Origin of the sequence: Streptomyces griseorubiginosus (genome assembly GCF_017614965.1) — a bacterium.
GTDB lineage: Bacteria > Actinomycetota > Actinomycetes > Streptomycetales > Streptomycetaceae > Streptomyces > Streptomyces griseorubiginosus_B.
Genome location: NZ_WVUG01000025.1, coordinates 1 through 51,735 on the forward strand (window position 1 = coordinate 1; position 51,735 = coordinate 51,735).

The window sequence follows — 51,735 nt, forward strand, 5'->3', positions numbered from 1 at the left end:
CCCCTCGCCCCCTTGGCCGCCGCCCACGCCGTGGCCCGCGGACTCCCGGCCGACGCCGTGGTCGTCGAAGAGGCCATCACCGTCGGCCTGTTGGTCCGCCGTCTCGTCCGCCTCGAACGGCCCGGCAGCTACACCCACACCGTGGGCGGCGGGCTCGGCTGGGGCATCGGCGCCGCGGTCGGCCGCGCCCTCGCCGAACCCGGCCGCCCGGTCGTCGCCGTCCTGGGCGACGGCTCCAGCCTGTTCGGCCTGCAGGGCCTGTGGAGCGCGGCCCGCCAGAACGCCCCCGTCCTTTTCGTCGTCATGAGCAACGGCGCGTACCGCACCGTGCAGGAGACCTACGAGGCGTTGGGCCACCAGGGTCCCTGCCCGGGCACCGACCTGGGGCACCTCGACTTCACCCAGGCGGCCCGCTTCTTCGGCGTCGACGCGGTACGGGCGGACAGCGCCGATCACCTGCGCGAACTCGTCGCGGGCGCGGGCGGGTTGACGGGCCCGCTGCTGGTCGACGTACCCCTGCGGACGTGATCGGGCCCGCGTGAGGTGACCGGGCCCGCGCGGGTCAGGCGGGCCGGCCGTCCTGCGCGTCCGTGAGCCAGCCCAGCACCTCTTCCTTCAGCGAGCGCTGGAACGTCGTCAGCAGCGCCTGCACCACCAGCGGCTGCATGTGCGCGGACAGCGACTTCACGTCCGCCTCGGCCCGCTCCGACACCTCGCCCCGGAACAGCTGCGACAACTCGTGCGCCGCCGCCCGCGAGTGCTCGATCAGCACCGTGCGCGCCGCCAGGATCGCCTCCTCGGACAGCGGCACGTCCAGCAGCTGCACGCCGAGCCGCAGCAGTCCGGAGTCGACGCGGTAGGCGTCCCCGTCGGCCCGTACCACGCCCATCGCGGCGAGCCGCTCGACCTCGTCCCCGCTCAGCGCCCGCCCCGCCCGGCGCCGCAGCTCCTCGGGCGTCACCGTCTCCACGGTGTCCGGAGCCCAGGAGGCCACCACCGCCCGGTGGATCGCCAGGTCGTGATGGCTCAGGCCGGCCGGCAGCTGCTCCATGTAGCGCTCGATCGCCGCCAGCGTCATGCCCTGGTGCTGCAGCTCCTCGATCAGCGCCAGCCGCGCCACGTGCTGCGGCCCGTAGTGGCCGACCCGCCGCGGACCGATCACCGGGGGCGGGAGCAGGCCCTTGGTGCTGTAGAACCGGACCGTGCGGACCGTGATGCCGGCCCGCGCGGCCAGTTCGTCGATGGTGAGCGTCGGCTCCCCGGTGTCGGTCGTCATGTGCAGCAGTATCGCTGTCACACCAGTGCTGCGAAACCTTGTGCCGGAGACGTGAGGGGCCTGTGAGAAGTGCCGCCATGTGATCCATGCCATCGCTTGGGCGCCGGGCGCCTGGGAAGGCGGCGAGATGGTCCGCGCCCCACCGGGAGCGCCGGCCTCGTACGTCCGGACAGCCGAGCGTGATCCGCTCGGACGCACCAGAGAGTGGATCCCCGTGAGCAAGGACGCCGTGACCACGGCAACGGCCGGGTCCCGCACCGACGCGGCCCAGGCGCCCGCGGACGCGGGCGACGCCGGCTACAGCAAGGACCTCAAGGCCCGCCACGTCAACATGATCGCCATCGGCGGCGCGATCGGCACCGGCCTCTTCCTCGGCGCCGGAGGCCGCCTCCACACCGCGGGACCCGCGCTCGCGCTGGCCTACCTCGTCTGCGGCGTCTTCGCCTTCTTCGTGGTCCGCGCCCTCGGCGAGCTGGTCCTGTACCGCCCGTCCTCCGGCTCCTTCGTGTCGTACGCGCGTGAGTTCCTCGGCGAGAAGGGCGCGTACGTCGCCGGCTGGATGTACTTCCTGAACTGGTCCACCACCGGGATCGCCGACATCACCGCGATCGCGCTCTACACCCACTACTGGAGCCTGTTCACCAGCATCCCGCAGTGGGCGCTCGCGCTGGCCGCGCTGGCGGTGGTCCTGGCCGTGAACCTGATCTCGGTGAGGATCTTCGGCGAGATGGAGTTCTGGTTCGCGATCATCAAGGTCGCCACGCTCGTCGGTTTCATGCTGATCGGCGTCTTCCTGCTGGCCACCCGGCACGAGGTCGGCGGCCGCACGCCCGGCGTCGGCATGATCACCGACCACGGCGGCGTCCTCCCGCACGGCGTGATGCCGGTGGTGCTCGTCATGCAGGGCGTGATCTTCGCGTACGCCGCACTGGAACTGGTCGGCGTCGCCGCGGGCGAGACGGCGGAGCCGGAGAAGGTCGTCCCGCGCGCGGTGAACTCGATCATGTGGCGGGTGGGCCTGTTCTACGTGGGCTCGGTCGTCCTGCTCGCCCTGCTGCTCCCCGGCTCCGTCTACTCGGCCGACGAGAGTCCCTTCGGCACCGTCCTGTCCAGGATCGGCGTGCCGGCGGCGGGCGACGTGATGAACCTCGTCGTCCTCACGGCGGCGATGTCCTCGCTGAACTCCGGTCTGTACTCCACGGGCCGCATCCTGCGCTCGATGGCGACGGCGGGCTCGGCGCCGAGGTTCACCGCCCGCATGAACCGCAGCCAGGTCCCCTACGGCGGCATCCTGCTGACCTGCGCGGTGTGCGTGCTCGGCGTCGGCCTCAACTACCTCGTGCCGAGCCAGGCCTTCGAGATCGTGCTGAACGTCGCCTCGCTGGGCATCGTGTCGACCTGGGTGATCATCATGATCTGCCACCTGGTCTTCGTCCGCCGGGCCCGGTCGGGTCTGCTCACCCGCCCGTCCTTCCGCCTCCCCGGCAGCCCCGTCACGGAGCTCACCACGATCGCCTTCCTCCTCGCCGTCCTCGCCCTGATGTGGAACGACCCCGAGGTGGGCCGCAAGACCCTGCTCCTCATCCCGCTGATCGCAGCGATGCTGGCAGCGGGCTGGTTCGCCGTCCGCCACCGCGTCGAGGCCGCCGCGGACAGCGAACGGCCGACGCGATAACCAGCGGCCCGCTGTCAGTGCCGGGCCGTACGGTGGCGCCATGTCGGAGATCGCTTACGTCCGGGGTGACGCCACCGTTCCGTCAGCCAGGGGCGTCAAGGTGATCGCCCATGTCTGCAACGACATCGGGGGATGGGGCAAGGGATTCGTGCTCGCCGTGTCCCGCCGCTGGCCGCAGCCCGAGGCCGCCTACCGCGCCTGGCACCGGGGCCGCGCGGGAAACGACTTCGGGCTGGGCGCGGTTCAGTTCGTGCAGGTCGAGCCCTATGTGTGGGTCGCCAACATGATCGGGCAGCGCGGAATCAGGACCGGCAGCAAGGGCGTCCCGGTGCGCTATGAGGCCATCGACTCGGCCCTCGGCAGACTCGCCGACAAGGTCCTGGCGCTGGGCGCCTCCGTCCACATGCCCCGCATAGGCTGCGGTCTGGCAGGCGGCAAGTGGTCAAGGATCGAGCCGCTGATCACCGAGCGCCTGACAAAACGCGGCATCAAAGTCACCGTGTACGACAGCGCCCCGTAAGGGGCGCGAGGAACTGCGCGACCAACCCAAACGGCCCCGCAGCCCCCACACAACCGAACCCGGCACCCCCTCAGTGCACGCTGTTCGTAGCCGCGATCTTCTTCCACGACTTCGGCTGCGAAGCAGTCGCGACCGACGGGGCGATCGAAACGGCCGTGGCCGCCCGCACCGCCGGCTTGGACGGCTGGAACAGCCACGTGTCGAACAACGCCCCCAGCGACTTCCCCGACACCCGCTCCGCATACGCCTCGAAGTCGGCCACGGAAGCGTTGCCGTACGCGTGCTCCCGGGGCCACCCCTTCAGAACGGCGAAGAACGCATCGTCACCGACCGCGTTCCGCAACGCCTGGATCGCCAGCGCCCCCCGGTCGTAGACAGCGATGTCGAACTGGTCGTCCGGCCCCGGATCCCCCGGCTTGACGGTCCAGAACGCGTCGCCGGCCGGATGCGAGTCGTAGACGTAGTCGGCCAGTTGCTGCGTCGTCCCCTCACCCTCGTGCTCGGACCACAGCCACTGCGCGTACCGCGCGAACCCCTCGTTGATCCAGATGTCCTTCCAGCCCTTGAGCGACACGCTGTCCCCGTACCACTGGTGCGCCAACTCATGGACGACCACGGACGTGTTGGAGCCGTTCGCGAACTGCTTCGGGCTGTAGTACACGCGCGTCTGCGTCTCCAGCGCGTACCCGGTGGTCGTGTTGGGCACGTACCCGCCCGCCGAACTGAACGGATACGGCCCGAAATAGCCGCTCAGCCAGTCGACGAGCTCCCCGGTGCGCTCCACGCTCGCCCGCGCGGCCCCGTCGTTGTCGCCGAGGTCCTTGCTGTAGGCGTTGACGACCGGCACCCCGCCCTCGGAGGTGCTCGTCGTGATGTCGAACTTCCCGATCGCCAGCGTGGTGAGGTACGTCGCCTGCGGCTTGTTCTCCCGCCAGTTGTACCGCGTCCAGCCGAGCTTCGAACTCGTCGACTGCAGCAGCCCGTTGGAGATGACCTGCGTCCCGTCCGGCACCGCCACCGACACGTCGTACGTCGCCTTGTCGAGCGGGTGGTCGTTGCTCGGGTACCACCACCAGGCCGCCTCGGGCTCGTCCGCGGCGACCGCCCCGTCCGGCGTCCGGTGCCAGGTGTTGAAGCCGTACGCGCTCTTCGTCGACGGCACCCCGCTGTAGCGCACGACCACGGTGATCGACGTGCCCTTGTCCAGCGGCGTCTTCGGCGTGATCACCAGCTCGTGCTGGCCCGAGGTGGTGAAGGAGGCCTTCGCGCCGTTGACCCGCACCTCGCTGACGTCCAGCAGGAAGTCCAGGTCGAAGCTCGACAGGTCCTGCGTGGTCCTCGCGAGGATCGTCGCCGTGCCCTCCAACTCGTCGGTGGCGGGCTGGTACTGCAGGCGCAGGTCGTAGTGGGAGACGTCGTATCCGCCGTTGCCGTAGGCCGGGTAGTAGGGATCGCCGATGCCCGGAGCGCCGGGGGTGTGGCTCGCGGCCGACGCCGGGATCGCCAGCATCAGGGTGGCGGCGGCGAGGGCGCCCGGCGCGATGATTCTGCGGTGCACGAAAGCTCCAAGTGGTAGGGGCACATGGGTCTGTTCGGATGTGCGGAGCCTATTGAGTCCCTGTGGGGCTGAGCATGTCCATGGCCACATGTGTCACACGATCGCCATTCGGCCGTCACGCGCGGCGCCGCGCCAGGGGCGTCATCCGGCCACACCCGCCCCATCTGGCCGTCTACTGCCCTCTTCTGCACGGGAGTTGACCGATGTAACGTCCCGCGCATGCCGACACGCACGCGCTTCACGACCTGGAGACCGCTCGCGACGGCGGCCATCGCCGTCCTGATGGCAGCCTTCCTCACCCCGGCGGCGGCCCACGCGGCCCCACGGGAGAGCCAACCCGTCTACTCCTACGCGAACGCCATCCGCGAGGCCGTATGGGTGGACACCGGCCTCGACGCGGACGGCGACGGGAAGACCGACCGCGTGGCCGTGGACATCGTCCGCCCCCGCGAACCCGCCCAGCACCACCGCCGGGTCCCGGTCATCATGGACGCCAGCCCCTACTACTCCTGCTGCGGCCGGGGCAACGAGAGCCAGAAGAAGACCTACGACGCGAACGGCGACGTCGTCCAGATGCCGCTCTTCTACGACAACTACTTCGTCCCGCGCGGCTACGCCTTCGTCGGTGTCGACCTCGCCGGCACCAACCGCTCCGACGGCTGCGTGGACGTCGGCGGCCGCAGCGACATCCAGTCCGCGAAGGCCGTCGTCGACTGGCTGAACGGCCGGGCCAGGGCGTACACGACGCGCACCGGAACCGTCCGCGCCACGGCGAACTGGACCAATGGCCGGACCGGCATGATCGGCAAGAGCTGGGACGGCACCATCGCCAACGGCGTCGCGGCCACCGGCGTCAAGGGCCTGAAGACCATCGTCCCGATCAGCGCCATCTCCTCCTGGTACGACTACTACTTCGCCAAGGGCGCCCCGCTGTACGACTCCGGACCCGACTGGCTCTCCGACTACGTCGAGAGCCCGGGCGCCCGCGCCCAGTGCGCCGCCGTCCAGCAGAGGATCGTCGCCGGGGCCCCGCGCACCGGCGACTGGACCCCCTTCTGGACCGAGCGGGACTACGTCAAGGACGCCGGCAAGGTGAGGGCGAGCGTCTTCCTGGTGCACGGCATGCAGGACCTCAACGTCCGCACCAAGCACTTCGGGCAGTGGTGGGACGCGCTGGCCAAGCGCGGCGTCGAGCGCAAGATCTGGCTCTCCCAGACCGGCCACGTCGACCCCTTCGACTACCGGCGCGGCGCCTGGGTCGACACCCTGCACCGCTGGTTCGACCACGAACTCCTCGGCTACGACAACGGCGTCGACCGTGAGCCGATGGCCGACATCGAGCGCCACCCCGACCAGTGGGTCACCTCCACCATCTGGCCGCCGCGGGGCACCGCCACCGCGACCCTGCGCCCGGCCGCCGGAACCCAGCCGGGCGTGGGCGCCCTCGGTCTGACCCGCGGCTCCGGCACGGCGACCTTCACCGACAACCCCCAGCTGAGCGAGACCGACTGGGCGGCCCAGATCGACAAGACGACCCCCGACAAGGCCGGTTTCATCACCAAGCCCCTCACGCGCGACCTGCGTCTGTCCGGCTCCTCGAAGGTGACGGTCACCGCGACCCCGACCACCCCGACGGCCCACCTCTCCGCCGTCCTGGTGGACCTCGGCCCCGACACCGTCCGGGACTACGCGGACGCCGCCGAGGGCATCACCACCCTCACCGACCGCTCCTGCTGGGGCGCGAGCACCTCGGGCGACAGCGCCTGCTTCCGGAGCACCGCGGCCAAGACGGCGAGCGTCGACTACACCGTGTTCAGCCGCGGCTGGGCGGACCTCGGCAACTACGCCTCCGACCGCAAGGGCGTCCCGCTCACCCCGGGCAGGGCGTACACGATCACCCTGGACCTCGCGGCCACCGACCATGTCGTCCCGGCCGGTCACCGTCTCGCGCTGATCGTCGCGGGCACCGACAAGGACCTCATCGACCCGCCGGCCGACAAGCCGACCCTCACCCTGGACCTGTCCCGCACCTCGGCCCGTGTCATGCTCGTCGGCGGCGCGGCGGCCTTCGCCCGGGCCGCCTCGGGCAAGGCGTCGGCGACCGCGTCACCCCGGCGCCTGGACGGCGTACGAGGGCCGAGCGGCACGCACCGCGTTCCCGGCCCCGCGGGCCAAGGCGGCTGAGCGAGCGTCAGGCGGCCGGGGCCACAGCTCCGGCCGCCTGCCACACGCGCCTCCCCACCCGCGGTAGCGGAATGTCCCATGCCGTGCGCGGAGTGCCTCCGGGGTGGGAATACTCACAGCATGTCTGCCGAGTACGCGACCTTCGGCCTGGCACCGGCGATGCGTGCCGGTGACGTCCTCGCCAACGGTGACTACCAGGTGCACCGGGACTTCGTGGACTTCCTCGTCGACGGACGCCCGCTGCTGTTCCGGCTCTCCGACCTCGACGCCGTCTCCCCGCTCGCCTCCGACATCCCGCCCGCCATCTTCACCGAACAGGTCCGCGGTCTGCTGCTGGAGGCTCAGGCCCCGCTTCCGGGCGGCCGGCACGTCATCTACGGCTGCCCCGAGTGTGCCGACCTGGCCTGCGGTGCCGTCACCGCGGTCATCGACCGGGACGGCGAGGACTATGTCTGGCGGGACTTCGCCTGGCAGACCGACGAGCACGCCGACCTGGAGCTCAACGGCTACCACGGCATAGGGCCGTTCCGGTTCCGGGGCGCCGAGTACCGGCAGGCCCTGCTCGCCGCCGAGGCACAGGGCGGGCGGCGCCGCGTCCTGCTCATCGGCGCCCGCGTCGCCGTACTGGCCAGACTCGCGGCGGCCCTGCGCACCATCGGCATCGGCGCCGACATCGCCCATGACGCGACCGACGTCCACGCCGACGAACTGCGGTCCTACGGAGCCGTAGCCTTCGGCCGCGCGGTCACCCAGGAGGAACGGGCCGCCGTGCGCCGCGCCTTCGAGCAGGCCGGTGTCCAGGTCGCCTATGTCGACGGCCTCGCCCCGATCATCCCGCTCCTGGTCGCCCAGATCGAGAACGCCCTGGACCGCAGGCCGGTGGAACAGCGCAGGCTGACCCGGCTGGTCGCCGCCGACGGCGAGGCGGGCGTCGAGGTCACCTCCCCCTGCCGGGTCCGCCTCACCGCGTACCGCCTGGACCGCCTCTACCGCTCCCACGTCCGGGAGGTCTTCGACGGCATCCTCGAACCGGGCCGGCACCGCATCGCCCTGGACGCCAAGGCGGTGCGAGGGGAGTCCTTCGTGGTGGCACGGACGACGGGGAGCGTGCTGGTGGAGGCGGTGACGCGGTAACGCTCCGCCGGGTGCGCCGGGAAGGGCTGCCGCATGGCGGACGCAGTCCCGCGCCCCATCGGGGCGCGAAGCGCCCAGGGACGCCCGCCGACTAGGATCGCCCCCTGTGACCGCCACTCTCGTCGCCAAGAACCTCGCCGCCGGGCACGGTGACCGCTCCCTGTTCTCCGGGCTCGACCTCGTCGTGGCCCCCGGCGACGTGATCGGGCTGGTCGGTGCCAACGGAGCGGGCAAGTCCACGCTGCTCAGGATGCTCGCGGGGCTGCTCGCACCCGAGCAGGGCGAGCTGCGGCTGTCCCCGCCGACGGCGACCGTGGGGCATCTTCCGCAGGAGCCGGAGCGGCGGCCCGGCGAGACCGTCCGCGCCTTCCTCGCCCGCCGTACCGGAGTCGCCGAGGCCCAGCGCGTGATGGACGAGGCCACCCAGGCCCTGGTGGAGGGGGCGCCCGGCGCCGACGACGCCTACGCGACGAGCCTGGACCGCTGGCTGAACCTCGGCGGCGCCGACCTGGAGGAGCGGGCCGAGGAGGTCGCCGACTCACTGGGCCTCGCCGTCGACCTGGACCAGCCGATGACCTCCCTGTCCGGCGGCCAGGCGGCCCGGGCGGGCCTCGCCTCCCTCCTGCTGTCCCGCTACGACGTCTTCCTCCTCGACGAGCCCACCAACGACCTCGACCTGGACGGCCTGGAACGCCTCGAACGCTTCGTCTCGCGCCTGCGCGCCGGCACCGTCGTCGTCAGCCACGACCGCGAGTTCCTCACCCGCACGGTCACCAAGGTCCTCGAACTCGACCTCGCGCAGCGGCAGATCAACCTCTTCGGCGGCGGCTACGAGGCCTATCTGGAGGAGCGGGACGTCGCCCGCCGGCACGCCCGCGAGGACTACGAGGAGTACGCCGACAAGCGCGCCGCCCTCCAGGACCGGGCCCAGATGCAGCGCTCCTGGATGGACAAGGGCGTGAAGAACGCGCGCCGCAAGGCGGGCAACGACAACGACAAGATCGGCCGCAAGTTCCGCAGCGAGGCCAGCGAGAAGCAGGCCGCGAAGGCCCGCCAGACCCAGCGGATGATCGAACGCCTCGAGGTCGTCGAGGAGCCCCGCAAGGAGTGGGAGCTGCGCATGGAGATCGCGTCGGCCCCGCGCTCGGGGTCCGTCGTGGCCACCCTGCGGGACGCCGAGGTACGGCGCGGCGACTTCACCTTCGGGCCGGTCTCCCTGCAGATCGACTGGGCCGACCGGGTCGCGGTGACCGGCGCGAACGGCGCCGGCAAGTCCACCCTCCTCGGCGCCCTGCTGGGCCGCGTCCCCCTGGACGCCGGCGCGGCCGCCCTCGGCTCCGGCGTCCTGGTCGGCGAGGTCGACCAGGCCCGCCGGCTGTTCCACGGCACACAGTCCCTGCTGGACGCGTTCTCCACCGCGGTCCCCGACACCGAACCGGTCGAGGTACGCACCCTCCTCGCCAAGTTCGGCCTCAAGGCGGAGCATGTGCTGCGCCCGGCGGCGACCCTGTCACCGGGTGAACGCACGCGCGCCGCCCTGGCGTTGCTGCAGGGCCGGGGCGTCAACCTCCTCGTCCTGGACGAGCCGACCAACCACCTCGACCTGCCGGCCATCGAGCAACTGGAGTCCGCCCTCGACTCCTACGAGGGCACCCTGCTCCTGGTCACCCACGACCGCCGCATGCTGGACGCGGTGCGTGTCACCCGCCGCCTGGACGTGTCGGCGGGCAAGGTCACCGAACGCTAGCGTCTCGAGTCAGGGAGAGGCCATGGGCACTTCGGCGAAGCGGCCGGCGGTGCGGATCAAGCACGAACAGGTCGTCGTCGCGCGGATGCGCGGCACCCAGGACCGCGTCGCGGACGCGATCACCGCGTTCGCCGGCACCATGACCTTCGTCTATCTGCACGCCGCGTGGTTCGCGGTGTGGATCGTCTGCAACGAGGGGGCGTTCGGCAAGGGGGCCGTCTGGGACCCGTACCCCTTCGGCCTGCTCACCATGATCGTCAGTCTGGAGGCTATCTTCCTGTCCACCTTCGTCATGGTGAGCCAGAACCGCCAGGCCGCCCGCGAGAACGTCCGCGCCGACCTCGACTTCGAGACCAACGTCCGCTCGGAGGTCTGGTCCGTGCACATGGGCCGTGCGCTGGGGGTGGACCCGGTGGAGGTCGAACGCCGGGTCCAGGAACTGCTCGCGGAGAACCGCGCCCGGATGAACGGAACCGCCCAGCCCCCCGCGGGGAGCTGAGCGGCAACGGGCGGGCCTCGCCCGCTCAGGCGCCCGCGCGCAGTCGCCGGGCCAGCCCCGGATAGTCGACGACACAGCCGTCCGCGTCGAACTCCAGATCGCTGCGGAAGTCACCGGAGGCGAAGCGGACGTGCCCACCGCCGTCGGTCCGGCCCAGGTGGGTGTACGTCTGCGGCGACGGCCGTACGACCAGTCCCGGCACCGACACCCACGCCATCAGCAACTCCCGCTCCCCGGGCTCCAGATGGAGGCCGTGCCGCAGCACCGGCATGGTGTTGGTGAGCGGGCACAGCCCCAGGTCGCAGTCGAGCGCGCCGTCGACACCGGGCAGCGGTTCGCCGTCCGCCGTCCACCGCCCGTGCCCGTCGTGGACCAGATCCAGGGTCCGCGCCCCCGCCTCCGTCTCCGCCGTCACCCGCAGCCGGCGCGTCACGAACCGCGCGCCGGTCTCCAGCTCGTACGTCACCCAGTACGGCTCCGGAACGGTGCCCACGGCCCGCCCACGGGCCCGCAGTTCACCGTCCCCGAAGTCGACCCAGGCGGTCTCGTAGCCCCGGCTGCCGGCCACTTCCCAGGTGATGGCACGTGAAGCGGACATCACGGTCACGAACCCTTCGGCTACCGCTTCTTGGGATCGAGCAGACCCGCCTTGCGCAGGGCGTCCGCCATCGCGCTGTTGGCCGGCGGCGGTGCCTGACGAGAACCGCCGGTGCCCGCGCCGCGTCCCTGCTGGCGCTGCTGGGGCGGACGCCCGCCCCGCTGGCGACGCTCACCCCCGTCGCCCTGCCGGCCGCCCTGCGCGGCCGGCTCGTCGTCCAGCCGCAGGGTGAGCGAGATCCGCTTGCGCGGGATGTCGACGTCCAGCACCTTCACCTTGACGATGTCCCCGGGCTTGACCACCTCGCGCGGGTCCTTCACGAAGTTCTTCGACATCGCGGAGACGTGCACCAGCCCGTCCTGGTGCACACCCACGTCGACGAAGGCACCGAAGGCCGCCACATTGGTGACCACGCCCTCCAGCACCATCCCGGACGACAGGTCGGAGATCTTCTCGACGCCCTCCTTGAAGGTGGCCGTCTTGAAGGCGGGCCGCGGGTCACGCCCCGGCTTCTCCAGCTCCTTGAGGATGTCCGTGACCGTCGGCAGCCCGAACGTCTCGTCCACGAAGTCCCCCGGCCGCAGCGAGCGCAGCACGCCCGTGTTGCCGATGAGCGAGGCCACCTCCTGTCCGGACGTCTTCACCATGCGCCGCACCACCGGATACGCCTCCGGGTGCACGCTGGACGCGTCCAGCGGGTCGTCGCCGCCCCGGATCCGCAGGAAGCCCGCGCACTGCTCGTACGCCTTGGGACCGAGCCGCGCGACGCCCTTGAGCTGGGTGCGGGACTTGAACGGCCCGTTGGCGTCCCGGTGGGCCACGATGTTCTCGGCGAGCCCGGAGGTGATGCCGGAGACCCGGGCGAGCAGCGGGGCCGACGCCGTGTTGACGTCCACGCCGACGCCGTTCACACAGTCCTCCACCACCGCGTCCAGCGAGCGCGAGAGCTTCACCTCGGACAGGTCGTGCTGGTACTGGCCGACACCGATCGACTTCGGGTCGATCTTCACCAGTTCGGCGAGCGGGTCCTGCAGCCGGCGCGCGATGGACACCGCGCCGCGCAGCGACACGTCCATGTCGGGCAGTTCCTGCGAGGCGAACGCGGACGCCGAGTACACCGAGGCGCCGGCCTCGGAGACCATCACCTTGGTGAGCTTCAACTCCGGGTGCCTGGTGATGAGTTCACCCGCGAGCTTGTCGGTCTCGCGGGAGGCGGTGCCGTTGCCGATCGCGATCAGCTCGACCGCGTGCTCCTTGGCGAGGCGGGCGAGCCTGGCGATCGCCTCGTCCCACTTGTTGGCCGGGACATGCGGGTGGATGACGTCGGTCGCGACGACCTTCCCGGTCGCGTCGACCACGGCGACCTTCACACCCGTACGGAAACCCGGGTCCAGGCCCAGCGTCGCGCGCGTGCCGGCCGGGGCGGCGAGCAGCAGGTCGCGGAGGTTGGCGGCGAACACCTGGACGGCCTCGTCCTCGGCGGCCGTCCGCAGCCGCAGCCTCAGGTCGATGCCGAGGTGCACCAGGATGCGGGTCCGCCAGGCCCAGCGGACCGTGTCGATCAGCCACTTGTCGGCCGGCCGGCCCCGCTCGGCGATCCCGAACCGCGAGGCGACGATCGCCTCGTACGACGAGGGCCCGTCCGTCGGCTCCTCCGGCTCCAGGACGAGGTCGAGGATCTCCTCCTTCTCGCCGCGCAGCATCGCGAGGACGCGGTGCGAGGGCAGCTCGGTGAACGGCTCGGCGAAGTCGAAGTAGTCGGCGAACTTGGCGCCCGCCTCCTCCTTGCCCTCCCGCACCTTCGCCGCCAGCCGCCCGCGCACCCACATCCGCTCGCGCAGCTCACCGATCAGGTCGGCGTCCTCCGCGAACCGCTCGGTGAGGATCGCCCGCGCGCCGTCGAGGGCGGCCTGCGGGTCGGCGACGCCCTTGTCGGCGTCGACGAACGCGGCCGCGGCGGCGAGGGGTTCCACCGTCGGGTCCGCCAGCAGCCCCTCGGCGAGCGGCTCCAGGCCAGCCTCGCGCGCGATCTGCGCCTTGGTGCGCCGCTTGGGCTTGAAGGGCAGGTAGATGTCCTCCAGGCGCGCCTTGGTCTCGGCGGCCCGGATCTGCGCCTCCAGTTCGGGGGTGAGCTTGCCCTGCTCACGCACCGAGTCCAGGATCGCCGTCCGCCGTTCCTCCAGCTCCCGCAGATAGCGCAGCCGCTCCTCGATCGTGCGCAGCTGCGCGTCGTCGAGCATCTCGGTCGCTTCCTTGCGGTAGCGGGCGATGAAGGGCACCGTCGAACCGCCGTCGAGCAGTTCGACGGCGGCCCTGACCTGCCGCTCCCGTACGCCGAGCTCCTCGGCGATCCTGCCTTCGATGGACCCTGCTGCCGCAGACCCGGGTGTCGTCACGATCCCGTACCGCCTTCTCACTGAGGTTGCGCCGCAATTGTGGCAGGTGGCACCGACAGTCGGGGATCAGGGCGGCACGCGGCGGGCCGCGGCGGGCGGGATCAGGCCCGGTGCCCCCGCGCGGAGCCCGAGGCCCCGCCGAAGAGCCGGGCCAGGGCCCGGAAGGGCAGCGTCACGACGGTGGCGATCGCGCCACCGATCTGGCGCAGTACGTCGGCTATCGCACGGAACACGGAACTTCCCCTTTCCTCTCCCGGCCGCCACGGCCGGAGGGATGCGGGTACCCAGCTTCCGCGGCCCGCCCCACGGGATGGCAGGAAAGGTGGGGTGCTCGTCGTTGCGGCCATCGCAGGGGCGCCCAAGGATGGACGGTATGCGAACCGTCCTGGTCGTTCTCTTCGACGACGTGCAGAGCCTCGACGTCAGCGGCCCGGTGGAGGTCTTCAACGGCGCCGAACTGCATCGCCCGGGCACGTACCGGATCCGCACCGTCAGTGCCGACGGCCGGGCCGTGCGGACCTCCAGCGGGCTCACGCTCGTACCGGACCACTCCTTCGCCGACGCCCCCGCCGCGCACACCCTGCTGGTCCCGGGCGGTGCGGGCACCCGCGACCCCGATCCACGGGTGGTGGACTGGCTGCGCGAGCACGGCCCGCGGGCCGAGCGGCTGGTGTCCGTGTGCACGGGCGCGCTGCTGCTGGCCGGGGCCGGCCTGCTGGACGGCCGCCGGGTGACCACCCACTGGTCGGTGTGCGGGAGGCTCGCGCGTGACCACCCGGCCGTCGAGGTCGACCCCGACCCCATCTACATCCGCGACGGACACCTTGCCACCTCCGCCGGCGTCACCTCCGGCATCGACCTGGCCCTCGCGCTGGTCGAGGAGGACACCGGCCGGGAGACCGCCTTGTCCATCGCCCGGCACCTGGTCGTCTTCCTGCGCAGGCCGGGCAACCAGGCCCAGTTCAGCGCCCAGCTCGCCGCGCAGACGGCCCGTCGTGAACCCCTGCGGGAGGTCCAGCAGTTCATCACCGAGCACCCCGACGGCGACCTCGGCGTCGAAGCCCTCGCGGCCCGCGCGAGCCTGTCGCCGCGCCACTTCGCCCGCGCCTTCCAGGCCGAGACCGGCATGACACCGGGACGCTATGTCGACCGGGTCCGGCTGGAACACGCCCGGCGCCTGCTGGAGGACACCTCCGACGGGGTCGAGGAGATCTCCCGCGCCTGCGGCTACGGCACCTCCGAGGCCATGCGCCGCGCCTTCGTCAGAACCCTCGGCACGGCGCCCGCGGAGTACCGCCGCCGCTTCCGTCCCGTACCCGCCGGCTGAAAGGCTCCCGATGCAGATCGCCATCGTCCTCTACGACCGCTTCACCGCCCTCGACGCCGTCGGCCCCTACGAGACCCTCGGCCGGCTCCCCGACGCGGAACTGCTCTTCGTCGCCGAGCGGTGCGGCCCCGTACGCACCGACAACGGCACGCTCGCGCTGACCGCCGACAGGACGCTCGCCGACGTACCGGCCCCCGACGTCGTGGTCGTCCCGGGCGGGCCGGGGCAGAGCCCGCAGATGGAGAACGCGGCCCTGCTGGACTGGATCCGCGCCGCCGACGCCACCAGCACCTGGACCACGTCCGTGTGCACCGGCTCCCTGCTGCTCGCCGCCGCGGGCCTGCTGGGCGGGCGCCGCGCGACCTCGCACTGGCTCGCCCTGGACGAGCTGAAGCGGCTCGGCGCCGAGCCGACGGAGCAGCGGGTGGTGGTAGACGGCAAGTACGTCACCGCGGCCGGGGTCTCCTCCGGCATCGACATGGGCCTCGCCCTGCTGGGCCGGGTCGCCGGTGACTTCGTCGCGCAGGCCGTGCAGCTCGGGATCGAGTACGACCCGCAGCCGCCCTACGACGCGGGATCCCCGCACAAGGCGCCCGCGGACGTCGTCGAACTCATGCGCTCGCGCAGCCGGTTCATCCTCGGCCAGGAGCCGACCACGTGAAGCGCGGCTGACGGCGTTCCAGGAACGCGGCGACCCCCTCCTCGGTGTCGCCGCCGGCGCGGGCCTGCTCGCGCCAGTGCGCGTCCCGGTCGGTCCGCCCGCCGACGAACTCCTTCGCCGCGGCCTGCGTCAGCTGCGAGCGGGAGACCAGGATCCGGGTGAACTCCGCGACCCGCTTGGCGAGTTCGCCCTCGGGCAGCACCTCGTCCACCAGGCCGGTGCGCAGCGCCCGGTCGGTGTCGATCAACTCACCGGAGAACAACAGGTACTTGGCGGTCGCCGGCCCCACCAGCGACACCAACCGCCGGGTGGAGGAGGCCGGATACACGATCCCGAGCTTGGCCGGCGTCACCCCGAACAGCGCGCCCTCCATGGCGAACCGCAGATCGCAGGCGCCCGCCAGCTGGGCCCCGCCGCCCACGCAGTGCCCGCGGATCGCGGCCAGCGTCGGTTTGGGAAAGGCCGCCAGGGCCTCCTCCGCCCGCACCGCGAGCCGCTGCGCCTCCTCCGGCGACTCCCGCAGCGTGGAGATGTCGGCCCCGGCGCAGAACGTCCCGCCCTCTCCCGTCAGCACCAGCGCACGGACCTCCGGGTCGGCGGCGAGGGTGTCGAGCAGCGGCGGCAGGGCCGCCCACATCGCGGCCGTCATGGCGTTGCGCTTCGCCGGATGACGGATGACGACCGTGGCGACCGCGTCGGCGACGGTGTGCAGCAGCTGGGGCTCCATGGCCGGATGCTAACCGCCGCGTCGTGGGCGTGATCAAGAAGGGATCGGCGAGAGTTACGACACCTGGTGGGACAAGAACGGTCCCACAGTCGACCTGCTCGTGCGTGGACGGTCACGAACGCTCGATAGTCGCTGACTTCTGTTCAGTCCTCGGGAGCGATGCGCTTCGTTACCAACACTCGACGTGTGGTGACAATCGAGCGCGAGGGTGGCGACCGGACGATGGAGAACCACGGGGGCGGGTCCGGTCCGAAGCCACCGGATCCGCTGCCCTACGAGGGCGTCTGGCGGTTCACCGCCCCCGCCGTGGACGCCTCGGTCCCGCAGGCCCGGCACGCCGTGCGGGACCTGCTGCACCGCCAGGGCGTACCCGTCTCCGACGACCTGGCGCACGGTCTGCTGCTCATCGTCTCGGAGCTGGTCACGAACGCCGTCAAACACGCGGCGCTGCTGTCGCCGGTGCTCGCCGTGGAGGTCGCCGTCGGGGCCGAGTGGGTGCGGGTGTCCGTGGAGGACAACCATCCCTACCGTCCCACCGCCCTGGAGGCGGACCACGGGCAGACCGGTGGCCGGGGTCTGCTGCTGGTACGCGAGATCGCCCGGGAGGCGGGCGGGGTGTGCGACGTCGAGCACACGGCGGGCGGCGGCAAGGTGATCTGGGCCGCCCTGCCGCTCAAGCCCGCGCGGGTGCCCTGACGGGGGTCACCAGCCGGCCGACGGGCCCGTCAGCTCCCTGATCGCCGGGCGGGCCGCGTCGAGCACGGTCATGAACCAGGACGAGAAGGTGTCCTTGGCATGCCGTTCGGCCAGCTCGGCGGGGGTCACGAAGGCGGTCTCGCCGACCTCCTCCGGATCGGGCCGCAACGGGGACTGCACCATGCCGACGAACAGGTGGTTGTACTCCTGCTCGACCAGCCCCGAGTCCGGGTCCGGGTGGTTGTAGCGCACCGTGCCCGCCTCGGCGAGCAGCGACGGGGAGACCCCCAGCTCCTCGAACGTCCGCCGGGCCGCCGCCGCGAAGGGCGCCTCTCCGGGGTAGGGGTGGCCGCAGCAGGTGTTGGACCACACACCGGGGGAGTGGTACTTGCCGAGCGCCCGCCGCTGCAGCAGCAGCCGGCCGTGCTCGTCGAAGAGGAAGACGGAGAAGGCGCGGTGCAGCCGGCCCGGTGGCTGGTGGGCGGCGAGCTTCTCCGCGGTGCCGATCGTGACGCCGTCCTCGTCGACCAGTTCCAGCAAAATCGCGTCTGCGGTGCCGTTCGACGGACTGTGCGTCGCGGTGGCAGGTGTGATCGGCATACCCATCCTTCGCATCGGTCTTCGCGCCCCAAGTGTGCCGCACGAATCCGGCACTCCCGGCACTTCCCGGCACGCCCGCATGTCCCGCGCGCTCCGCGGGCCACGGCCGTCACCGGTCGACGCCGGACGAGGGGCCCGGTAGGTGATCGTGCCCGGTGCGGTCGGCGGGGAACCGTCCGGGGTGGGGCTGTGGGGCTTAAGGACGCGCGTGCGCGCCGGACGGCTGCGTTCCGCTCCGGGGGCGCACCACCGGCCTCAGTGGCACAGCCGCGCCTCGTGTTCCGCAGGGTCGCCCGGTTCCCGCCGGGAGGTGCGGCGCGGACAGGCCGCAGGCCGGTTCACGCGCCGTGGTGGTGCTGCCAGCCCCGCCAGGCGGACTCCACCATCTCCCGCACCCCGAGTCGGGCCGTCCAGCCCAGTTCCCGGGCGGCCCGCGCGGCGGAGGCGACGGCGCGCGGGGCGTCACCGGGGCGGCGGCCCTCGACCACCGGGGCGCGGTCGTCGCCGGTCACCTCGCCGATGACCGTGATCAGCTCGCGCACGGAAACGCCCTCGCCGCGACCGATGTTGACCGTCAGATCGCCGCTCGCGCCCGCCTCCAGGCGGTGTGCCGCGGTCAGATGCGCCTCGGCGAGGTCGGCGACATGGATGTAGTCGCGGACGCAGGTGCCGTCCGGTGTCGGGTAGTCGGCGCCGAAGATCCGCGGGGCCTCGTCACGGGTGAGCCGGTCGAAGACCATCGGCACGATGTTGAAGACACCCGTGTCGGCCAGCTCGGGCGCGGCGGACCCCGCGACGTTGAAGTAGCGCAGGCACACCGTCGCGATGCCGTGCGCCCGGCCCGCCGCCCGCACCAGCCACTCGCCGGTGAGCTTGGTCTCGCCGTAGGGGTTCACCGGGGCGCACGGGGTGTCCTCCGTGATCAGCTCCACGTCCGGGTCCCCGTACACGGCCGCCGAGGAGGAGAAGACGAACCGGCTGATCCCCGCCTCCGCGGTCGCCTCCAGGAGCCTCGCGAGTCCGCCGACGTTCTCCTCGTAGTAGCGGGTGGGCCGCGCCACCGACTCGGCGACCTGCTTGCGCGCGGCGAGATGGACGACGCCCGTCACGTCGTACTCGGCGAACACCCGCTTGAGCAGGGCGGGTTCGTGCGCCGACCCCTCGACGAGCGGGACGTGGGCCGGCAGTCGCCCGGGGTACCCGGCCGAGAGGTCGTCGAGGGCGACGACCGTGTCCCCGGCCCCGGCCATCGCCCGCGCCACATGGGCCCCGATGTATCCCGCCCCGCCTGTGATCAGCCATGTCATGGACGCCCACCCTATGCCGAGGCCGCGGGGCGGACCCGATGTCCGGGATGCCCGGTCTGCGAAGCGCGGTTTGTGGGCGGGACCCCCGATCACCGATGATGATCGCGGCAAAGGCCGGGGGAGGCGGCGTTGATCGGCTCATGAACGGCCGGTGAACGGCGTACTCCGGGCATCCGATAGCCTCTGCCGACATGCCGCCCGCCTGGTGCAGCCAAGGGGCGCCCCACCCGTGCACATGACCGGCGCCCCGCGTCGGCACCCAGGGAGTGAGTTCGGTTGTCGACCGCCATCCTCACCGGTCAGCCGGTCCCCGGATCGTCGATCGAGGGCGATCTGCGGTCCCTCGGCTTCGACGTACGGACCGCCGTCGACGCCGTCGACGCCGTGCGGCTCGTCGCCGAGGCGCCGCACGACCAGCGGGTGGCCCTCGTCGACGCCCGCTTCGTCGGCCATCCGCACGCCCTGCGTCTCGGTCTGACCGACCCGCGCTTCGCCCTCGCCGCCGTCCCCGGCGCCGTCACCGCACAGCCCGAGGGCCGGGCGGCCCTCGTCAGGGCCCTGGCCGAGGAGAGCCCGACGGGCGGCGGCGCGGCCCTGGCCCCGGTGAACTCCACCGGCGGCGGCACGGCCCTGGCCGTGGACAGCCTCCCGGACCGTGTCGTCACCGCCCTGGCCGACGACGGCGCCGAGGTGCACCACCCCGAACTCGGCAGTCTGGTCGCCACCGTCCCCGCCGACCCGCAGGACCGCAACGAGGCACGGCAGGCCGTCGCCGCCGTCGACGACGAGGCCGTACGCCTGAAGTCGGCCGTGAAGTCCCGGGACGGCTTCTTCACCACCTTCTTCATCAGCCCCTACTCCCGCTACATCGCCCGCTGGTGCGCCCGCCGCGGTCTGACCCCCAACCAGGTCACCACCGCCTCCCTGCTCACCGCGCTGATCGCCGCGGGATGCGCGGCCACCGGCACCCGGCCCGGGTTCGTCGCGGCCGGCCTCCTGCTGATCGCGTCCTTCGTACTGGACTGCACCGACGGCCAGTTGGCCCGCTACTCCCTGCAGTACTCCACGCTGGGCGCCTGGCTGGACGCCACCTTCGACCGGATCAAGGAGTACGCGTACTACGCCGGGCTCGCGCTCGGAGCGGCCCGGGGCGGCGACGACGTATGGGCGTTGGCCCTAGGCGCGATGGTCCTGCAGACCTGCCGGCACGTCGTGGACTTCTCCTTCAACGAGGCCAACCACGACGCCACCGCCAACACCAGCCCCACGGCGGCCCTTTCGGACAAGCTCGACGGCGTCGGCTGGACGGTGTGGGTACGGCGCATGATCGTGCTGCCGATCGGCGAGCGCTGGGCCATGATCGCGGTCCTCACGGCGGCCACGACTCCCCGGATCACCTTCTACGCCCTGCTCATCGGCTGCGCGTTCGCGGCGACCTACACCACGGCGGGCCGGGTCCTGCGGTCCCTGACCCGCAAGGCACGGCGCACCGACCGGGCCGCGCGGGCGCTGGCGGACCTCGCGGACAGCGGGCCGCTCGCCGAACTGACGGCACGGGTCGCCCCCCGCGTCCCGGCACCCGTCACTGCCGTCGCCGGCGGCCTCCTCGTAGTGATCTCCGCCGCACTCTGGGGTGCCGCCTGGCCCACCGCACTGGCCGCCGTCGGCTACGTCCTGCTCTCCGCCGTCGCCGTCTCCCGTCCCCTCAAAGGCGCCCTCGACTGGCTCGTTCCCCCCGTCCTGCGTGCCGCCGAGTACGGCACCGTCCTGGTGCTGGCGGCCGAATCCGGGGTGAACGGAGTGCTGCCCGCGGCTTTCGGGCTGGTGGCCGCGGTCGCCTACCATCACTACGACACGGTGTACCGCATCCGTGGCAACGCCGGAGCGCCCCCGGCCTGGCTGGTGCGCGCCGTCGGGGGGCACGAGGGACGGACGCTGCTCGTCACGGTCCTGGCCGCCGCGCTCACCGCCTCGCAGTTCAAGGCCGCGCTCACGGTCCTCGCCGTGGCCGTCGCCCTGGTGGTGCTCGTCGAGAGCATCCGCTTCTGGGTGTCCGCCGGGGCGCCCGCCGTACACGACGAAGGAGAAACCGCATGATCGGCCTCGTGCTGGCGGCGGGCGCCGGGCGGCGTCTGCGCCCCTACACCGACAGCCTGCCCAAGGCGCTGGTGCCGGTGGGGCCCGCGGGCATAGAGGACTCGATCACGGTGCTCGACCTGACCCTCGGCAACTTCGCCGAGATCGGGCTCACCGAGGTCGCCGTCATCGTCGGCTACCGCAAGGAGGCCGTGTACGAGCGCAAGGCGGCCCTGGAGCAGAAGTACGGCCTCAAGCTCACCCTCATCGACAACGACAAGGCCGAGGAGTGGAACAACGCCTACTCCCTGTGGTGCGGCCGTGACGCCCTCAAGGACGGGGTGATCCTCGCCAACGGCGACACCGTCCACCCCGTCTCCGTCGAGAAGACCCTGCTCGCCGCGCGCGGCGAGGGCCGGCGCATCATCCTGGCCCTGGACACCGTGAAGAACCTCGCAGACGAGGAGATGAAGGTCGTCGTCGACCCCGACCAGGGCATGACGAGGATCACCAAGCTGATGGACCCCGCCGAGGCCACCGGCGAGTACATCGGCGTCACCCTCATCGAGGGCGACGCCGCACCGGAGCTGGCCGACGCCCTGAAGACCGTCTGGGAGAGCGACCCGCAGCAGTTCTACGAGCACGGGTACCAGGAGCTCGTGAACCGCGGCTTCCGGATCGACGTGGCGCCGATCGGCGACGTCAAGTGGGTCGAGATCGACAACCACGACGATCTCGCCCGCGGACGGGAGATCGCGTGCCAGTACTGACGAGGCTGATTCCCTCACCGGTCGTCGTGGACATCCGCGCGGGTGCCCTCGACGACCTGGCCTGTGTGCTCGCCGACGAGCGCATCTCGCAGTCCGGGCGGCTCGCCATCGCTGTCAGCGGCGGTTCGGGTGCCCGGTTGCGTTCCCGTCTGGAGCCGACGCTGCCCGGCGCCACCTGGTACGAGGTCGGCGGCGGCACCATCGACGACGCCGTCCGGCTGGCGAGCGACATAAAGGCCGGTCGTTACGACGCGGTCGTCGGACTCGGCGGCGGGAAGATCATCGACTGCGCCAAGTTCGCGGCGGCACGCGTCGGTCTCCCGCTGGTCGCCGTGGCCACCAACCTCGCGCACGACGGCCTGTGCTCGCCGGTCGCCACCCTCGACAACGACGCGGGTCGCGGATCGTACGGTGTTCCCAACCCGATCGCGGTCGTGATCGATCTCAACGTGATCCGTGAGGCTCCAGTGCGCTTCGTGCGCTCGGGCATCGGCGATGCCGTCTCCAACATCTCCGCGGTCGCCGACTGGGAGCTGGCCAACCGCGTCAAGGGCGAGAAGATCGACGGCCTGGCCGCGGCCATGGCGCGGCAGGCCGGAGAGGCGGTGCTTCGGCACCCGGGCGGCGTCGGAGACGACGGTTTCCTGCAGGTCCTGGCCGAGGCGTTGGTCCTCACCGGCATCGCCATGTCGGTGTCGGGCGACTCCCGTCCGTCGTCCGGCGCTTGCCACGAGATCAACCACGCCTTCGACCTGCTGTACCCCAAGCGCGCCGCGGCCCACGGCGAGCAGTGCGGCCTCGGTGCCGCCTTCGCGATGTTCCTGCGGGGCGCGCACGAGGAGTCGGCCGCCATGGCCGAGGTGCTGCGCCGGCACGGGCTTCCGGTGCTGCCGGAGGAGATCGGCTTCACGGTGGACGAGTTCGTCCGCGCCGTGGAGTTCGCGCCGGAGACCCGGCCCGGCCGCTACACCATCCTCGAACACCTCGACCTCAAAACCGACCAGATCAAGGACATCTACGCCGACTATGTCAAGGCCATCGGTAGCTGAACTCCGTCCGGTCGTCCACCCCGCCGGGGTCAAGGACCGGCGCAGCGGTGAGCACTGGATGGGACGCCTCTACATGCGTGAGGTGTCCCTGCGGGTCGACCGCTACCTGGTGAACACCAGGGTCACGCCCAACCAGCTCACGTACCTGATGACCGTCTTCGGCGTGCTCGCGGCCCCGGCGCTCCTGGTGCCGGGGATCGCGGGCGCCGTGCTCGGCGTGTTCTGCGTCCAGATGTATCTGCTGCTGGACTGCGTCGACGGCGAGATCGCGCGCTGGAAGAAGCAGTACTCGCTGAACGGCGTCTACCTCGACCGGGTCGGCGCCTACCTCACCGACGCCGCCGTGCTCGTCGGCTTCGGGCTGCGCGCCGCCGACCTGTGGGGCGGCGGCCGCATCGACTGGCTGTGGGCGTTCCTCGGCACGCTGGCCGCGCTCGGCGCCATCCTGATCAAGGCCGAGACCGACCTGGTCCAGGTCGCCCGGCACCAGGGCGGTCTGCCGCCCGTCAAGGAGGCCGCCGCCGAGATGCGCTCCTCCGGCATGGCGCTGGCCCGCCGGGCCGCCGCGGCCTTCAAGTTCCACCGGCTGATCCTCGGCATCGAGGCGTCCCTGCTGATCCTGGTACTGGCCGTCGTCGACCAGGCGCGCGGCGACCTGTTCTTCTCCCGGCTCGGTGTGGCCGTCCTGGCCGGCATCGCGCTGCTGCAGACCCTGCTGCACCTGGTGTCCATCCTCGCCTCCAGCAGGCTGAAGTGAGCGGCATGAAGGTCGGCGCGGTCATCATCACGATGGGCAACCGCCCCGACGAACTCCGCGCCCTCCTCGACTCGGTCGCCAAGCAGGACGGCGACCCGGTCGAGGTGGTCGTGGTCGGCAACGGCTCGCCCGTGCCGGAGGTCCCGGACGGCGTACGGACGATAGAGCTGCCCGAGAACCTCGGCATCCCCGGCGGCCGCAACGTCGGCATCGAGGCCTTCGGCCCCGGCGGTCGCGATGTCGACATATTGATGTTCCTGGACGACGACGGCCTCCTCGCGGGCCACGACACCGCCGAGCTGTGCCGGCAGGCCTTCGCTGCCGACCCGAGGCTCGGCATCGTCAGCTTCCGCATCGCCGACCCCGACACCGGGATCACCCAGCGCCGGCACGTCCCGCGGCTGCGTGCCGCCGACCCGATGCGCTCCTCCCGGGTCACCACCTTCCTCGGCGGCGCCAACGCCGTCCGCACCCGGGTCTTCGCCGAGGTCGGCGGACTGCCGGACGAGTTCTTCTACGCCCACGAGGAGACCGACCTCGCCTGGCGGGCCCTCGACGCGGGCTGGATGATCGACTACCGGTCCGACATGGTGCTGTACCACCCCACGACCGCCCCCTCGCGGCACGCGGTCTACCACCGCATGGTCGCCCGCAACCGGGTCTGGCTCGCCCGCCGCAACCTCCCCGCGCCCCTCGTCCCGGTCTACCTCGGGGTGTGGATGCTGCTCACCCTGGTCCGCCGCCCCTCGCGGCCCGCGCTGAGGGCCTGGTTCGGCGGGTTCCGGGAGGGCTGGAGCACCCCGTGCGGCCCGCGCCGGCCCATGAAGTGGCGTACCGTGTGGCGGCTGACCCGACTGGGCCGGCCCCCCGTGATCTGACAAGCTCGATCCCACGGAAGCGAGCGTTCCCGAGAGCGTTCGGGCCCCATCGGGGTACCGGGCTGATGACGTGCCCGCACAGGCCGGGCATCACGAAGACGAAGGTTATCCACCAGTGAGTGAGACAACGCACGACGACAGGGTCGCCCTCGGCGCGGCCGTGTCGCCCGACGAGGGCCTCACGGCGAGCCGGCTCGCCGCACGGTACGGGCTGACCGTGAGCGGCGCCCGCCCCTCCCTCGCCGAGTACGTCCGCCAGCTCTGGGACCGCCGTCACTTCATCATGGCCTTCTCCCGGGCGAAGCTGACCGCGCAGTACAGCCAGGCGAAGCTGGGCCAGCTGTGGCAGGTGGCGACCCCGCTGCTGAACGCCGCGGTGTACTTCTTCATCTTCGGCCTGATCCTCAAGGCGAACCGCGGTCTGCCGCGCGACGTCTACATCCCGTTCCTGGTGACGGGCGTGTTCGTGTTCACCTTCACGCAGAGCTCGGTGATGGCGGGCGTGCGGGCGATCTCCGGCAACCTGGGCCTGGTGCGGGCGCTGCACTTCCCGCGCGCCTCGCTGCCGATCTCGTTCGCCCTGCAGCAGCTCCAGCAACTCCTCTTCTCGATGATCGTGCTGTTCGCGGTGGCCGCCGGCTTCGGCAGTCTGCCGGACCTGTCCTGGCTGCTGATCGTCCCGGTGCTGGCGCTGCAGTTCCTCTTCAACACCGGACTCGCGCTGATCATGGCCCGGGCGGGCGCCAAGACCCCCGACCTCGCGCAGCTCATGCCGTTCGTGATGCGGACGTGGATGTACGCGTCCGGCGTGATGTTCTCCATCCCCGTCATGCTGGCCGACAAGCCGCAGTGGCTGGCGAACGTCCTGCAGTGGAACCCCACCGCGATCTACATGGACCTGATGCGCTTCGCCCTGATCGACGGCTACGGCGCCGAGAACCTGCCCGACCACGTCTGGGCGGTCGCCGGCGGCTGGGCCGCGCTGTTCGCCCTGGGCGGCTTCGTGTACTTCTGGAAGGCGGAGGAGAGGTACGGCCGTGGCTGAGCCGAGCACCGAGCAGCAGGGGGAGCGGATCCCCACCGTCATCGCGGACGAGCTGCACATCGTCTACCGCGTGCACGGCGCCAAGACCGGCAAGGGCAGCGCCACCGCCGCCCTCAGCCGCATCCTCAAGCGCGGCGAGGAGCGCGGGGTGCGCAAGGTGCACGCCGTCAAGGGCGTCTCCTTCGTCGCCTACCGCGGGGAGGCCGTCGGTCTGATCGGCTCCAACGGCTCCGGCAAGTCGACCCTGCTGCGCGCCATCGCCGGGCTGCTGCCCGCGGAGAGCGGCAAGGTGTACACCAACGGCCAGCCGTCCCTGCTGGGCGTGAACGCGGCCCTGATGAACGACCTGACGGGCGAGCGGAACGTCATCCTCGGCGGTCTCGCCATGGGCATGTCCCGCGAGCAGGTCAGGGAGCGCTACCAGGAGATCGTCGACTTCTCGGGCATCAACGAGAAGGGCGACTTCATCACCCTGCCGATGCGGACGTACTCCTCCGGTATGGCGGCCCGGCTGCGCTTCTCCATCGCCGCCGCCAAGGACCACGACGTCCTCATGATCGACGAGGCGCTGGCCACCGGCGACCGCAAGTTCCAGAAGCGCTCGGAGGAACGCATCCGCGAGCTGCGCAAGAAGGCGGGCACGGTGTTCCTGGTCAGCCACAACAACAACTCGATCCGCGACACCTGCGACCGGGTGCTGTGGCTGGAACGCGGCGAGCTGCGCATGGACGGACCGACCGACGAGGTCCTCAAGGAGTACGAGAAGTTCACGGGCAAGTAGCCCACTCCCGCCTGGACACAACTGTCAGACGGATCGCCGGGCCCCGCCGCAACCCCAGCGGCGGGGCCCGGCGTCTGCAAAGGAAACGTCAACTCGGGCTCGCCTTAGGAATCTTGACACCAATCGGTGTGTTGTTGTGATGTGCAGGACACCCCAGGGAAGCTCGCTGCGTTGTACAACGTAAGCTGTACCGGTCCCGAAACGCGGCAAAGTGGGGCGATAATGCGCGACACCCACAAGCGGGACAGTCGCACGGACGGCCGGGCGGCGTGTCCGAAATAGTGTGTATTGGGTCGGCGGTGTAGAACGGGAGATGTGACGGCAATGGCTACGGAAACTCCCCAGCTCAACGCAGCAGCCTGTGCCGTCCCCGCGCCGGGCAGCGAGCGGTGACGGGAACCGGCACGTCGCGCTTGCCCGACACGGAGCGCGGCACGCTCGACAAGGCCGCGGGCGAGAACTTCCCCGTGGCCCCCTTCTTCCTGCCCCGGGCCTGGCGCGACGATCTCATGGCCGTGTACGGCTTCGCGCGCCTCGTCGACGACATCGGCGACGGCGATCTCGCCCCCGGCGGCGCCGACGCCAGGCTGCTCGGCGTGTCGCCTGCCGACGCCGAGGACCGGCTGCTCCTCCTGGACGCCTTCGAGGCCGACCTGAACCGCGTCTTCACCGGGGAACCCCGCCACCCCCTCCTGCGCCGGCTGCAGGCCACCGTCCGCCGCCGCTCGCTCACCCCCGAGCCCTTCCGCGGACTGATCGCCGCCAACCGCCAGGACCAGCTCGTCAGCCGCTACGAGACCTACGACGACCTGCTCGCCTACTGCGAACTGTCGGCCAACCCCGTCGGCCGTCTGGTGCTGTCCGTCACCGGCACCTCGACGCCCGAGCGGATCCGCCTCTCCGACGCGATCTGCACCGCACTCCAGATCGTCGAACACCTGCAGGACGTGGCCGAGGACCTGGGCCGCGACCGCATCTATCTGCCCGCCGAGGACATGAAGCGGTTCCATGTCCAGGAGGCGGATCTCGCCACGGCCACCGCGGGCGCATCGGTGCGCGCACTGGTCGCATACGAAGCAGAACGCGCCCGCGTTCTCCTGAATGAAGGCGCTCCCCTGGTGGGTAGCGTCCAGGGCAGGCTGAAGCTGCTGCTCGCGGGGTTCGTGGCGGGGGGAAGGGCGGCGGTCCGCGCGATCGCCGCCGCCGAATACGACGTACTTCCCGGCCCGCCCAAGCCCGGCAAGGTCCAGCTGCTGCGCGAGGTGGGCGTGACTCTGCGAGGAGAGGGGTGATCCGGACCGTGGAGTTCGAACAACACGTGTCCGCACCGGTACTCGCCGCCTACCGCTACTGCGAGGCCGTCACCGGACATCAGGCGCGCAACTTCGCGTACGGCATCAGACTGCTGCCGACGCCGAAGCGGCGCGCGATGTCGGCGCTGTACGCGTTCTCCCGGCGCGTCGACGACATCGGCGACGGAGACCTGGCGGACGAGGTCAAGGCGGCGAGACTCGAGGACACCCGGGCGCTGCTGACCCGGGTGCGCGAGGGGGAGGTCGCCGAGGACGACACCGATCCCGTCGCGGTCGCCCTCGCGCACGCCGCCGAGACCTTCCCGGTCCCGCTCGGCGGCCTGGACGAGCTGATCGACGGCGTGCTGATGGACGTGCGCGGCGAGACCTACGAGACCTGGGACGACCTGAAGGTCTACTGCCGGTGCGTCGCGGGCGCGATCGGCCGCCTCTCGCTCGGCGTGTTCGGTACGGAACCGGGGGCGCGCGGCGCCGAGCGGGCCCCGGAGTACGCGGACACCCTGGGCCTCGCGCTGCAGCTGACGAACATCCTCAGAGACGTCCGCGAGGACGCCGAGGGCGGCCGCACCTACCTGCCCTCCGACGATCTCGCGAAGTTCGGCTGCTCGGCCGGGTTCGACGGCCCGACCCCGCCGGAGGGCTCCGACTTCGCGGGCCTCGTGCACTTCGAGGTGCGCCGGGCCCGCGCCCTTTTCGCCGAGGGCTACCGGCTGCTGCCCATGCTCGACCGGCGCAGCGGCGCCTGTGTCGCCGCCATGGCCGGCATCTACCGCCGGCTGCTCGACCGCATCGAGCGCGACCCGGAGGCCGTGCTGCGCGGCCGGGTCTCGCTGCCCGGCCGGGAGAAGGCCTACGTCGCCGTGCGCGGGCTGTCCGGCCTGGACGCCCGGAACGTGACACGGAGGACCGTCAGGAGGCGCGCCTGATGGACAATCCGGTCCAAGGTGATGCGGGCGGAGAAAAGCGGCACGCAACCCTCCGCCTGGGGACGGCGTCCCTGACTGCGACGGCCGACCGTGCACGGTTCCACCACGGCGGTCGCGCAGGGGAGGGCGCACGATGAACGACGGCACGCGGTCCGAGGGACTGGTCGCCGACATCCCGGGACGACCCGGGCGGGACGCCGTCGTGATCGGCGGCGGTCTCGCCGGAATCACCGCTGCCCTCGCCCTCGCCGACGCCGGCGTGCGCGTCACCCTGCTCGAAGGCAGGCCGCGCCTGGGCGGGCTCGCCTTCTCCTTCCAGCGCGGCGACCTGACCGTCGACAACGGACAGCACGTCTATCTGCGCTGCTGCACCGCCTACCGCTGGTTCCTCGACCGGATCGAGGCGACGGCGCTCGCACCGCTGCAGGATCGTCTCGACGTGCCGGTGCTCGACCTCGCGAAGCCCGAGGGACGGCGGCTGGGCAGGCTGCGGCGCGACGCCCTGCCGGTGCCGCTGCATCTGGGGCGCAGCCTGGCGACGTATCCGCATCTCTCGCTCGCCGAGCGCGCCAAAGTGGGCCGTGCCGCGCTCGCGCTCAAGGGGCTCGACCTCGCCGATCCGACCCTGGACACGCAGGACTTCGGCACCTGGCTGACCGCGCACGGTCAGTCGGCGCGTGCCGTCGAGGCCCTGTGGGACCTGGTCGGGGTCGCCACCCTCAACGCGGTCGCGGGCGACGCCTCGCTGGGGCTCGCCGCGATGGTGTTCAAGACCGGTCTGCTGTCCGACCCGGGAGCGGCCGACATCGGATGGGCTCGCGTCCCGCTGGGCGAACTGCACGACCGGCTGGCCCGCAAGGCGCTCGACTCCGCGGGCGTGCGTACCGAGGTCCGTACACGCGTCACCTCCATCTCTACTGACGAGAACGGGAACCCGCGCGTTCAGGTTCCCGGCGAGACGTTCACACCGGACGCGGTCGTGCTCGCCGTACCCCAGCGCGAGGCGCATGACCTGCTGCCCGAGGGCGCGCTCGACGCTCCGGAAAATCTTCTGCGCATCGGCACCGCGCCGATCCTCAACGTCCATGTCGTCTACGACCGCAAGGTGCTCACGAAGCCCTTCTTCGCGGCCCTCGGCAGCCCGGTGCAGTGGGTCTTCGACCGCACCAACGCCTCCGGGCTGCGCGAGGGCCAGTACCTCGCGCTGTCGCAGTCGGCGGCGCGGGACGAGATCGACGAACCGGTCGCGGCACTGCGCGAGCGCTACCTGCCCGAACTGGAGCGACTGCTTCCCGGTGCCCGCGGCGCCGTGGTGCGGGACTTCTTCGTGACCAGGGAGCGCACGGCGACGTTCGCTCCGACCCCCGGCGTCGGACGGCTGCGGCCCGGCGCCCGTACGAAAGCCCCCGGCCTCTACCTGGCCGGAGCGTGGACCGCCACCGGGTGGCCCGCGACCATGGAGAGTGCGGTCCGCAGCGGTGTGAGCGCGGCGGACGCCGCGCTCGCCGCCCTGGGCCGGCCCCGCCCCCGCCACCTCTTCGAGTTCGAGGAGGCGGCCTGATGCTCGACCAGCATGCGGCAGGCGGCCCCCGCACCCCCGGTACCGCAACAAGAGGAGAGACTGTGCCCACTGTGCCCCCGGCCGAGACGGCCGATCGAGCGACCGCAGTGGACGTGACCGCGCTCCTGGAGCGCGGCCGGACCCTTGCCACACCGGTACTGCGGGCGGCCGTGGACCGTCTGGCCCCTCCCATGGACACCGTTGCCGCCTACCACTTCGGCTGGATCGACGCGCAGGGCAACCCCGCCGACGGCGACGGCGGCAAGGCCGTGCGCCCCGCCCTCGCCGTGCTGTCCGCCGAGGTCACCGGCGCCGCGCCCGAGGTCGGCATCCCCGGCGCCGTCGCCGTCGAACTCGTCCACAACTTCTCCCTGCTGCACGACGACCTGATGGACGGCGACGAACAGCGCCGCCACCGCGACACCGTGTGGAAGGTGCACGGCCCCGCCCAGGCGATCCTCGTCGGCGACGCCCTGTTCGCCCTCGCCAACGAGGTCCTCCTGGAACTCGGTACGGTCGAGGCCGGCCGCGCCACCCGACGCCTCACCACCGCCACCCGCGCGCTGATCGACGGCCAGGCCCAGGACATCTCCTACGAGCACCGCGACCGCGTCAGCGTCGAGGAGTGCCTGGAGATGGAGGGCAACAAGACCGGCGCCCTGCTCGCCTGCGCCTCCTCCATCGGCGCGGTGCTCGGCGGCGCCGACGACCGCACCGCGGACACGCTGGAGAAGTACGGCTACCACCTCGGACTCGCCTTCCAGGCCGTCGACGACCTGCTCGGCATCTGGGGCGACCCGGTCTCCACGGGCAAGCAGACCTGGAGCGACCTGCGCCAGCGCAAGAAGTCCCTGCCGGTGGTGGCCGCGCTCGCGGCCGGCGGCCCGGCCTCCGAGCGGCTCGGCGAGATCCTCGCCGCCGACGCCAAGAGCAGCGACTTCGAGAACTTCTCCGAGGAGGAGTTCGCCGCCCGCGCCGCCCTCATCGAGAAGGCTGGCGGCCGCGAGTGGACGGCCGAGGAGGCCCGCCGCCAGCACACGGTCGCCGTGGAGGCCCTGAACGCCATCGACATGCCCGACCCGGTACGGGACCGGTTCGCGGCGCTCGCCGACTTCGTCGTCGTACGGAAGAGATGATCATTATCGGTCGAACAGTCCTCGCGTAGTCGCCGGCCGGTGCCGGCAGGAGCTTTCCGGCACCGGCCGACGGCGGACCCACAGCAGCACGACTCGCACGACTGCACGAAGGGGAAGCCATGACAGCGACGACCGACGGAAGCACCGGGGCCGTATCGCCCCGAGCTGCCTCGGCCAGCGAAACCGACAGCACCACCCCCGTGGCGGCGGGGGTACGCGACGCCGCCGTACGCGCAGTACAACGCTCCACCGACTTCCTGCTGTCGCGGCAGGACGCCCAGGGCTGGTGGAAGGGCGACCTCGAGACCAATGTGACGATGGACGCCGAGGACCTGCTGCTGCGGCAGTTCCTGGGCATCCTCGACGACTCCACGCGGCACGCCGCCGGACTCTTCATCCGCGGCGAGCAGCGCGCGGACGGCACCTGGGCCACCTTCTACGGCGGACCCGGCGAACTGTCCACGACGATCGAGGCGTACGTCGCCCTGCGCCTGGCCGGCGACGAGCCGGACGCCCCGCACATGGCGAAGGCCTCCGCCTGGATCCGGGACCAGGGCGGCATCGCCGCGGCCCGTGTCTTCACCCGGATCTGGCTCGCCCTGTTCGGCTGGTGGAAGTGGGAGGACCTGCCCGAACTGCCGCCGGAGCTGATCTACTTCCCTCAGTGGATGCCGCTGAACATCTACGACTTCGGGTGCTGGGCCCGGCAGACCATCGTCCCGCTGACGATCGTCTCCGCGAAACGGCCGGTGCGGCCCGCGCCCTTCCCGCTCGACGAACTGCACACCGACCCGGCCCAGCCCAATCCGCCCAGGCCCCTTGCCCCGGTGGCCAGTTGGGACGGCGCCTTCCAGCGTCTCGACAAGGCGCTGCACCGGTTGCGCAAGGTCGTGCCGCGCCGGCTGCGCAGGGCGGCCATGAACTCCGCGGCCCGCTGGATCATCGAGCGGCAGGAGAACGACGGCTGCTGGGGCGGCATCCAGCCGCCGGCCGTCTACTCGGTCATCGCCCTGTACCTGCTCGGCTACGACCTCGAACACCCGGTCATCCGCGAGGGGTTGGCGTCCCTGGACCGCTTCGCGGTGTGGCGCGAGGACGGGGCCCGGATGATCGAGGCCTGCCAGTCACCGGTGTGGGACACCTGCCTCGCCACCATCGCCCTCGTCGACGCCGGCGTCCCGGCCGACCACCCGCAACTCGTCAAGGCCGCCGACTGGATGCTCGGCGAGGAGATCGTCCGGCCCGGCGACTGGGCGGTCAAGCGGCCCGGGCTGCCGCCGGGCGGCTGGGCGTTCGAGTTCCACAACGACAACTACCCCGACATCGACGACACCGCCGAGGTGATCCTCGCGCTGCGCCGGGTCAGACACCACGACCCGGAGCGGGTGGAGAAGGCCATCGGGCGCGGGGTGCGCTGGAACCTCGGCATGCAGTCCAGGAACGGCGGCTGGGGCGCCTTCGACGTCGACAACACCAGTCCCTTCCCCAACCGGCTGCCGTTCTGCGACTTCGGCGAGGTCATCGACCCGCCGTCCGCCGACGTCACCGCCCATGTGGTGGAGATGCTGGCCGTCGAGGGCCTCTCCCACGACCCGCGCACCCGGCGCGGCATCGAGTGGCTGCTGGCCGAACAGGAGCCGGACGGCTCGTGGTTCGGGCGCTGGGGCGTCAACTACGTCTACGGCACCGGGTCGGTCGTCCCCGCCCTCGTCGCGGCCGGCTTCCCCGGCTCGCACCCGGCGATCCGCCGTGCGGTCGCCTGGCTGGAGTCGGTGCAGAACGACGACGGCGGCTGGGGCGAGGACCTGCGCTCCTACAAGGACGCGAGGAAGTGGAGCGGCAAGGGCGCCTCCACCGCCTCGCAGACCGCGTGGGCGCTGATGGCCCTGCTCGCGGCGGGGGAGCAGGAGTCCAAGGCCGTCGAGCGCGGCGTCGCGTGGCTCGCGGCCACCCAGCGCGAGGACGGCTCCTGGGACGAGCCGTACTTCACCGGTACCGGCTTCCCCTGGGACTTCTCCATCAACTACCACCTCTACCGGCAGGTCTTCCCGCTGACCGCCCTCGGCCGGTACGTCCACGGAGAGCCGTCCGTGGTGGCGGCCGTCGGCAAGGGGGGCTGATGACCACCGAGCCCGCTCCCGCCCCGCTGCTGATCGCCTGCGCGCTCGGCATCGAACGCTTCGCCCTGCGCACGAGCGACCGGGGCGGGGCCGGCGGGCCGGTCACCGTGCTGCGCACCGGCATGGGGCCCGAGGCGGCCGAGGTCTCCACCACCAGGGTGCTGTCCCGGCCGGAATTCGCCGGGGCCGCCGTCCTGGCCACCGGCTTCTGCGCCGGCCTGGCCCCCGGCATGCACCCCGGCGACCTGGTCGTCGCCGAGGAGACCCGGCATCCGCGCGGGACCGTCCCGTGCGTCGGCACCGAGCTGCTGGTCGAGGCACTGGTGCGCGCCGTGCCCGGCCGCACCGTCCACACCGGGCCGCTCACCGGCTCCGATCACGTCGTCCGCGGTCAGGAACGGTCGGACCTGCTCGCGACCGGCGCCATCGCGGTCGACATGGAATCGGCGGCGACGCTCCTGAGCGCCGTGCGCACCGGCGAGCGCCCGGTTGCGGCCGTAAGGGTGGTCGTGGACGCTCCTGAACATGAACTCGTCCGGATCGGCACGGTGCGCGGTGGAATATCAGCCTTCCGCGTCCTTCGTTCCGTACTTCCCGCTTTCTTCGAATGGCACCGTTCTTTGCTGCTCCCCCGGAGGTGAGCCAGATGGCCATGCCGCTGCGCCAGTCCATCAAGGTCGCTACATACTTGGCCGAACAGAAGCTCCGCAAGCGGGACAAGTTCCCGATCATCGTGGAGCTGGAACCTCTTTTCGCATGCAACCTGAAGTGCGAGGGCTGCGGCAAGATCCAGCACCCGGCGGGCGTGCTCAAGCAGCGCATGCCGGTCGCGCAGGCCGTGGGCGCGGTGCTGGAATCCGGTGCGCCGATGGTGTCCATCGCCGGCGGCGAGCCGCTGATGCACCCTCAGATCGATGAGATCGTCCGGCAGTTGGTGGCGAAGAAGAAGTACGTCTTCCTCTGCACCAACGCCATGCTGCTGCGCAAGAAGATGGACAAGTTCAAGCCCTCCCCGTACTTCGCCTTCACGGTGCACATCGACGGTCTGCGGGAGAGGCACGACGAGTCGGTGGCCAAGGAGGGCGTGTTCGACGAGGCCGTGGAGGCGATCAAGGAGGCCAAGCGGCGCGGCTTCCGGGTCACCACCAACTCGACCTTCTTCAACACCGACACCCCGCAGACCATCATCGAGGTGCTCAACTTCCTCAACGACGACCTAGAGGTCGACGAGATGATGATCTCGCCCGCCTACGCCTACGAGAAGGCGCCCGACCAGGAGCACTTCCTCGGCGTGGAGCAGACCCGCGAGCTGTTCAAGAAGGCCTTCGCGGGCGGCAACCGCCGCAAGTGGCGGCTCAACCACTCGCCGCTCTTCCTCGACTTCCTGGAGGGCAAGGTCGACTTCCCGTGCACCGCCTGGGCGATCCCGAACTACTCGCTCTTCGGCTGGCAGCGCCCCTGCTACCTGATGAGTGACGGATACGTGCCGACGTACCGCGACCTCATCGAGAAGACCGACTGGGACAAGTACGGCCGCGGCAAGGACCCGCGCTGCGCCAACTGCATGGCGCACTGCGGCTACGAGCCCACCGCCGTCCTCGCGACCATGGGGTCGCTGAAGGAGTCCCTGCGCGCGATGCGCGAGACGGTCGCGGGAAACCGGGAGTGACGACGTGAGCGCCATCTCCCTGGGCGTCCCCGAGGTACCGGCCCGCCCGATCGCCGAGCGGCGCGTGTCGCGGCAGATCCATGTCGGGCCGGTGCCGGTCGGGGGCGGGGCCCCGGTGTCGGTGCAGTCGATGACGACGACCCGTACGTCCGACATCGGCGCCACCCTGCAGCAGATCGCGGAACTCACCGCGTCCGGCTGCCAGATCGTCCGCGTCGCCTGCCCCACGCAGGACGACGCGGACGCCCTCGCGACCATCGCCCGCAAGTCGCAGATCCCGGTGATCGCGGACATCCACTTCCAGCCGAAGTACGTCTTCGCGGCCATCGAGGCGGGCTGCGCGGCCGTGCGGGTGAACCCCGGCAACATCAAGAAGTTCGACGACCAGATCAAGGAGATCGCCCGGGCCGCCAAGGACCACGGCACGCCGATCCGGATCGGGGTCAACGCCGGGTCCCTCGACAAGCGGCTGCTGCAGAAGTACGGCAGGGCGACGCCCGAGGCGCTGGTCGAATCGGCGCTGTGGGAGGCGTCGTTGTTCGAGGAGCACGACTTCCGGGACATCAAGATCTCGGTCAAGCACAACGACCCGGTCGTGATGATCGAGGCCTACCGGCAGCTCGCCGCCCAGTGCGAGTACCCGCTGCACCTGGGCGTGACCGAGGCGGGTCCCGCCTTCCAGGGCACGATCAAGTCGGCGGTCGCCTTCGGGGCGCTGCTCTCCCAGGGCATCGGCGACACCATCCGGGTCTCCCTGTCGGCCCCGCCCGCCGAGGAGGTCAAGGTCGGCATCCAGATCCTTCAGTCGCTGGGGCTCAGGCAGCGGCGGCTGGAGATCGTGTCCTGTCCGTCCTGCGGTCGGGCGCAGGTCGACGTGTACAAGCTCGCCGACGAGGTCACGGCGGGCCTGGAGGGCATGGAAGTCCCGTTGCGGGTCGCCGTGATGGGCTGTGTGGTCAACGGTCCCGGTGAGGCGCGGGAGGCGGACCTCGGGGTCGCCTCCGGCAACGGCAAGGGGCAGATCTTCGTCAAGGGCGAGGTCGTCAAGACCGTCCCCGAGTCGAAGATCGTGGAGACCCTCATCGACGAGGCGATGAAGATCGCCGAGCAGATGGAACAGGACGGCGTCGCGTCGGGGGAGCCGGCCGTCACCGTGAGTTGAACAGCACGGACCGAAGGGGGCCCGACCGTGACGATTCTGGAGAACATCCGGGGACCACGAGACCTGAAGGCGCTGTCCGAGAGCGAACTACGCGAACTGTCCGAGGAGATCAGGGAGTTCCTGGTGCACGCGGTGGCCAGGACCGGCGGGCACCTCGGGCCCAACCTGGGCGTGGTGGAACTGTCCATCGCGCTGCACCGGGTCTTCGAGTCGCCCGTCGACCGCATCGTGTGGGACACCGGCCACCAGAGCTACGTCCACAAGATCCTCACCGGGCGCAAGGACTTCTCCAAGCTGCGCGGCAAGGGCGGCCTGTCCGGCTACCCCTCGCGTGAGGAGTCCGAGCACGACATCGTCGAGAACAGCCACGCCTCCACCGCGCTCGGCTGGGCCGACGGTCTCGCCAAGGCCCGCGAGGTGCAGGGCGAGAAGGGACATGTCGTCGCGGTCATCGGCGACGGCGCGCTGACCGGCGGTATGGCCTGGGAGGCGCTGAACAACATCGCGGCAGCCAAGGACCGGCCGCTGATCATCGTCGTCAACGACAACGAGCGCTCCTACGCGCCCACCATCGGCGGCCTCGCCAACCACCTGGCCACCCTGCGCACCACGGACGGCTACGAGAAGGTGCTCGCCTGGGGCAAGGACGTGCTGCTGCGCACGCCCGTCGTCGGCAACACCATCTACGAGTCCCTGCACGGCGCGAAGAAGGGCTTCAAGGACGCCTTCGCCCCGCAGGGCATGTTCGAGGACCTGGGCCTGAAGTACGTCGGCCCGATCGACGGACACGACATCGGCGCCGTGGAGTCCGCGCTCCGGCGGGCGAAACGCTTCCACGGGCCGGTCCTCGTCCACTGCCTCACGGAGAAGGGCCGCGGCTACGAGCCCGCACTCGCCCACGAGGAGGACCACTTCCACACCGTCGGCGTGATGGACCCGCTCACCTGCGAGCCGCTCACGCCGGCCGGCTCCCCGTCCTGGACCTCGGTGTTCGGCGAGGAGATCGTCAGGATCGGGGAGGAGCGGGAGGACGTCGTCGCGATCACCGCGGCGATGCTGCACCCGGTGGGGCTCGGCAAGTTCGCCGCCAGGTTCCCGGACCGGGTGTGGGACGTGGGCATCGCCGAGCAGCACGCGGCGGTGAGCGCGGCCGGCCTCGCGACCGGGGGCCTGCACCCCGTGGTCGCCGTCTACGCCACCTTCCTCAACCGCGCCTTCGACCAGCTGCTGATGGACGTGGCCCTGCACCGCTGCGGCGTGACGTTCGTCCTGGACCGGGCCGGCGTCACGGGTGTCGACGGGCCCTCCCACAACGGCATGTGGGACATGTCGATCCTCCAGGTCGTCCCCGGCCTCAGGATCGCCGCGCCGCGCGACGCCGACCAGCTGCGCGCCCAGCTGCGCGAGGCCGTCGCCGTCGACGACGCGCCGACCCTGGTCCGCTTCCCGAAGGAGTCGGTGGGACCCGAGATCCCGGCCGTCGACCGGATCGGCGGCCTCGACGTCCTGCACCGCGGCCCCGGCACCCCCGAGGTGCTGCTGGTCGCCGTCGGTGTGATGGCACCGGTGTGCCTGCAGGCCGCCGAGCTGCTCCAGGCGCGCGGGATCTCCTGCACGGTCGTCGACCCGCGCTGGGTCAAGCCCGTGGATCCGGCGCTCGTGCGCCTCGCCGCCGAGCACCGGCTGGTCGCCGTCGTCGAGGACAACAGCCGCTCCGCCGGAGTCGGATCGGCGGTCGCGCTCGCCCTCTCGGACGCCGAAGTCGACGTGCCCGTACGGCGGTTCGGCATCCCGGAGCAATTCCTCGCGCATGCCAAGCGCGGCGAGGTGCTGGCCGACATCGGTCTCACGCCGGTGGAGGTGGCCGGCCGGATCAGCGCGAGCCTCGCCGTCAAGGAGGCCGAGGACACCCTGGCCGTCGAGGAACAGGCGGACGGCACCGTCAAGGAGAGGGCTGAATGACCAAGGAGTTCGACCTCGGCGCACTCTTGGCCGAGCGCGGAGCCGAGCGCTACGAGCTGCACGGGAAGTACCTGAACCACCAACTCCCGCGCATGCTGCACACGATCGGCTTCGACAAGGTCTACGAGCGGGCCGAGGGCGCCCACTTCTGGGACGCGGACGGCAACGACTACCTGGACATGCTCGCCGGGTTCGGGGTGATGGGCGTCGGCCGCCACCACCCCGTCGTCCGCAAGGCGCTGCACGACGTCCTCGACGCCTCTCTCGCCGACCTCACCCGCTTCGACTGCCAGCCGCTGCCGGGCCTGCTCGCGGAGAAGCTGCTGACGTACAGCCCGCACCTGGACCGGGTGTTCTTCGGCAACAGCGGCACGGAGGCGGTGGAGACCGCGCTGAAGTTCGCCCGGTTCGCCACCGGCAGGCCGCGCGTCCTGTACTGCGACCACGCCTTCCACGGGCTGACCACCGGTTCGCTGTCGGTCAACGGCGAGGACGGCTTCCGCGACGGCTTCGCCCCGCTGCTGCCCGACACGGCCGTTCCGCTCGGTGATCTGGACGCGCTGGAACGGGAGTTGAAGAAGGGCGACGTAGCCGCCCTGATCGTCGAGCCGATCCAGGGCAAGGGCGTGCACGAGAGTCCGCCCGGCTATCTGCGCGCCGCCCAGGAACTCCTGCGCCGGCACAAGGCGCTGCTCATCGCCGACGAGGTCCAGACGGGCCTCGGCCGCACCGGCGACTTCTACGCCTACCAGCACGAGGAAGGCGTCGAACCGGACCTGGTCTGCGTCGCCAAGGCCCTGTCCGGCGGGTACGTCCCCGTCGGCGCCACCCTCGGCAAGGACTGGATCTTCAAGAAGGTCTACTCGTCCATGGACCGGGTGCTGGTCCACTCCGCCAGCTTCGGTTCCAACGCCCAGGCCATGGCGGCCGGCCTCGCCGTGCTGTCGGTCATGGAGGACGAGCAGATCGTCGCGAACGCCCGCCGTACGGGTGACCTCCTGAAGTCCCGGCTGGCGGCGCTGATCGACAAGTACGAGCTGCTCGCCGACGTACGCGGCCGGGGCCTGATGATCGGCATCGAGTTCGGCAGGCCCAAGTCGCTCAAGCTGCGCAGCCGTTGGACCATACTGCAGGCAGCCCGCAAGGGACTGTTCGCGCAGATGGTCGTCGTACCGCTGCTGCAGCGGCACCGGATCCTCACCCAGGTCTCCGGCGACCACCTGGAGGTGATCAAGCTGATCCCGCCCCTTGTCATCGGCGAGCCGGAGGTCGACCGGTTCGTGGACGCCTTCACGGCCGTCATGGACGACGCGCACAGCGGCGGCGGGCTGATGTGGGACTTCAGCAAGACGCTGGTGAAGCAGGCCGTGGCCCATCGCTGACACGCCGGGCGGCCGGGGTTGTTCCACGGCCCCCGGCCGCCCGAATAATCGATCGCGCGAGCGATCACCGTGCGACACAATCGCCGGATGCCGACCACCGCGGAGCAGTTGCTCTCCGCACTCGAAGGACTCTCTTTCCCGGCCCGTCTCGCCCTCACCGCCAAGACCGCGCGCCGGCTCGTGGCGCAGGGGGAACTCGCTCCGCTCCTCACCGAACTCGAAGCCCACGGCCCCGACGGGCGCCGCCTCGCCGCGCTGGCCGCCCTCGTCGGCCGGGACGCCGGCTTCCTCGCCGCCCGGCTCGCCGACCCGGATCCGGTCGTCGCCGGGTACGCCCAGCGCGCCGCCCGCACCCTGCCCGTGCCCGACGCGGCCGTGGAGGCGGCGTACGACGACGCACCGGCCGCCCTGCGGGGCCGGCTGGCCCGTCTGCTCGCCTCCGGTGGCCGCGGCGCGCTCGCCGAGCGGCTGGTGACTCGGCTCGGCGAGGAGTGGGGCGAGACCGAGGCCGCGCGTCTGCTGCCCGCCTGCTCCACGCCCTTCGTCGCACAGGAGCTGCCCCGGCTCGCGCACGCCGTGGACAACTGGCCCCGGCTCGCCCGGCGCCACCCCGGCCCGGTGCTGGCCCACGCCGAACGCGCCCTGGCCGACCGGACCGACCACCGGGCCCGGGAGGAGTGGTGGCGGCTGAACGCCACGACGGTCGCGGCACTCGCCCCGCGGCTGCCCGAGGGGGTCCTGGCCCTGCTGGAACGGCACGGCCCGGCCGCCCTGCCGCCCGGCCTGTTCGGCGGCCTCGGCGCGCTCGTCGACGCCGACGCCGAGCGGGTCGTGCGCTGGATCATCTCCCCGCGCCGGAACCCACCGCGCCACGAGCCCGTGCCGCCGCCCGGCGTGCTGCGCCGGCTGGTGCGCGCCGAGCCGCCGTCCCTGCCGCTGCTGGGCCGCCACTGGATACAGCGGCGCGACCACCTCGCCGGGCTGCTGAAGGCCATGGCGCCGGGCAGACGGACGGCCTTCCTCGACGCGGTCACCGCGGAGGGCACGAACTGGGACCCTGCCCTGTCCGTGCTCGGCCTGCTGCCACGCGAGCGCCGCTGGGCCGAAGTGCGCAGGGAGGCCGCCGAGTTCGGCGAGCGGGTCGACGCCTGGGACGACCTGGACACGCTCGCCCACGGCCCGTACGACGAGGCACGCGCCTTCCTGATCGCCGCGATCCGGCGGCCCGACGCCGACGACCGAGCCGCCGCCTGGCCGCTGTTCGTGGCCTGCGCGGGCCGGGACGGCGGCCGGGAGGCGATCACCGAGGTGCTGGACGCGGCGAACCGGCTCCGCAACGACCAGGACCTCGTGCGCTCGGCCGCGCTGGAGGCGCTCGCCGAGACGCATCCGCGGCTGTTCACCTCCGCGGACGCCGAGCCTCTCGACCGTGTCGCCCTCGACGCCCTGCAGGCCCGGGACTGTTCGGCCGACACCCTGAAGGCATTGCGCACCCTCGCCGAGCGCGTCCTCGTCGAGCATGCCAGGGACGACGAAACGGCCCTGAGTACCTGGGCGTTGAGCACGCTGGAACGGATCGCGGGCCGGGTCGGCGTACCCGACTTCGGGCCGCTGCACCGCGTCCTGCGGCGCGGCCAGGAGCACGAGGTGTTCGAGGCGCTGCGCCCCTGGCTGGAGGCGGCGGCGGACCGGTCCGACTTCCGGCTGCTGCTCGGCCTGGCCGCCGCGTTCGGCCCGCGGGCCCGGCGGATGCCCTTGCTGCAGGACATGCTCGCCCTGGCGCTGGAGCGCGGCGACGACCTGACATTCGAGGCGGCCGCGACGCTGTGGCTGGCCGCACCGGCCACCCGCGGGGAACGGGCGGCGCGGATCGTCGGACAGGAGCCGTCGGCGGTCGTTCTCGCGCCGGTACGGCGGGTACTGTCCCGCGAGCGCACGGACCTGCTGGACGCGCTGCTGGCCGACACCCCGCCGTACGGGCGCTTCCTGGTCGCCGGGGCCGCGCGCCCGCTGCCGGACCTCGGCGCCGCCGACCGCTGGCTGCCCCGCCAGCAGCGGGCCGCGGCACGGCTCGCCGAGCAGATCACCGAGGACGGCTCCCGGCCCCTGGACGACCGGGCCGCCGCGCTCCGCGCCGCCGCCCCGGTGCCGGAGCTGGGCCTGGCCCTCGCCATGCGGCACAAGGACGACGAGGAGGTGGTCGTCGCCGAGGCGGCGCTCGCCGCGCTGCCCTGGACCGACCGCCCGCAGGACGTGCTTCCGGTGCTCCTGGAAGAAGCGGCCGGTGACCGGGCCCGGGTCGCGGTGTACGCGGCGAGCCGCGCCGCCCGCTTCACCGCCCCCTCCGAGCTCGCCGCAGCCCTCAGCCCGTTGCTGACGGGGGAGCGGCCCGCGAAGGTGACCTCCCGCAAGGAGGCCGTGCGCCTCGCGGCCCGGTTCCTGCCGCCGCGGCAGGCGGTGGCGCTGCTCGCGCGAGGCTTCGCCCCCGACACGCACCCCGACGTCCGGACCGCCGTGATCCGCGCGCTTCCGCCTCTGCTGGGTGTGCCGGAGGCCTGGCACCTGCTGGACGCGGCCGCCCGCGACGACACCCCCGGCGTCCTCAGGGCCGTCGTCGAGGTGGGGCCCTGGGAACTGGCAGAGGCGCAGCGTGGCCGGTACGCGGCGGTGGTGGACGCGGTCTACGACGCCGGTCTGGCCTCGCACGAGGACTTCTCCGGCTGGGCTTTCCTGCGCGGGCTGGCCCCCTGGACCCGGTACGCGCCCGGGCTGGCCGACCGGATCGCCGGCACGGTGTGCGACCTGGACGACCGGGAGCACTGGAGCCATGCGGCATCGGTGCTGCGCGACCTCGTCTTCGCCGACCTGCCCCACCCGGTGGGCGGCGCCGCTCCCGGCAGTGCCTTCCACGGCGCGGTGACCCGGCTGCTGACCGCGATGCGGACGCCCGAGGGCGGCTGCGAGGCGCTGGAGGACCGGGATCTGCCGGCGCTGCAGCGACTGAGGGCCCTGGTGTCGCCCTCCTACAACGCCGTCGAACGGCTCGAGGTGCTGGAGGCGATCGCCGCGCTGCTCGCGCCGGAACCGCTGCTGGCCCCCGAACGGGCAGGTCTGCTGCGCCGGTTGGTGGACCGCACCGAGGAGGCGGACCAGTTGCTCGGACGGCTGCTGGACCTGGCTCAGGCGCTGGAGGGCACCGGAACGGCGGTCGCGCTCGAGGTGTCGGGCCGGCTGGAGACTGGCTGGGCGCACCGGGCCCGGCCCGAGCGTGCCGCTGCCGTGCTGGCGGCGGCCCAGCGGCTGGCCCGCGACGGCGGCACGGTGCCCGGTCTGCTCGCGGCGCAGCTGGTGTACGGAACGGCCGGCGCCCTCGGCTGGCCCGAGGAGTGGCGGTCGCTGCTGCGGCTGCTGCGCGGGCACCCGGACCCCGACGTACGGTACAAGGCGTACGAGACGAGGACGGCCCCGGAATGACGCCCTGAGCCGCCTTTTTGCCTCTGAGGCAAGAAATTTGCCACACAGGCAAGAGTGCGGCTGAATGGGGAGCATGAGCTCTCCCGAGACCGGGCCCCCGGCCGGGCCGGACGAGGTCCTGCCCGCCGTCGCGCCGCAGCTCCGCGCCCTGCGCCGGCGTGCCGCCCTCACCCTGGAGGCGGCGGCGCGCACCGCGGGGCTGTCACCGGCCCATCTCTCCCGGCTGGAGACCGGGCAGCGCCAGCCCTCACTTCCGGTGCTGCTCGCCCTCGCCCGTATCTACGGTACGACCGTCTCGGAGCTGCTCGGCGAGACGGTCGCCGAACGGGACGCCGTGGTACGCGCCGCCGACATGGAACCGACCGTCGCGGGCGGCTGGACGTACTGGCAGGCCGGTGCGTCCGGGCGCGGGATGCAGGCCCTGCGGGTGCGCGTGCCGCACGGCTCGCAGGGCGACATCGTGCGGGTGCATCCCGGCGAGGAGTGGCTGTACGTCCTCCAGGGACGGCTGCGGCTGCGCCTCGGCGACACCACGCACCGGCTCGGACCGGGGGACAGCGCGCACTTCGACTCGCTGACCCCGCACCGGATCGCCGCCCAGGACGCCGACGGCGTCGAGCTCCTGTTCGTCCACACCCTGCTGCAGAGTCCTACGGCCACACTGTGCCTGGGCCCCGTCACCGGAGACATGCCATGAGCAACAGCAACATGGAAGAGAAGTTCCCCCGCGCCCTGTGGGTGCGGCTGATCATCTACATCGCCGTCGGGCACCTGTTCGCGGCCTTCGTCTATCTGCTGTTCGCGGTCGGCGCCAAGTAGCCCTCACTGTCAGTCGAGCAGCCGCTCCCGCAGCCGCTCGCGGATCTGCGGTGTCACCCCGAGACCCTGCTCCAGATAGGCCTCGACGCCGCCCCACGTCTCCTCGATGGTCTCGAAGGCCGCCTCCAGGTATTCGACGCGCGCCTCGAACAGGGGGCTGAGCAGCTCCATGACCTCGGGGGAGTAGCCGGCGCCGGAGGAGTTGCTGCGCCGTACCTTGTAGCGGCGGTGCTTGGCGTTGGACTCCAGGTAGTCGGCGACGATCGCCTCCCGCTCGACGCCCAGCGCGAGCAGGGTCACCGCTATGGACAGGCCAGCGCGGTCCTTGCCCGCCGCGCAGTGCATCAGCGCGGGCACGCTGTCCTCGGCGAGCGAACGCAGCACACGCGCGTGCTCGGCGGTGCGCTCCCGGATGATCGTGCGATAGGAGACGATCATGCGGTTGGCCGCCTTGCCGTCGCCGAGGATCTCCCGCAACTGGTCGATCTCGCCGTCCCGGACCATCTTCCAGAACCCGGAGCCGTCCGCCGGATCCGTCAGCGGCAGGTTCACATTGCGCACGCCCGGCAGCTCGACGTCCGGGCCCTCCAGCTTCTGGTCCGCCGCGTTGCGGAAGTCGAAGATCGTGTGCAGTCCCAGCGAGGAGAGGAACGCGGCATCCTCCTCCGTGGCGTGCGCGAGATGGCCGCTGCGGAACAGCACTCCGTGCCGCACCCGTCGTCCGTCCGCCGTCGGAAGCCCGCCGACGTCGCGGAAGTTGCGTACGGCGGTCAGCTCGGGCTCGGTCGACGGGACCTGCTGCGTCACGGGGCCTCCTCGGGGTCGGCCCCGCCGGCGCGGCTCGACGACGGGCACCTCCTCGACGATACGACATGGGTTCCCCGGGCAATGAGTTGTCCACAGGCGTTGCCGCCGAGGCCCGCGGACGTTGATGATGTTGCCGCTTGATCGGACCTGTTCGAACGTGTGAGGGCTTGATGCTGGAGATCTCCGACAACGGCCGTACCTGGCTCCTGACCGGTCCGGCCAGCGGGTACGCCGTCCATCTGACCGAGGACGACGAGCTGCTGCACCTGCACTGGGGCCCGCGGATCGCGCTCGCGGACGCCGAGGCGCTCGCCGTCCGCCCGCTGCCGGTCTACCGGCCCTTCGAGTCCCCGCTGGACGGCCGCGAGGAGTACCCGGTCGAGGGCGGCCCCCGGTTCGCCCGGCCCGCCCTGTCCGTGCGCACCGAGGAGCGGCGCGGCACCGAGTGGCGTTTCGAGGCGCACGAGGCGGAGGGCGACCATCTGCGGCTGCGCTTCCGCGACGGCGGGCTCGTCATCACGCTGCACTACCGCATGCGGCACGACGTCGTGGAACGCTGGGTGAGCCTCGACAACGACGGACCGGCGCCCCTGGAGCTGCTGCGCGCCGACGCCGCCACCTGGACGCTGCCCGACCGCGAGGGCTGGCGGCTGTCCCAGCTGGACGGCCGCTGGGCCGCCGAGTCCCTGCTGACCGCCGCGCCGCTCACCCACGGCGAGAAGGTCATCGGCAGCCGCCGCGGCCACACCGGGCACCAGCACCTGCCCTGGGTCGCCCTCGACACCGACGCCACCGAGGAGCGCGGCGAGGTCTACGGCTGCGCGCTCGGCTGGTCCGGTTCCTGGCGGATCGCGGTGGCACAGCTCCCGGACGCACGGGTGCAGATCACCGGCGGCGCCGGGTACGACGACTCCGGGCTGCTGCTCCTGGGCGCCGGGGAGTCGTACACCACCCCCGTCTTCGCCGGGCTGTGGAGCGACGGCGGCTTCGGCGGCGCGAGCCGCGCCTGGCACGCCTACCAGCGCGCCTACGTCATCCCCGACGCGGACCGGGACCGGCCGGTGCTGTTCAACTCCTGGGAGGCCACGGAGTTCGACATCTCCGAGGAGCAGCAGGGGGCGCTCGCCCGCCGGGCCGCCGGCATCGGCGTCGAGCTGTTCGTCGTCGACGACGGCTGGTTCGGCAAGCGCACCAGCGACCGGGCCGGGCTCGGCGACTGGACGCCCAACCCCGACCGCTTCCCCAAGGGCCTCGCGCCGCTCGCCGACTACGTGCACGCCCTCGGCATGCAGTTCGGCATCTGGGTCGAGCCCGAGATGGTCAACCCGGACAGCGACCTCTACCGCGCCCACCCCGACTGGGTGCAGTTCCAGCCGGGCCGCAGGCGCACGGAGTTCCGCAACCAGCTCGTACTGAACCTGGCCCGCGAGGACGTCCAGGAGTACCTCTGGGAGCAACTGGACACGCTCCTGTCCAGCGCCTCCATCGACTACGTCAAGTGGGACTTCAACCGCTGCTTCACCGACGCCGGCTGGCCCGGCGACCCCTACCCGCAGCGCCTGTGGGTCGACCACGTCCGCGCGCTGTACGCGCTGCTGGACCGGCTGCGGGCGGCCCACCCGGACGTCGTCTTCGAGTCCTGCTCGGGCGGTGGCGGCCGGATCGACCTCGGCATCATGAGCCGTACCGACCAGGTGTGGACCTCCGACAACACCGACCCGCTCGACCGGCTCGCCATCCAGCACGGCTTCAGCCAGATCCATCCCGCGCGCGTGATGGCCGCCTGGGTCACCGACAGCCCCAACACCCAGCTCAACGACCGGGTCAGCTCCCTGCGCTTCCGGTTCGTCAGCGCCATGGCGGGTGTGCTGGGCGTCGGCGGAGACCTCACCCAGTGGACCGAGGAAGAGCTCGCCGAGGCCGGTGACTGGGTGAGCCTCTACAAGGAGATCCGGCCCCTGGTGCAGCACGGCGACCTCCACCGGCTGCGGCCCCCGACGGGCGGGCTCAGCGCCGTGCAGTACGTGCGCGGGGACGAGTCGGTCGTCCTGGCCTGGCTCCAGGCGCAGAGCTACGGCGAGCCCGTGCCGGCCCTGCGGCTGCGCGGACTCGACCCGACAGCCTCCTACGAATCCCCTGAAACGGGCGAAATTCACCGCGGGGCCGTACTGCTGCATCACGGACTGGACACCGGGCTGCGCGGGGACCTCGATGCGAAAGTCATCCGACTGCGCCGTATCTGAGTCTTCTGTCCGAATTGACGTCTTCATTCCAACTCGCTCTGGAATGGGGAATGCTGGAGCACCGTCACGTGAGGAGCGTCATATCCGTGACGGTGCGTGGCACGTCATGTTCACGTAATTCATAAGGGTTTCAAGGGGCTTTGGACAAAGGCGTGGAACTGTAATTCACGGAGGGTGACCGTGAATTCCCGCAGTCGATCAACAGAAACGCATGCGCAGGGAACCGCCGCTTGTCCCTTTGCGTCCTGGTCGCTTACGTTCGCCACCAATCCGGACGGACGCCCAGTCCTGCCGCCGCCCGGAGCCCGCACAACTCACCCGTGAACGGCAGGAGCGGGGGACCCACAGGTACGACGCCTGTTCCGGTCTCCGGAACGGCTAGGGGTAAAGCCGCGCCGAAAACGCGGCCGGGCATCTCCAGCCCGCACCCGACAGCTCACCTCGCAGGCGACGGAGAGGAATTCGCCATGCCCGCGAAGGGTAAGCACCGCCGCCCGAAGCCCAAGCGCTTCACCCGCTCCATTGCCGTCGCCGGAACCGGCGGCGCCGCTCTCGCCGTCCCGCTCATAGGGGCCACCGGAGCCCACGCGGCCACCGCGCAGTCGGCTTCCCAGTCGATTTCCGAAAAGACCGTCCAGTCGCTTCCGGTCGCCGAGAAGAAGGCGACCGAGAAGAAGGCGAACGCCAACAACACGGGTGTGCGCACCTATTCGGTCCGGGCCGGCGACTATCTCGCGAAGATCGCCGACGAGCAGCACGTCCGGGGCGGCTGGCAGAAGCTGTACGCGGACAACCGGCAGGCCGTCGGCGACGATCCGTCGCTGATCCACCCGGGCCTCAAGCTCACCCTCGGCGGCAAGGCGACGACCGGCGCCACCAAGTCCTCCACCTCCGCTGCTTCTTCCTCTTCCTCGTCGAGCGCTTCCTCCTCGTCGAAGGCGTCGAAGGCGTCGAACGACTCGAAGGCGTCGAAGGCGACGAAGGCCACCCAGACCGCCGAGTCGACCAGCACCGGCTTCACTCTCCCGGTGACCGGCGGAACCATCGGCACCGGCTACCACGTCGCCGGCAGCATGTGGTCCAGCGGCTACCACACCGGCGTCGACTTCGTCGTCCCGACCGGCACCCCGGTCAAGGCCGTGGGCGCGGGCACCGTCGTCACCGCCGGATGGGGCGGCGCGTACGGCAACCAGGTCGTCATCAAGCTCACCGACGGCCACTACGCGCAGTACGGCCACCTCTCCCAGATCTCCGTCTCGGTCGGCCAGAGTGTGAGCGCGGGCCAGCAGCTGGGTCTTTCCGGCGCGACCGGCAACGTGACCGGCCCGCACCTGCACTTCGAGATCCGCACCACGCCGGACTACGGCTCCGACGTGGACCCGGTCGCCTACCTCCGTTCCAAGGGCGTCGCCGTCGGCTGACCCCCCGCCGACCGCGCGCCCGACACGCCGCCGAAGGCCGGACCTCGATCCCCGGGTCCGGCCTTCGGTGTTGTGGTCGTGCGTGGCGATTGACGCGTCAACATCGGTGATCCGAGAGTTATTCCTGCCTTGGGCAACCCTTTGGCGTGGCTTATCTCACCGACCGTCAACCCTTTCTTACGGTCGCGTAGGTCACATTCGAAGGTGAATCATGGCCGCCGTGGCAGACGATTCGAAAAGTGACAGCAGAGACAGCAATGCAGTGATCGGGTCGTACGTCGCGGTGGGGGACAGCTTCACCGAGGGCGTCGGCGATCCCGGCCCCGACGGAGCCATGGTCGGCTGGGCGGACCGGTTCGCCGTGCTGCTGGCGGACCGGCGGCCCGAGGGCGACTTCGCCTACGCCAACCTCGCCGTGCGCGGCAAGCTGCTCGACCAGATCGTGGCGGACCAGGTCCCGCAGGCCGAGGAACTCGCCCCGGACCTGGTCTCCTTCTGTGCCGGCGGCAACGACATCATCCGGCCCGGCACCGACCCGGACGATGTCGCCGAGCGCTTCGAGCGCGCGGTCGCCCGGCTCACCCGGGCCGCCGGCACCGTCATGGTCACGACCGGCTTCGACACCCGTGGCGTGCCCGTGCTCAAGCACCTGCGCGGCAAGATCGCCACCTACAACGGACATGTCCGGGCCATCGCCGACCGGTACGGCTGTCCCGTGCTCGACCTGTGGTCCCTCAAGACCGTGCAGGACCGCAGGGCCTGGGACGACGACCGGCTGCACCTCTCACCCGAGGGGCACACGCGCGTGGCGCTGCGCGCGGGTCAGGTCCTCGGCCTGGAGGTCCCGGCCGACCCGGACCAGCCCTGGCCCCCGCTGCCGCCGCGCGGCACCCTCGAGGTGCGGCGGGACGACGTGCACTGGGCGCGCGAGTACCTGGTGCCGTGGATCGGGCGCCGGCTGCGCGGGGAGTCCTCGGGCGACCATGTGACGGCCAAGGGAGCGCTGTCGCCGGACGACATCAAGATGCGGATCGCCCCGGTGGCCTGAGAGCGACGCGTGCGGGAGGTCACCGCTCCGGCGCGGTCAACGCCTCCCGCTCGAGCCCCAGTTCGCCGGCCAGCGCCTCGTCCACCCACTCCTGGGCGCGGGCCCGTGACACCGCGCCCGGGTAGGACGTCAGCTGGACGGCGAGCCCGTCCAGCAGGGCCGTCAGCCGCAGGGCCGTGCCCATCGGGTCGGGGCAGCGGAACTCACCGGCGGCCACGCCCTCGGCGATGACCTCGGCCAGCGCCGCCTTCCACCGCCGGTCGAGGTCACGGGTGACCTCCTGCAGCACGGGTTCGCGCAGGGCGGCCGCCCAGCCCTCGATCCACAGCCGCCAGCCCTTGGCCTGTCCGGTCGGCGCGTACCAGCGCACGGCCGAGCGCAGCCGCCGCAGCGCCGTGGTGCGCCGGCCGAGCAGCTTGCGCAGATGGGCCAGGTCGTCCTCCGCCGCGTGGGTGAACGCGGCGGCCACCAGCTTCTCCTTGGTCGAGAAGTGATACAGCACCAGCGCGTTGCTCACGCCGAGCGCCGAGGCCACGTCGGCGATCCTGACCGCCGCCACGCCCCGCGCCTCGATCTGCTCGATGGCGGCCCGCAGCAACTCCTCACGCCGCTCCGCCACGCTCAACCGCACTCTCGCCACGCGGTCACCCTATTCCGTCGCCGCTGATGGCGCGGGGTCGGGCCGCTGTCCGACCAGTTCAACCGGGTACAGCTCGGTCCGCGCGACCGCCGCGTCGCGCTCGCCGGCCAGGGCGGTGCGCCGCCCGTCCGCCATGAAGGTGTCGAAACCGGCCCGCGAGTTGAACTCGATCAGCTGGATCTCGTCCGGACGCCCGTCGGCGCCGTCGGCGCGGGCCCGCTGCAGCACCCGCCCGCCGTGCTCGCCCAGCAGCGCCAGCACCTTGTCCTCGTACGCGCCCAGGGCCTCGCCGGCACCCGGCCGGGCCCACAGCAGACAACACAGTCGAACCGTCACGCCGCCCGACCCTATCCGGCCCCCAGCACGCCGTGCGCGTCCAGAGCGAGCGCCCTACCGGGGTGCACCAGCAGGGGATCGACCCCCAGTTCGGCCAGTTCCGGATGCTCCGCCGCCAGCCGGTCAGCAGGGGCGCGTGGCGCAGTTCCAGGAGAAGAGCACGCGCGTGTGCGTGGGTGGTGAACCGGCGGGGCGGGGGCCTCGGCGCGCCACCCCCGCCCGGTCTGTCACAGGCCGGGTCGGGGTGTCACCGGTACCACCCGAACCGCTGCGCGATCACGGGCAGCCGGTCGGCGACGATGGCGTGGGCCGCCGCGCGCGGTGTCGTCCCGTCCGCCTCCGCGCGGGCCAGCATCTGCTCCACCAGGGCCCGCATCGAGCGCCGGGTGTGGGCGAACGCCTCGTCCGCGTCGGCGCCGATGTCCCCGAACAGGGTCCACCACCACCAGGCGTTCGTCCCGGAGTTGACGACGACGTCCGGCAGCACGGTCACCCCGCGCGCGGCGAGCAGTTCCTCCGCCTCGGGCAGCACCGGCATGTTGGCCGCCTCGACGATCCAGCGGGCGGTGATCCGCTCCTGCTCGGCGACATCGATCGCGTACGACACGGCCGCCGGCACCAGCACCTCCGCGTCGGCGGACAGCCAGGCGTCGCCGGGCAGTTCACGGTCCTCGGGGCGCAGGGCGGCGCGGTCGACGGTGCCGTAGGCGTCCCGCGCGGCCAGCAGCGTCTCCACGTCCAGGCCCGCCGGGTTGACCATCGTGCCCTTGACGTCGGCGACGGCGACGACGGTCAGCCCCGCGCGTGTGAGGAAGCGCGCCGTCGCCCCGCCCATGGTGCCGAGGCCCTGCACCGCGACCCGCGTGCCCGCGTACGGCACACCGGCCCGGTCCAGGGCCGCCAGCGCCGACTCGGCGACCCCGCAGCCGCCGACCAGTTCGTCCAGCCCGATGCCGTCCACCTCGACCGCGAACGCGTCCGCGAGCCGCCGCCGGGCCGTCGCCTCGTCGTCCAGCAGCGGATACACCGCCTGGACGGAGGAGACCAGCCCCGCCTCGGCCGCCGCCCGGTCCACCAGGTCCTGGGTGAGACCGAGGTCCTCACCGGTGGTCCAGAAGTTCTCGATGTACGGCCTCATGGCGCGCAGATAGCGCACCAGCAGCCCGTACGCCCCCGGGTCCTGGGGGTCGCAGTCGATGCCGCCCTTCGCGCCGCCCAGCGGGATGTAGCGGCCCTCCGGGTTGTAGTGCAGCGCCTCCTTCATGGTCATCCCGCGCGCGAGCCCGGCGACCTCCTCGAGGGTGCAGCCGGCGCGCATGCGCAGCCCGCCGCTGGCGACACCGCGCACCAGCCGGTCGACGACGAGGAACCCCTGGCGGCCGGTGAGGTGGTCGGTCCAGGTGAGCGACATCAGGGGGGCGGTCATGCGGTCTCCTCAGCGGGGGTGATCAGGGG

At 71.7% G+C, this 51,735-nt stretch carries 46 protein-coding genes and 1 riboswitch; of the genes, 34 read left to right on the top strand and 12 right to left on the bottom strand.

Features of this window, described 5'->3' with window-relative positions; genetic code table 11:
• The coding region (locus GRC12_RS07615; protein ID WP_244372269.1) for a thiamine pyrophosphate-dependent enzyme at positions 1 to 528 on the top strand (528 nt) is incomplete at its 5' end.
• 34 nt (positions 529 to 562) lie between these two features.
• Here the strand turns inward: GRC12_RS07615 and GRC12_RS07620 are convergent.
• A complete protein-coding gene (locus GRC12_RS07620; protein ID WP_208778381.1) occupies positions 563 to 1,276 on the bottom strand; it encodes a MerR family transcriptional regulator in 714 nt (237 codons plus the stop codon).
• A gap of 214 nt (positions 1,277 to 1,490) precedes the next feature.
• On the opposite strand from GRC12_RS07620, the gene GRC12_RS07625 reads away from it, so the two are divergent.
• Together GRC12_RS07625 and GRC12_RS07630 are read left to right on the top strand one after the other, a co-directional pair.
• A complete protein-coding gene (locus tag GRC12_RS07625; protein ID WP_208778382.1) occupies positions 1,491 to 2,951 on the top strand; it encodes an amino acid permease in 1,461 nt (486 codons plus the stop codon).
• A 40-nt stretch (positions 2,952 to 2,991) separates the two neighbouring features.
• Positions 2,992 to 3,471 carry a macro domain-containing protein gene (locus GRC12_RS07630; RefSeq protein WP_208778383.1) on the top strand — a complete coding sequence of 160 codons (480 nt, stop codon included), beginning with the start codon at positions 2,992 to 2,994 and terminating at the stop codon, positions 3,469 to 3,471.
• Between the two features lie 70 nt (positions 3,472 to 3,541).
• Here the strand turns inward: GRC12_RS07630 and GRC12_RS07635 are convergent, their stop codons facing one another.
• A complete protein-coding gene (locus GRC12_RS07635) occupies positions 3,542 to 5,029 on the bottom strand; it encodes a M1 family metallopeptidase (protein ID WP_208778384.1) in 1,488 nt (495 codons plus the stop codon).
• 219 nt (positions 5,030 to 5,248) lie between these two features.
• On the opposite strand from GRC12_RS07635, the gene GRC12_RS07640 reads away from it, so the two are divergent.
• From GRC12_RS07640 to GRC12_RS07655, 4 genes are all read left to right on the top strand, one after another.
• The gene (locus GRC12_RS07640) at positions 5,249 to 7,213 is read left to right on the top strand and encodes a Xaa-Pro dipeptidyl-peptidase (protein ID WP_208778386.1); all 1,965 of its coding nucleotides are present in this window, start codon (positions 5,249 to 5,251) and stop codon (positions 7,211 to 7,213) included.
• Between the two features lie 120 nt (positions 7,214 to 7,333).
• Positions 7,334 to 8,347 carry an oxidoreductase gene (locus GRC12_RS07645; RefSeq protein WP_208778388.1) on the top strand — a complete coding sequence of 338 codons (1,014 nt, stop codon included), beginning with the start codon at positions 7,334 to 7,336 and terminating at the stop codon, positions 8,345 to 8,347.
• A 106-nt stretch (positions 8,348 to 8,453) separates the two neighbouring features.
• Entirely contained in the window at positions 8,454 to 10,094 is a 1,641-nt protein-coding gene (locus GRC12_RS07650; protein WP_208778389.1) for an ABC-F family ATP-binding cassette domain-containing protein, read from the top strand.
• Positions 10,095 to 10,116: 22 nt separating this feature from the next.
• Positions 10,117 to 10,593 carry a DUF1003 domain-containing protein gene (locus tag GRC12_RS07655; RefSeq protein WP_208778391.1) on the top strand — a complete coding sequence of 159 codons (477 nt, stop codon included), beginning with the start codon at positions 10,117 to 10,119 and terminating at the stop codon, positions 10,591 to 10,593.
• 25 nt (positions 10,594 to 10,618) lie between these two features.
• On the opposite strand, the gene GRC12_RS07660 is transcribed toward GRC12_RS07655, so the two are convergent.
• The 3 genes from GRC12_RS07660 to GRC12_RS46365 form a co-directional block, all read right to left on the bottom strand.
• On the bottom strand, positions 10,619 to 11,191 hold the full coding sequence (locus GRC12_RS07660) for a putative glycolipid-binding domain-containing protein (protein WP_208778393.1): 573 nt from the start codon (positions 11,189 to 11,191) through the stop codon (positions 10,619 to 10,621).
• 20 nt (positions 11,192 to 11,211) lie between these two features.
• A complete protein-coding gene (locus tag GRC12_RS07665) occupies positions 11,212 to 13,587 on the bottom strand; it encodes a Tex family protein (protein ID WP_208778395.1) in 2,376 nt (791 codons plus the stop codon).
• A 101-nt stretch (positions 13,588 to 13,688) separates the two neighbouring features.
• Positions 13,689 to 13,820 carry an LPFR motif small protein gene (locus tag GRC12_RS46365; protein WP_260844787.1) on the bottom strand — a complete coding sequence of 44 codons (132 nt, stop codon included), beginning with the start codon at positions 13,818 to 13,820 and terminating at the stop codon, positions 13,689 to 13,691.
• Positions 13,821 to 13,960: 140 nt separating this feature from the next.
• On the opposite strand from GRC12_RS46365, the gene GRC12_RS07670 reads away from it, so the two are divergent.
• Positions 13,961 to 14,914, top strand: coding sequence for a GlxA family transcriptional regulator (locus GRC12_RS07670; RefSeq protein ID WP_208778397.1), 954 nt, complete (start codon positions 13,961 to 13,963; stop codon positions 14,912 to 14,914).
• Between the two features lie 10 nt (positions 14,915 to 14,924).
• Entirely contained in the window at positions 14,925 to 15,575 is a 651-nt protein-coding gene (locus GRC12_RS07675) for a DJ-1/PfpI family protein (RefSeq protein ID WP_208778399.1), read from the top strand.
• Here GRC12_RS07675 and GRC12_RS07680 read toward each other — a convergent pair.
• Positions 15,547 to 16,302 (bottom strand): enoyl-CoA hydratase/isomerase family protein, encoded by a 756-nt coding sequence (locus GRC12_RS07680; RefSeq protein WP_208778401.1) that lies wholly within the window; start codon positions 16,300 to 16,302, stop codon positions 15,547 to 15,549. The two genes, GRC12_RS07675 and GRC12_RS07680, sit on opposite strands and share 29 nt — an antisense overlap.
• Positions 16,303 to 16,524: 222 nt before the next feature.
• On the opposite strand from GRC12_RS07680, the gene GRC12_RS07685 reads away from it, so the two are divergent.
• Positions 16,525 to 16,998: an ATP-binding protein gene (locus tag GRC12_RS07685; protein WP_208778439.1), complete on the top strand. Its 474-nt coding sequence runs from the start codon at positions 16,525 to 16,527 to the stop codon at positions 16,996 to 16,998.
• A gap of 6 nt (positions 16,999 to 17,004) precedes the next feature.
• Here the strand turns inward: GRC12_RS07685 and idi are convergent, their stop codons facing one another.
• Positions 17,005 to 17,598, bottom strand: a complete 594-nt coding sequence (gene idi, locus GRC12_RS07690) for an isopentenyl-diphosphate Delta-isomerase (protein ID WP_208778403.1) — start codon at positions 17,596 to 17,598, stop codon at positions 17,005 to 17,007.
• Between the two features lie 338 nt (positions 17,599 to 17,936).
• Positions 17,937 to 18,905 carry a UDP-glucose 4-epimerase GalE gene (gene galE, locus GRC12_RS07695; RefSeq protein WP_208778405.1) on the bottom strand — a complete coding sequence of 323 codons (969 nt, stop codon included), beginning with the start codon at positions 18,903 to 18,905 and terminating at the stop codon, positions 17,937 to 17,939.
• 276 nt (positions 18,906 to 19,181) lie between these two features.
• Between galE and GRC12_RS07700 the strand changes: the two genes are divergently transcribed.
• The 21 genes from GRC12_RS07700 (at position 19,182) to GRC12_RS07795 (ending at position 43,785) form a co-directional block, all read left to right on the top strand.
• A complete protein-coding gene (locus GRC12_RS07700; RefSeq protein ID WP_208778407.1) occupies positions 19,182 to 21,002 on the top strand; it encodes a DUF5941 domain-containing protein in 1,821 nt (606 codons plus the stop codon).
• Entirely contained in the window at positions 20,999 to 21,751 is a 753-nt protein-coding gene (locus GRC12_RS07705) for a sugar phosphate nucleotidyltransferase (RefSeq protein ID WP_208778409.1), read from the top strand. The genes GRC12_RS07700 and GRC12_RS07705 overlap by 4 nt, the downstream gene beginning before the upstream one ends.
• On the top strand, positions 21,739 to 22,800 hold the full coding sequence (locus tag GRC12_RS07710; protein WP_208778411.1) for an iron-containing alcohol dehydrogenase family protein: 1,062 nt from the start codon (positions 21,739 to 21,741) through the stop codon (positions 22,798 to 22,800). The genes GRC12_RS07705 and GRC12_RS07710 overlap by 13 nt, the downstream gene beginning before the upstream one ends.
• Entirely contained in the window at positions 22,778 to 23,557 is a 780-nt protein-coding gene (locus tag GRC12_RS07715) for a CDP-alcohol phosphatidyltransferase family protein (protein ID WP_133042081.1), read from the top strand. The genes GRC12_RS07710 and GRC12_RS07715 overlap by 23 nt, the downstream gene beginning before the upstream one ends.
• A gap of 5 nt (positions 23,558 to 23,562) precedes the next feature.
• Positions 23,563 to 24,435: a glycosyltransferase family 2 protein gene (locus GRC12_RS07720; protein WP_208778440.1), complete on the top strand. Its 873-nt coding sequence runs from the start codon at positions 23,563 to 23,565 to the stop codon at positions 24,433 to 24,435.
• A gap of 115 nt (positions 24,436 to 24,550) precedes the next feature.
• Positions 24,551 to 25,480, top strand: a complete 930-nt coding sequence (locus tag GRC12_RS07725; RefSeq protein WP_133042082.1) for an ABC transporter permease — start codon at positions 24,551 to 24,553, stop codon at positions 25,478 to 25,480.
• Positions 25,473 to 26,261, top strand: coding sequence for an ABC transporter ATP-binding protein (locus GRC12_RS07730; RefSeq protein WP_208778412.1), 789 nt, complete (start codon positions 25,473 to 25,475; stop codon positions 26,259 to 26,261). Before GRC12_RS07725 ends, GRC12_RS07730 begins: the two co-directional genes overlap by 8 nt.
• 389 nt (positions 26,262 to 26,650) lie before the next feature.
• Positions 26,651 to 27,553, top strand: a complete 903-nt coding sequence (gene hpnC, locus GRC12_RS07735) for a squalene synthase HpnC (protein WP_208778414.1) — start codon at positions 26,651 to 26,653, stop codon at positions 27,551 to 27,553.
• Positions 27,550 to 28,500, top strand: a complete 951-nt coding sequence (gene hpnD, locus GRC12_RS07740; RefSeq protein ID WP_208778415.1) for a presqualene diphosphate synthase HpnD — start codon at positions 27,550 to 27,552, stop codon at positions 28,498 to 28,500. The genes hpnC and hpnD overlap by 4 nt, the downstream gene beginning before the upstream one ends.
• A complete protein-coding gene (locus GRC12_RS46895; RefSeq protein ID WP_368861481.1) occupies positions 28,500 to 28,637 on the top strand; it encodes a DUF6380 family protein in 138 nt (45 codons plus the stop codon). Before hpnD ends, GRC12_RS46895 begins: the two co-directional genes overlap by 1 nt.
• Complete coding sequence (hpnE, locus tag GRC12_RS07745; protein WP_208778417.1) at positions 28,634 to 30,061, top strand: hydroxysqualene dehydroxylase HpnE; 1,428 nt, start codon at positions 28,634 to 28,636, stop codon at positions 30,059 to 30,061. The genes GRC12_RS46895 and hpnE overlap by 4 nt, the downstream gene beginning before the upstream one ends.
• 71 nt (positions 30,062 to 30,132) lie before the next feature.
• Positions 30,133 to 31,197, top strand: a complete 1,065-nt coding sequence (locus GRC12_RS07750) for a polyprenyl synthetase family protein (RefSeq protein WP_208778441.1) — start codon at positions 30,133 to 30,135, stop codon at positions 31,195 to 31,197.
• A gap of 119 nt (positions 31,198 to 31,316) precedes the next feature.
• Positions 31,317 to 33,317, top strand: a complete 2,001-nt coding sequence (shc, locus tag GRC12_RS07755; protein WP_208778419.1) for a squalene--hopene cyclase — start codon at positions 31,317 to 31,319, stop codon at positions 33,315 to 33,317.
• Entirely contained in the window at positions 33,317 to 33,958 is a 642-nt protein-coding gene (locus GRC12_RS07760; RefSeq protein ID WP_208778421.1) for a 5'-methylthioadenosine/S-adenosylhomocysteine nucleosidase family protein, read from the top strand. The genes shc and GRC12_RS07760 overlap by 1 nt, the downstream gene beginning before the upstream one ends.
• Positions 33,959 to 33,963: 5 nt before the next feature.
• Positions 33,964 to 34,986 (top strand): adenosyl-hopene transferase HpnH, encoded by a 1,023-nt coding sequence (gene hpnH, locus GRC12_RS07765; protein ID WP_208778423.1) that lies wholly within the window; start codon positions 33,964 to 33,966, stop codon positions 34,984 to 34,986.
• A gap of 4 nt (positions 34,987 to 34,990) precedes the next feature.
• The gene (gene ispG / locus GRC12_RS07770) at positions 34,991 to 36,148 is read left to right on the top strand and encodes a flavodoxin-dependent (E)-4-hydroxy-3-methylbut-2-enyl-diphosphate synthase (RefSeq protein WP_208778425.1); all 1,158 of its coding nucleotides are present in this window, start codon (positions 34,991 to 34,993) and stop codon (positions 36,146 to 36,148) included.
• Positions 36,149 to 36,175: 27 nt separating this feature from the next.
• Positions 36,176 to 38,110, top strand: coding sequence for a 1-deoxy-D-xylulose-5-phosphate synthase (dxs, locus tag GRC12_RS07775; protein WP_208778427.1), 1,935 nt, complete (start codon positions 36,176 to 36,178; stop codon positions 38,108 to 38,110).
• A complete protein-coding gene (locus GRC12_RS07780) occupies positions 38,107 to 39,492 on the top strand; it encodes an aspartate aminotransferase family protein (RefSeq protein ID WP_208778429.1) in 1,386 nt (461 codons plus the stop codon). Before dxs ends, GRC12_RS07780 begins: the two co-directional genes overlap by 4 nt.
• Before the next feature lie 87 nt (positions 39,493 to 39,579).
• Positions 39,580 to 42,966 carry a hypothetical protein gene (locus tag GRC12_RS07785; protein WP_208778431.1) on the top strand — a complete coding sequence of 1,129 codons (3,387 nt, stop codon included), beginning with the start codon at positions 39,580 to 39,582 and terminating at the stop codon, positions 42,964 to 42,966.
• A gap of 73 nt (positions 42,967 to 43,039) precedes the next feature.
• Positions 43,040 to 43,663: a helix-turn-helix domain-containing protein gene (locus GRC12_RS07790; protein ID WP_208778432.1), complete on the top strand. Its 624-nt coding sequence runs from the start codon at positions 43,040 to 43,042 to the stop codon at positions 43,661 to 43,663.
• Positions 43,660 to 43,785, top strand: a complete 126-nt coding sequence (locus GRC12_RS07795; RefSeq protein ID WP_208778433.1) for a DUF6126 family protein — start codon at positions 43,660 to 43,662, stop codon at positions 43,783 to 43,785. Before GRC12_RS07790 ends, GRC12_RS07795 begins: the two co-directional genes overlap by 4 nt.
• Before the next feature lie 9 nt (positions 43,786 to 43,794).
• On the opposite strand, the gene GRC12_RS07800 is transcribed toward GRC12_RS07795, so the two are convergent.
• Complete coding sequence (locus GRC12_RS07800) at positions 43,795 to 44,592, bottom strand: tyrosine-protein phosphatase (protein ID WP_208778434.1); 798 nt, start codon at positions 44,590 to 44,592, stop codon at positions 43,795 to 43,797.
• A 170-nt stretch (positions 44,593 to 44,762) separates the two neighbouring features.
• Between GRC12_RS07800 and GRC12_RS07805 the strand changes: the two genes are divergently transcribed.
• The 3 genes from GRC12_RS07805 to GRC12_RS07815 all read left to right on the top strand — a co-directional run bounded on the left by GRC12_RS07805 (position 44,763) and on the right by GRC12_RS07815 (position 49,304).
• Positions 44,763 to 46,835, top strand: coding sequence for an alpha-galactosidase (locus GRC12_RS07805; RefSeq protein WP_208778435.1), 2,073 nt, complete (start codon positions 44,763 to 44,765; stop codon positions 46,833 to 46,835).
• 305 nt (positions 46,836 to 47,140) lie between these two features.
• A riboswitch (cyclic di-AMP (ydaO/yuaA leader) is annotated at positions 47,141 to 47,298 on the top strand.
• 4 nt (positions 47,299 to 47,302) lie between these two features.
• Positions 47,303 to 48,256: a M23 family metallopeptidase gene (locus GRC12_RS07810; protein ID WP_208778436.1), complete on the top strand. Its 954-nt coding sequence runs from the start codon at positions 47,303 to 47,305 to the stop codon at positions 48,254 to 48,256.
• Between the two features lie 262 nt (positions 48,257 to 48,518).
• Positions 48,519 to 49,304 (top strand): SGNH/GDSL hydrolase family protein, encoded by a 786-nt coding sequence (locus GRC12_RS07815; RefSeq protein WP_208778442.1) that lies wholly within the window; start codon positions 48,519 to 48,521, stop codon positions 49,302 to 49,304.
• A 19-nt stretch (positions 49,305 to 49,323) separates the two neighbouring features.
• Here the strand turns inward: GRC12_RS07815 and GRC12_RS07820 are convergent, their stop codons facing one another.
• The 3 genes from GRC12_RS07820 to GRC12_RS07830 all read right to left on the bottom strand — a co-directional run bounded on the left by GRC12_RS07820 (position 49,324) and on the right by GRC12_RS07830 (position 51,706).
• The gene (locus tag GRC12_RS07820) at positions 49,324 to 49,944 is read right to left on the bottom strand and encodes a TetR/AcrR family transcriptional regulator (protein ID WP_308286493.1); all 621 of its coding nucleotides are present in this window, start codon (positions 49,942 to 49,944) and stop codon (positions 49,324 to 49,326) included.
• Positions 49,945 to 49,953: 9 nt separating this feature from the next.
• On the bottom strand, positions 49,954 to 50,280 hold the full coding sequence (locus tag GRC12_RS07825) for a hypothetical protein (RefSeq protein ID WP_208778437.1): 327 nt from the start codon (positions 50,278 to 50,280) through the stop codon (positions 49,954 to 49,956).
• Between the two features lie 247 nt (positions 50,281 to 50,527).
• Complete coding sequence (locus tag GRC12_RS07830; RefSeq protein WP_208778438.1) at positions 50,528 to 51,706, bottom strand: glutamate dehydrogenase; 1,179 nt, start codon at positions 51,704 to 51,706, stop codon at positions 50,528 to 50,530.
• Positions 51,707 to 51,735 lie beyond the last annotated feature (29 nt).

Bases quoted from the DNA above. Each gene is read 5' to 3' on its own strand.
- GRC12_RS07620 (WP_208778381.1), bottom strand. From the start codon at position 1,276: ATGACGACCGACACCGGGGAGCCGACGCTCACCATCGACGAACTGGCC.
- GRC12_RS07630 (WP_208778383.1), top strand. From the start codon at position 2,992: ATGTCGGAGATCGCTTACGTCCGGGGTGACGCCACCGTTCCGTCAGCC.
- GRC12_RS07640 (WP_208778386.1), top strand. From the start codon at position 5,249: ATGCCGACACGCACGCGCTTCACGACCTGGAGACCGCTCGCGACGGCG.
- GRC12_RS07645 (WP_208778388.1), top strand. From the start codon at position 7,334: ATGTCTGCCGAGTACGCGACCTTCGGCCTGGCACCGGCGATGCGTGCC.
- GRC12_RS07655 (WP_208778391.1), top strand. From the start codon at position 10,117: ATGGGCACTTCGGCGAAGCGGCCGGCGGTGCGGATCAAGCACGAACAG.
- GRC12_RS07660 (WP_208778393.1), bottom strand. From the start codon at position 11,191: ATGTCCGCTTCACGTGCCATCACCTGGGAAGTGGCCGGCAGCCGGGGC.
- GRC12_RS07670 (WP_208778397.1), top strand. From the start codon at position 13,961: ATGCGAACCGTCCTGGTCGTTCTCTTCGACGACGTGCAGAGCCTCGAC.
- GRC12_RS07675 (WP_208778399.1), top strand. From the start codon at position 14,925: ATGCAGATCGCCATCGTCCTCTACGACCGCTTCACCGCCCTCGACGCC.
- GRC12_RS07680 (WP_208778401.1), bottom strand. From the start codon at position 16,302: ATGGAGCCCCAGCTGCTGCACACCGTCGCCGACGCGGTCGCCACGGTC.
- GRC12_RS07685 (WP_208778439.1), top strand. From the start codon at position 16,525: ATGGAGAACCACGGGGGCGGGTCCGGTCCGAAGCCACCGGATCCGCTG.
- idi (WP_208778403.1), bottom strand. From the start codon at position 17,598: ATGCCGATCACACCTGCCACCGCGACGCACAGTCCGTCGAACGGCACC.
- galE (WP_208778405.1), bottom strand. From the start codon at position 18,905: ATGACATGGCTGATCACAGGCGGGGCGGGATACATCGGGGCCCATGTG.
- GRC12_RS07705 (WP_208778409.1), top strand. From the start codon at position 20,999: ATGATCGGCCTCGTGCTGGCGGCGGGCGCCGGGCGGCGTCTGCGCCCC.
- GRC12_RS07715 (WP_133042081.1), top strand. From the start codon at position 22,778: ATGTCAAGGCCATCGGTAGCTGAACTCCGTCCGGTCGTCCACCCCGCC.
- GRC12_RS07720 (WP_208778440.1), top strand. From the start codon at position 23,563: ATGAAGGTCGGCGCGGTCATCATCACGATGGGCAACCGCCCCGACGAA.
- GRC12_RS46895 (WP_368861481.1), top strand. From the start codon at position 28,500: ATGGACAATCCGGTCCAAGGTGATGCGGGCGGAGAAAAGCGGCACGCA.
- hpnE (WP_208778417.1), top strand. From the start codon at position 28,634: ATGAACGACGGCACGCGGTCCGAGGGACTGGTCGCCGACATCCCGGGA.
- shc (WP_208778419.1), top strand. From the start codon at position 31,317: ATGACAGCGACGACCGACGGAAGCACCGGGGCCGTATCGCCCCGAGCT.
- GRC12_RS07760 (WP_208778421.1), top strand. From the start codon at position 33,317: ATGACCACCGAGCCCGCTCCCGCCCCGCTGCTGATCGCCTGCGCGCTC.
- hpnH (WP_208778423.1), top strand. From the start codon at position 33,964: ATGGCCATGCCGCTGCGCCAGTCCATCAAGGTCGCTACATACTTGGCC.
- GRC12_RS07780 (WP_208778429.1), top strand. From the start codon at position 38,107: ATGACCAAGGAGTTCGACCTCGGCGCACTCTTGGCCGAGCGCGGAGCC.
- GRC12_RS07785 (WP_208778431.1), top strand. From the start codon at position 39,580: ATGCCGACCACCGCGGAGCAGTTGCTCTCCGCACTCGAAGGACTCTCT.
- GRC12_RS07790 (WP_208778432.1), top strand. From the start codon at position 43,040: ATGAGCTCTCCCGAGACCGGGCCCCCGGCCGGGCCGGACGAGGTCCTG.
- GRC12_RS07795 (WP_208778433.1), top strand. From the start codon at position 43,660: ATGAGCAACAGCAACATGGAAGAGAAGTTCCCCCGCGCCCTGTGGGTG.
- GRC12_RS07805 (WP_208778435.1), top strand. From the start codon at position 44,763: ATGCTGGAGATCTCCGACAACGGCCGTACCTGGCTCCTGACCGGTCCG.
- GRC12_RS07810 (WP_208778436.1), top strand. From the start codon at position 47,303: ATGCCCGCGAAGGGTAAGCACCGCCGCCCGAAGCCCAAGCGCTTCACC.
- GRC12_RS07830 (WP_208778438.1), bottom strand. From the start codon at position 51,706: ATGACCGCCCCCCTGATGTCGCTCACCTGGACCGACCACCTCACCGGC.